This is a genomic window from Rhodococcus sp. WAY2, from assembly GCF_009859915.1.
In the GTDB taxonomy this organism is placed as follows: Bacteria; Actinomycetota; Actinomycetes; order Mycobacteriales; family Mycobacteriaceae; genus Rhodococcus_F; species Rhodococcus_F oxybenzonivorans.
The window spans coordinates 6,578,446-6,622,033 of record NZ_CP046572.1; the positions used below are offsets into that span (position 1 = coordinate 6,578,446).

The 43,588-nt window shown below is 65.7% G+C and carries 38 protein-coding genes (1 of these 38 cut by a window edge); 16 read left to right on the forward strand and 22 right to left on the reverse strand.

What is annotated here, in order from left to right:
• Positions 1-2,435 carry the 5' portion of a leucine--tRNA ligase gene (gene leuS, locus GFS60_RS29745; RefSeq protein ID WP_159926701.1) on the reverse strand. Its footprint begins 403 nt before the window's first position, so only the first 2,435 of its 2,838 coding nucleotides appear in the window; the start codon lies at positions 2,433-2,435; its stop codon lies off the left edge, out of view.
• A gap of 117 nt (positions 2,436-2,552) precedes the next feature.
• On the opposite strand from leuS, the gene GFS60_RS29750 reads away from it, so the two are divergent.
• The 3 genes from GFS60_RS29750 (at position 2,553) to GFS60_RS29760 (ending at position 4,819) form a co-directional block, all read left to right on the forward strand.
• Complete coding sequence (locus GFS60_RS29750; protein WP_159926703.1) at positions 2,553-2,954, forward strand: SdpI family protein; 402 nt, start codon at positions 2,553-2,555, stop codon at positions 2,952-2,954.
• 22 nt (positions 2,955-2,976) lie between these two features.
• The gene (locus GFS60_RS29755; protein ID WP_159926705.1) at positions 2,977-3,942 is read left to right on the forward strand and encodes a DUF1648 domain-containing protein; all 966 of its coding nucleotides are present in this window, start codon (positions 2,977-2,979) and stop codon (positions 3,940-3,942) included.
• A gap of 94 nt (positions 3,943-4,036) precedes the next feature.
• On the forward strand, positions 4,037-4,819 hold the full coding sequence (locus GFS60_RS29760) for a Mut7-C RNAse domain-containing protein (protein WP_159926707.1): 783 nt from the start codon (positions 4,037-4,039) through the stop codon (positions 4,817-4,819).
• On the opposite strand, the gene GFS60_RS29765 is transcribed toward GFS60_RS29760, so the two are convergent.
• From GFS60_RS29765 to GFS60_RS29775, 3 genes are all read right to left on the reverse strand, one after another.
• On the reverse strand, positions 4,807-5,016 hold the full coding sequence (locus GFS60_RS29765; protein WP_109334731.1) for a hypothetical protein: 210 nt from the start codon (positions 5,014-5,016) through the stop codon (positions 4,807-4,809). The two genes, GFS60_RS29760 and GFS60_RS29765, sit on opposite strands and share 13 nt — an antisense overlap.
• Before the next feature lie 83 nt (positions 5,017-5,099).
• Positions 5,100-5,705 (reverse strand): YqgE/AlgH family protein, encoded by a 606-nt coding sequence (locus GFS60_RS29770; protein WP_109334732.1) that lies wholly within the window; start codon positions 5,703-5,705, stop codon positions 5,100-5,102.
• 69 nt (positions 5,706-5,774) lie between these two features.
• On the reverse strand, positions 5,775-6,470 hold the full coding sequence (locus GFS60_RS29775) for a TetR/AcrR family transcriptional regulator (RefSeq protein WP_159926709.1): 696 nt from the start codon (positions 6,468-6,470) through the stop codon (positions 5,775-5,777).
• Positions 6,471-6,606: 136 nt separating this feature from the next.
• Here GFS60_RS29775 and GFS60_RS29780 point away from each other — a divergent pair, with 136 nt between their 5' ends.
• A complete protein-coding gene (locus GFS60_RS29780; RefSeq protein ID WP_159926711.1) occupies positions 6,607-7,548 on the forward strand; it encodes an NAD-dependent epimerase/dehydratase family protein in 942 nt (313 codons plus the stop codon).
• A gap of 10 nt (positions 7,549-7,558) precedes the next feature.
• Positions 7,559-8,866, forward strand: coding sequence for an MFS transporter (locus tag GFS60_RS29785; RefSeq protein ID WP_159926713.1), 1,308 nt, complete (start codon positions 7,559-7,561; stop codon positions 8,864-8,866).
• 19 nt (positions 8,867-8,885) lie between these two features.
• Here GFS60_RS29785 and GFS60_RS29790 read toward each other — a convergent pair whose 3' ends face one another.
• Positions 8,886-9,296, reverse strand: coding sequence for a PaaI family thioesterase (locus GFS60_RS29790; protein ID WP_109334736.1), 411 nt, complete (start codon positions 9,294-9,296; stop codon positions 8,886-8,888).
• Positions 9,297-9,367: 71 nt separating this feature from the next.
• A complete protein-coding gene (locus GFS60_RS39345; RefSeq protein WP_236603325.1) occupies positions 9,368-9,823 on the reverse strand; it encodes a hypothetical protein in 456 nt (151 codons plus the stop codon).
• Between the two features lie 243 nt (positions 9,824-10,066).
• On the opposite strand from GFS60_RS39345, the gene GFS60_RS29800 reads away from it, so the two are divergent.
• On the forward strand, positions 10,067-11,581 hold the full coding sequence (locus GFS60_RS29800; RefSeq protein WP_159926715.1) for a DUF4185 domain-containing protein: 1,515 nt from the start codon (positions 10,067-10,069) through the stop codon (positions 11,579-11,581).
• Positions 11,582-11,613: 32 nt separating this feature from the next.
• Here the strand turns inward: GFS60_RS29800 and GFS60_RS29805 are convergent, their stop codons facing one another.
• The 6 genes from GFS60_RS29805 to GFS60_RS29830 form a co-directional block, all read right to left on the reverse strand.
• Positions 11,614-12,693: a sulfate/molybdate ABC transporter ATP-binding protein gene (locus GFS60_RS29805; protein WP_159926717.1), complete on the reverse strand. Its 1,080-nt coding sequence runs from the start codon at positions 12,691-12,693 to the stop codon at positions 11,614-11,616.
• Positions 12,690-13,496: an ABC transporter permease gene (locus tag GFS60_RS29810; RefSeq protein WP_159926719.1), complete on the reverse strand. Its 807-nt coding sequence runs from the start codon at positions 13,494-13,496 to the stop codon at positions 12,690-12,692. The genes GFS60_RS29805 and GFS60_RS29810 overlap by 4 nt, the downstream gene beginning before the upstream one ends.
• Positions 13,493-14,263, reverse strand: a complete 771-nt coding sequence (gene modA, locus GFS60_RS29815) for a molybdate ABC transporter substrate-binding protein (protein WP_159926721.1) — start codon at positions 14,261-14,263, stop codon at positions 13,493-13,495. The genes GFS60_RS29810 and modA overlap by 4 nt, the downstream gene beginning before the upstream one ends.
• Positions 14,260-14,664, reverse strand: coding sequence for a TOBE domain-containing protein (locus GFS60_RS29820; RefSeq protein WP_159926723.1), 405 nt, complete (start codon positions 14,662-14,664; stop codon positions 14,260-14,262). Before GFS60_RS29820 ends, modA begins: the two co-directional genes overlap by 4 nt.
• Positions 14,665-14,751: 87 nt before the next feature.
• Positions 14,752-18,888, reverse strand: a complete 4,137-nt coding sequence (locus tag GFS60_RS29825) for a bifunctional nitrate reductase/sulfite reductase flavoprotein subunit alpha (protein ID WP_159926725.1) — start codon at positions 18,886-18,888, stop codon at positions 14,752-14,754.
• A gap of 232 nt (positions 18,889-19,120) precedes the next feature.
• On the reverse strand, positions 19,121-20,572 hold the full coding sequence (locus GFS60_RS29830) for a CCA tRNA nucleotidyltransferase (protein ID WP_159926727.1): 1,452 nt from the start codon (positions 20,570-20,572) through the stop codon (positions 19,121-19,123).
• 140 nt (positions 20,573-20,712) lie between these two features.
• Here GFS60_RS29830 and GFS60_RS29835 point away from each other — a divergent pair, with 140 nt between their 5' ends.
• The 5 genes from GFS60_RS29835 (at position 20,713) to GFS60_RS29855 (ending at position 29,142) form a co-directional block, all read left to right on the forward strand.
• Positions 20,713-21,297 carry an NUDIX hydrolase gene (locus GFS60_RS29835; RefSeq protein ID WP_374434786.1) on the forward strand — a complete coding sequence of 195 codons (585 nt, stop codon included), beginning with the start codon at positions 20,713-20,715 and terminating at the stop codon, positions 21,295-21,297.
• 2 nt (positions 21,298-21,299) lie between these two features.
• Positions 21,300-23,690, forward strand: a complete 2,391-nt coding sequence (locus GFS60_RS29840) for a DUF6049 family protein (protein ID WP_159927666.1) — start codon at positions 21,300-21,302, stop codon at positions 23,688-23,690.
• 113 nt (positions 23,691-23,803) lie between these two features.
• Positions 23,804-27,691, forward strand: coding sequence for a murein biosynthesis integral membrane protein MurJ (gene murJ, locus GFS60_RS29845; RefSeq protein ID WP_201453669.1), 3,888 nt, complete (start codon positions 23,804-23,806; stop codon positions 27,689-27,691).
• A 47-nt stretch (positions 27,692-27,738) separates the two neighbouring features.
• Positions 27,739-28,320: an RNA polymerase sigma factor SigM gene (gene sigM, locus GFS60_RS29850; protein ID WP_159926731.1), complete on the forward strand. Its 582-nt coding sequence runs from the start codon at positions 27,739-27,741 to the stop codon at positions 28,318-28,320.
• A 78-nt stretch (positions 28,321-28,398) separates the two neighbouring features.
• On the forward strand, positions 28,399-29,142 hold the full coding sequence (locus GFS60_RS29855) for a hypothetical protein (protein ID WP_159926733.1): 744 nt from the start codon (positions 28,399-28,401) through the stop codon (positions 29,140-29,142).
• Between the two features lie 11 nt (positions 29,143-29,153).
• Here the strand turns inward: GFS60_RS29855 and GFS60_RS29860 are convergent, their stop codons facing one another.
• Positions 29,154-29,711: a TetR/AcrR family transcriptional regulator gene (locus GFS60_RS29860; RefSeq protein WP_159926735.1), complete on the reverse strand. Its 558-nt coding sequence runs from the start codon at positions 29,709-29,711 to the stop codon at positions 29,154-29,156.
• 88 nt (positions 29,712-29,799) lie between these two features.
• On the opposite strand from GFS60_RS29860, the gene GFS60_RS29865 reads away from it, so the two are divergent.
• From GFS60_RS29865 to GFS60_RS29885, 5 genes are all read left to right on the forward strand, one after another.
• Positions 29,800-30,771: an SDR family NAD(P)-dependent oxidoreductase gene (locus GFS60_RS29865; RefSeq protein ID WP_159926737.1), complete on the forward strand. Its 972-nt coding sequence runs from the start codon at positions 29,800-29,802 to the stop codon at positions 30,769-30,771.
• A gap of 36 nt (positions 30,772-30,807) precedes the next feature.
• Positions 30,808-31,995 (forward strand): 4,4'-dithiodibutanoate disulfide reductase, encoded by a 1,188-nt coding sequence (nox, locus tag GFS60_RS29870; protein WP_159926739.1) that lies wholly within the window; start codon positions 30,808-30,810, stop codon positions 31,993-31,995.
• A gap of 108 nt (positions 31,996-32,103) precedes the next feature.
• Positions 32,104-33,087 carry a thioredoxin-disulfide reductase gene (trxB, locus tag GFS60_RS29875; RefSeq protein WP_159926741.1) on the forward strand — a complete coding sequence of 328 codons (984 nt, stop codon included), beginning with the start codon at positions 32,104-32,106 and terminating at the stop codon, positions 33,085-33,087.
• A gap of 48 nt (positions 33,088-33,135) precedes the next feature.
• Positions 33,136-33,459, forward strand: a complete 324-nt coding sequence (gene trxA / locus GFS60_RS29880) for a thioredoxin (protein WP_109334752.1) — start codon at positions 33,136-33,138, stop codon at positions 33,457-33,459.
• Positions 33,460-33,627: 168 nt separating this feature from the next.
• Positions 33,628-34,827, forward strand: a complete 1,200-nt coding sequence (locus tag GFS60_RS29885) for an N-acetylmuramoyl-L-alanine amidase (RefSeq protein WP_109334753.1) — start codon at positions 33,628-33,630, stop codon at positions 34,825-34,827.
• A gap of 3 nt (positions 34,828-34,830) precedes the next feature.
• On the opposite strand, the gene GFS60_RS29890 is transcribed toward GFS60_RS29885, so the two are convergent.
• From GFS60_RS29890 to rpmH, 9 genes are all read right to left on the reverse strand, one after another.
• Entirely contained in the window at positions 34,831-35,526 is a 696-nt protein-coding gene (locus tag GFS60_RS29890; protein ID WP_159926743.1) for a GNAT family N-acetyltransferase, read from the reverse strand.
• A gap of 155 nt (positions 35,527-35,681) precedes the next feature.
• Positions 35,682-36,743: a ParB/RepB/Spo0J family partition protein gene (locus GFS60_RS29895; protein ID WP_159926745.1), complete on the reverse strand. Its 1,062-nt coding sequence runs from the start codon at positions 36,741-36,743 to the stop codon at positions 35,682-35,684.
• Positions 36,740-37,753 (reverse strand): ParA family protein, encoded by a 1,014-nt coding sequence (locus GFS60_RS29900; RefSeq protein ID WP_159926747.1) that lies wholly within the window; start codon positions 37,751-37,753, stop codon positions 36,740-36,742. The genes GFS60_RS29895 and GFS60_RS29900 overlap by 4 nt, the downstream gene beginning before the upstream one ends.
• A 69-nt stretch (positions 37,754-37,822) precedes the next feature.
• Positions 37,823-38,506, reverse strand: coding sequence for a 16S rRNA (guanine(527)-N(7))-methyltransferase RsmG (gene rsmG, locus GFS60_RS29905; RefSeq protein WP_109334757.1), 684 nt, complete (start codon positions 38,504-38,506; stop codon positions 37,823-37,825).
• Between the two features lie 1,752 nt (positions 38,507-40,258).
• A complete protein-coding gene (locus GFS60_RS29910; RefSeq protein ID WP_109334759.1) occupies positions 40,259-40,813 on the reverse strand; it encodes a Jag family protein in 555 nt (184 codons plus the stop codon).
• 19 nt (positions 40,814-40,832) lie between these two features.
• Positions 40,833-41,942, reverse strand: coding sequence for a membrane protein insertase YidC (gene yidC / locus GFS60_RS29915; RefSeq protein WP_159926749.1), 1,110 nt, complete (start codon positions 41,940-41,942; stop codon positions 40,833-40,835).
• Positions 41,943-41,946: 4 nt separating this feature from the next.
• Positions 41,947-42,339 (reverse strand): membrane protein insertion efficiency factor YidD, encoded by a 393-nt coding sequence (gene yidD, locus GFS60_RS29920; RefSeq protein ID WP_159926751.1) that lies wholly within the window; start codon positions 42,337-42,339, stop codon positions 41,947-41,949.
• Positions 42,340-42,345: 6 nt separating this feature from the next.
• The gene (gene rnpA / locus GFS60_RS29925; protein WP_159926753.1) at positions 42,346-42,711 is read right to left on the reverse strand and encodes a ribonuclease P protein component; all 366 of its coding nucleotides are present in this window, start codon (positions 42,709-42,711) and stop codon (positions 42,346-42,348) included.
• Positions 42,712-42,738: 27 nt separating this feature from the next.
• The gene (gene rpmH, locus GFS60_RS29930) at positions 42,739-42,882 is read right to left on the reverse strand and encodes a 50S ribosomal protein L34 (protein WP_005263481.1); all 144 of its coding nucleotides are present in this window, start codon (positions 42,880-42,882) and stop codon (positions 42,739-42,741) included.
• Positions 42,883-43,588 lie beyond the last annotated feature (706 nt).

Here is a 43,588-nt window from a genome sequence, read left to right on the forward strand (position 1 = left end):
CGCAGCGCCGTGTAGTCGTCGCTCACCCCGGCGATCGCCTTGTTCAGCGCGCGCAGGGTGTCCTCGGAGGGGGCGTCGTCCGTGACCCGCACGGCGCCGGACTCCTCGTCGACCACCACACGCCAGGCGCGCTGCAGGAAACGCTGAGCACCGACGACGTCCTTGGTCGCCCACGGACGCGACGTATCCAGCGGGCCCATCGACATCTCGTACACCCGGAGGGTGTCGGCCCCGTACTCCTCACAGATCTCGTCCGGCGACACGGAGTTCTTGAGGCTCTTGCCCATTTTGCCGTACTCGCGGTTGACCTCCGCGCCCTGATAGAAGAACTTGCCGTCCTTCTCCTCCACCTCGTCGGCCGGCACGTACACCCCGCGCGCATCGGTGTAGGCGTAGGCCTGGATGTAGCCCTGGTTGTACAGGCGGCGGTACGGCTCGCTCGAGCTGACGTAGCCGAGGTCGAACAGCACCTTGTGCCAGAACCGCGAGTACAGCAGGTGCAGCACAGCGTGCTCCACACCGCCGACGTACAGGTCGACGCCGCCGGGATCGTTCGGTCCGTGGATCTCCGGTCGCGGACCCGTCCAGTACTGCTCGTTCTCCTTGTCGCAGAACGTGTCCTGGTTGGTCGGGTCGATGTAGCGCAGCTGGTACCACGAACTGCCCGCCCACTGTGGCATCACGTTGGTGTCGCGGCGGTACGTCTGCAGCCCGTCCCCGAGGTCGAGTTCGACGTTGACCCAGTCGACAGCCTTCGCCAGCGGGGGAGAGGGCTCCGAGGAGGCGTCGTCGGGATCGAAGGACACGGGAGCGTAGTCCTCGACCTCCGGAAGTTCCACCGGCAGCATGGAATCCGGCAGTGCGTGCGCATTGCCGTCGGCGTCGTACACGATCGGGAAGGGCTCACCCCAGTACCGCTGACGGGCGAACAGCCAGTCGCGCAGCTTGTACTGGATAGTGCCCTTGCCGGTGCCGTCCGCCTCGAGGCGCTCGGTGATGACCCTCTTGGCGTCGGCGACGGTCATTCCGTTCAGGAAGTCCGAATTCACGATGGTGCCGTCGCCGGTGTACGCGTCCTTCGTGAGGTCGCCACCGGAGATCACCTCGACGATGTCGAGACCGAACTCGGTCGCGAACTCGTAGTCGCGATGATCATGGCCGGGGACCGCCATGATGGCGCCCGTGCCGTATCCGGTGAGGACGTAGTCGGCGATGAACACCGGCAGCTCGCGCCCGTTGACGGGGTTCACCGCGTAGGTGCCGAGGAAGACACCCGTCTTCTCCTTGTATTCCTGACGCTCCAGATCCGACTTGGCCGCAATCGACTTTCGGTACGCCGCAACGGCTTCGGCCGGGTTGGCCGCACCGCCGGTCCATCGCGGATCGACGCCCTCGGGCCACTCGGCGGCAACGAGCTCGTCGACGAGGTCGTGCTCCGGCGCCAGCGTCACGTAGGTGGCACCGAACAGCGTGTCCGGACGAGTCGTGAACACCTCGATCTCGTGACTGTCGGCCTGGAACTTCACCTGCGCACCGTGCGAGCGTCCGATCCAGTTGCGCTGCATGGCCTTGACCTTCTCGGGCCAATCCAGGTACTCGAGGTCGTCGACGAGGCGGTCGGCGTAGGCGGTGATCCGCATCATCCACTGCTGCAGGTGCTTCCGGAACACGGGGAAGTTGCCGCGGTCGCTGCGGCCATCCGCTGTCACCTCCTCGTTGGCCAGGACAGTGCCCAGACCCGGGCACCAGTTGACCATCGAATCCGAGTGGTACACGAGCCGGTAGGAGTCGAGGACGGCTTCCTTCTCGGAGACCGACAACGACTGCCAGTCCCGCCCGTCCTCCACGGTGCGCTCACCCGAGGCGAACTCCGCCTCGAGCTCGGAAATGCGCCGGGCCTTTCCTGCCTTCTTGTCGAACCAGGCGTCATGAATCTGCAGGAAGATCCACTGCGTCCAGTGGTAGAAGTCGACGTCGGTGGTCGCGAACGTGCGCCGCTCGTCGTGCCCGAGGCCGAGACGCCGGAGCTGGCGCTTCATGTTGATGATGTTCGCCTCGGTGGTGGCCCGCGGATGCGTGCCCGTCTGCACCGCGTACTGCTCCGCCGGCAGACCGAAAGCGTCGTACCCGAGCGTGTGCAGCACGTTGTGGCCCTGCATCCGGTGGTAGCGGGCGAACACGTCGGTGGCGATGTAGCCGAGGGGGTGCCCCACGTGCAGACCCGTCCCCGACGGGTACGGGAACATGTCCTGCACGAACAGCTTGTCGGCGGGAACCGGGCCTGCCAGCGGGCCGACCGGGTTGGGCGCGTCGAAGGTGCCCTCCGCGCTCCATCGGTCCTGCCAGCGCTGCTCGATCTGGCCGGCGAGTTCCGCGGTGTAGCGGTGCTGCGGGGTCGCGTCGGACGGGTTGGCGGGCTGCGCGTGCTCGGTCACTGTGGTCGCTATCTACTTGGCTGACATTCGTGGATGGAGAGGAATACCGTCAACCAGGGTAGAGCCTCACCCCACCCGGACTCACCTGCGCATCCGGGTGCGCCGTATCCTGGTGTCGTGTTGATTGCCTCCGTCGTGCTGTTCGTCCTCGCCGTCGCCGTTGCCGGCGTCGCCCTGGCCGGCCTCACCGAACGTCTGCCGCGCAACCGGTGGGCGGGTGTCCGGACCGCCGAGACACTGCGCGACGACGACGCCTTCGCCCTAGCGAACAAGGTCGCCGGCCCCACGCTTCTCGCCGCGGCCGGGCTGCTGATCATCGGTGGTGTCGCCGGAATTCTGGTCGGTGGAGTCATCGGGATCGGCGCCCTCCTGGTCAGCGTCGTCGCTGCCGCGCTCACCGCGGGTACTGGCGGATCGCTCGGTGCCCGCGCCGCGGCAGCCGTCCCCGCCGCCGACACCGGTGCCTGCGGCAACTCCTGTGGAGCCTGCTCGCTCAAGGACGCCTGCCAGCCGTCCTGATCGGCTGCAGACGGCCCACCCGGTGCCCAGTTCGAAAATCGTCGACCCCGCCGGAGCCGTCTTCGGTGTGATCCTGCCCGTGGTCGCCGCGTTGTCCGGCGTGCTCCTGGCCAAGCTGTGGAAACCCCGGCTACCCGCGGAAATCGCCACGCATTGGACCACCACCTCGCCGGACGGTTTCGCCACCCCGATGTCCAGTGCCTGGACGTTCGCTCTCGTGACGGTCCTCTTCGGCGGTGGCTGCGCCGCCGTTGCCGCCCTCGCGCCGGCCTTGCTCATGATGCGCCGCACCATGCTCGTCGTCGGGTTGTCTGTGGTCGGGATGGTCAGCACCGTGCACGTGGTGATACTCGCCGTCCAACTCGACGTCACCGATCCGGCCGATACCGTGCTTCCGCTGTGGTCCCTCGGCGCCGGGACCGTACTCGGCGCCGGTGTGGGAATGATCGGCGCGGCGTGTCTGCGGGACTACCGTCGCCGGGTCTCGGCCACACATCGGCCCGACGTCACCCTGCCCCGGGCCGCCGCACCCGCCGCAGTGTCCGCCTCCGTGGGTTTCGGGACAGCGGGGTCCGGAATCCTGCTACTCCTGCTCGGCGTCGTCCCCGCACTCGTCGTCTGCCGCATTTCCGGCGGCTGGTGGCCGCTCGCCGTGTTCGTTCCCGTCGGGCTGTTGATCGTCAGCCTCCTGCGCTTCCGCGTCATCGTGGACGAGGACGGCATCCGAGTGATCAACATGGGCATGACCGCCCTCGACTACGGCATCGACGAGATCGAGGGTGCACGCGTCGACGTGGTCAAACCCTTCGACGACTTCGGTGGGTGGGGGTTGAAGGTGAAGGGGCCGCGAAACTACGGCGTCGTCACCCGCACCGGGCCCGCGGTGATCGTCACCACCGCGTGCGGTGACCGATTGACCGTCACCACCGCGGAAGCCGGGGACATGGCCGGGGTCCTCAACGCATTCGCCGACCGACGGCGGGGGTGAGCGCCCGGGTCGACAGTCGTCATCGACCGGTTGCAGGGTGACGGCACACGCGCGATCGCGAGGAGTCGCCCAGTACTGTGGCCTCAGGACGTGAATGCCGATGCCTGAACCGCTTCGCCAGTGCGAGTTCCGCTTCTACGAGGAGCTGAACGACTTCCTCGCGCCGGAGTCGCGGAAGCGCACATTCGCGCATTACTTCATCGGCACACCCTCGGTGAAGGACCGCATCGAAGCGCTGGGCGTGCCGCACACCGAAGTGGATCTCGTGCTCGTCGACCAGGTCTCGGTCGACTTCGCGCACCGCCTCGTCGGGGGCGAACGGGTCACGGTGTATCCCGTGTTCGAACGCGTCGATATCACGGGTCTCACTCGACTGCGACCGCGACCGTTACGCGAATCTTCGTTCGTCCTCGACGTGCATCTCGGCCGGCTCGCCGGCTATCTCCGGTTACTCGGCTTCGACACCCGGTACCGCAACGACTTCGACGACACCGAACTGGTCGAGATTTCGGTGTCCGAGCACCGGATCGTCCTCACCCGCGACACCGGCCTCCTCAAGCGTGCGGCAGTGACCCACGGCGCCTTCCTGCACGAGACCGATCCACGCCGCCAGCTACGGGAAGTACTGGACCGCTTCGACCTCCACGCACGGATCGCGCCGTTCACCCGATGCGCGGGGTGCAATGGGACCTTGACCACGGTGTCTTGGGAGGAGGCACGCCTCGAGGTGCCGCCCGGAGTGGCCGAACGGGAGCGCGACTTCAGTCGGTGCCGGAACTGCGGCCATCTGTACTGGCCGGGCAGCCACCTTTCCCGGTTACGCCGTCGCCTGCACGAGGTGGGCGTGGATCTGGGGCCGATTCCTCAGGAGGCGTGACGCAGTTCGGCAGTGAACTCCGCGGTGCAGAAGCATCCGTCGCCGAGTTCCTCGCAGTCGATGATCAGGGTATGGCGAACCTCGGACAGCTCGACGCACGACTCGTCGGTGCACTCGATGCCGCGCCGGCTGTGCACGATCAACGTTCCGTGGCAGTGGTCGAGTGCCGTCTCGCAACGTCCGCATGGTCTGTTCACGTCTGCTGCCTCCTTACTTCGTCCTGCTCTGTTGATACCACCCGTCTCCGACAGACCCCGGGACGTGCTCGAGGTGTGTCGGCTCAGTTGCGCTCGACGTCGATCGGGTGAGTGGCCAACAGGGCGAGAGGAAGAGGCTGACGTCGCAGGACCTGGGCCCAGACGTCGATGCGGGCCGGTGCCACGACGTCCGACGGCAGCGCGGACACCACCATCCAGTCGTCACGCTGCAGCTCCGAGTCGAGCTGCCCGAACGTCCAGCCCGAGTAACCGGCGAAGATGCGGACACCTTCCACCAGGGGTGCGATGACCTCGGGGTCGGAGTCGAGATCGACCATCACGACGCGGCCGTGCACCCGGCGCAGTCCCGCGACCCCGTCGATGAGCGCACCGGTCCGCAGGGTGGCCAGGCACAGCGCGGCGTCACGCTTGACGGGACCACCGACATAGAGCGCGGCGGGGCGGGCGGCGAGCGGTGCCCACTGTGGCAGCACCTCCTGCACCGCGGTCTCGCTGGGGCGGTTGATGACCACGCCGAGGCTCCCGGCCTCGTTGTGTTCGATCACATAAATCACGGTGCGACGGAATGCGGGCTCGACCAGATCGGTGGACGAGACCAACAAGCTCCCCGGGCGGACCACCGGTTCCGTCGACGCCATTCGATCCTCGGGTTCTTCTGCGTGCGCCACCCGAACATCATCCCACCGCGGCGAGAGTGATGTGTCCCAGGACGCGAGCTGCGTCCGGTTCGCACGAATTCAGGCGGGCGGGAGCCCGGCAGTGTCGGCGAGCACGGCGAGATGGTGTTCGAACAGGGCAGCCGGATCGGTGAACGTATCCGTCCCGTATTGACCGAAGACCTCGAAGTTCACCGCACCGAACAGGCTCGACCACACCAGCACCCCGCGGGCGAGCAAGTGGTCGGGAGTAGTGAGGCCGAGCTCCGCGCGAATCCGGTCGAGATCGGCGGCAAGACCGGCGTCGACGGGGGCGGACGCGTCGGCGTCGAGAAGGCCCGAGCGGTAAGCACCGTCGAAGATGCGGACCAGCGCGTAGATGACCCGGGTTCCGGGCCTCGTGGTCTGTTCGCCGGGGGCGTCGTAGCCGGGAACCGGGCTGCCGAACAGTAGTCCGTAGCGCGCCGGCTCACGCAGAGCCCACGCCCGCACCGCGCGGCCGAGGGCCAGGAACTGCTGTCGCGGGTGCTGCGCAGACGCGACTGCGGCGTCCACCTCGTCCCCGAGCTCGTTGTATCCGTCGACGACGAGCAGGGTCAGCAGTTCGTCGCGGCTCTTCACGTACCGATACACGGCGGACGAGACGACTCCGAGGTCCCGGGCCACCGCTCGCAACGACAGTGCCGCGGCGCCGACGACGGCCAGCTGTTCGCGGCCGATTCGGGTGATGTCCTGCAACGTCTGCTCTCGGGCACGTTCCCGTGGTGTTGCCGGCATGGGTCCAGGGTGCCGATCGCGGAGAGCGGTGTCAACAAACGAGAGCAGCGCTCTTGACTTTGCGCTCATACGGGCGCATTCTTCAAACAGAGAGCGGTGCTCTCCAAACTGGGCATCACACACACCGGGAGCAGAAATGTCGAACACCGAAATCGTCACCGGCGCGGGACCCGTCGGCGCGACAGTGGCACAGCAACTCGCAGAACAGGGGCGACGCGTCCGCGTGCTCACCCGCTCCGGAAGCGGTCCGGAACACCCGCTGATCGAGCGACGGGCGGTCGACGTATCCGACCCCTCGGCCGTACGTGCAGCTTTCGAGGGTGCCGCCGCCGTCTACCACTGCATTCATGCCGCCTATACTGCCGAGGCGTGGGAGCGCACCCTCCCCGCGGCGGAGCACACCGTTCTGGAGGCGGCGGGAGAGGTCGGCGCGGTGGTCGTGTTCCCGGAAAGCCTCTATTCCTACGACACCGAACAGCAGCCCTTGACCGAAACCACGCCGCGCACCGCCACGACGGGAAAGCGCGGAATCCGTGCCCGGCTGCTCGACGCTCGCGCCGCCTCCTCGACCCCCACCGTCAGTGTCGTCGCCTCCGACTTCTTCGGTCCGCAGGTACTCAGCGCTCACGCCGGTGAACGCATGGTCCCGGTCGTGCTCGCCGGCAAGACGATGCGCGTCCTCGGCTCTGCCGACACGCCCCACTCCTTCACCTTCGTCCCCGACCTCGCGGCGGCGATGATCGTCGCCGCACACGACCGCGACCTGTGGAACTCCGTGTTGCACGCACCGACGGCCCCCGCGGTGACCCAGCGGCAGATGGTCCAGGCTTACGCCGATGCAGCGGGGGTGCCGGCGCCGAAGGTGAGCGCTCTCCCGGGATGGGTTCTCCGAGCGGCGGGCCGCCTCCACGAGGGTTCCCGCGAGCTGGCGGAGATGATGTACCAGTTCGAGAACCCGTTCGTCATGGATTCGAGTGCCAGCGAGGAGCGCCTCGGGTTGAAGCCGACGCCACTGCCCGAGGCCGCAGAGCAGACCGTCCAGTGGTGGCGGGAGAGGTCCCTCGCGCAGGCCGGATAAGGTCCCGTGAATGGCGAAACAGCTCGGGAACCCCCGAGGACGACGGGAGGCGTGGCGTCGTACCGCGCACACCCTGCGCAGGTCGCCCGGGCTGGCCCGGCTTGCGACCGTGCGATTCGCCAGCCAGTTCGGCGACGGAATGTTTCAGGCAGCGCTGGGTGGCGCCATCCTGTTCAATCCCGAGCGCGAGACCGACCCGCTGGCGATCGCTGCCGGCTTCGCGGTATTGCTGCTCCCTTACTCGGTGATCGGACCCTACGCGGGGGCACTCCTCGACCGCTGGGATCGCCGGACTGTGCTGCTGTGGGCCAATGTTCTACGCGGAGTGCTGATTCTGGTGACCGCCGCCCTTCTGGGGTCCGGGGCCGGTGAGTTCCCGATCCTTCTCCTCGCCCTCGCCGCCATCGGTGTCAGTAGGTTCGTACTCGCCGGCGTCTCCGCCGCGCTACCGCGCGTGGTCCACAAATCGTGGCTGGTCGCCACCAACTCCGTGCTCACCACCACCGGTTCGGTCGTGTCCGCCCTCGGAGCCACAACATCCGTCGCCATCATCGGTGTCGCGGGCGCAGGCGACCGCGGGTCCGGTATCGCCGTCGCCGCCGCCGCGGTCGGTTCCGCGGTAGCCGCTCTCGCGGCGTCCCGATTCCATCGTCGGCTTCTCGGCCCACACGCGGACGAACGAGCGGATTACGGGGTGGTCCGTGCCGTCGCCTCGGGACTGCGCAACGGAGCCGTGGCCGTGTGGCGGTCCCCGGGCGTCACCACCGCCATGATCGGCATCGGCACGCATCGGATCGTGTTCGGCGCCAACACGCTGATCATGGTCCTCGTGCTGCGAGACACGTCCAGAGCCGGTTCCCTACCGGGAGGACTGGCCGGGTTCGGTGTCGCGGTCGGCGCGACCGCGGCGGGAATGCTGCTCGCCGCGATCTCCACACCGTTCACCATTCCGCGGATCGGTCGCTCCCGCACCATCACCACCGCGTTGATCCTCGCCCTTGCGGCGCAGACGACGCTCGCGGCGACCCTGACCCAGGCCTCCCTGCTGTGGGGTGCACTGGTCCTCGGATTCGCCGGGCAGTCGATCAAGCTGAGCGGCGACGCCGCCATGCAGATCGACATCGAAGACGACCGCCGAGGACAGGTGTTCGCGCTCCAGGACACGGTGTTCAACGTGGCGTTCATCGCGTCGATCGCCGCCGCAGCCCTCGTGATCGCCCCCGACGGCCGATCACTTGAATTGGTACTGGCGGGTTCGGCCCTTTACGCCCTGGGACTCGTCGCTGCCCTACTCAACACACGTCGCGCCCGACACTGAGCGGTCCTGGACGCTCCTCCTATCCGGAACCGGGCAGAGGCACATTCTGCAGACGGACCTGTCCACGGGCCACCTCTTTGCCGGTGTCGGAGGCGGTGATGACCACCGACCACAACTGCTGGATACGGCCCTGCTGAATCGGTAGGGCCACCACGTCGACGCGACCCTCGGTGCGGGACCGGATGAAGTCGGTGCCGTTGTGCACACCGACCGCGAACTGGCCGCGGTCTGCCACTGCCGTGCTCGCGCCGATACTCGCGGCGCTCTCGACTGCCGTCGTGTAGACGCCACCGTGTACGACACCCCACGGCGTGTGGTGCTCGGCGGACAGATCGATGTGGCCGACGACTTTCGTGCCCGATACCTCGTCGAGTTCCAGGCCGGCAGCAGCGACGAAAGCGCTCGCCGCGGACGTGGTCAGGTCGGTCATGGTCCATTCTCCTTGTCGATCCGTACTGGGTTTGAAATCACAACTTACCCTCCCCGATCTCGGGGGCCACGTCAATGGCGGCCGTGGCCGAGCGCCACCTCCGACCGCCAGAGATGAACTGCGCCGCCAGTCACGGCACCGGGAATCGGATCGGAAGCCACCGTGCGCACGCTCGGGTCGGACGGTTCGTCATTCCGTCGATCGGGTACCGGATCCGGATGGCGACGCAGGTCGTACGCGGGTTCGATGTGGTCGCCGGCCACCCGCACCTCGCGGTCCCACGTCCCGTTGCCGCTGGGGTCGGTGAAGTAGCGGGCTTCGTCCCCGGCGTCGTAGTCGAGCACCGAGTGATCGGCCGCCCCGTCCCCGTTGTCGTCCCACATGGCGTCGTCGAGAAGCCCGTCGCCGTCGAAGTCGAGTCGCACCGCGTCCAGACCGCCGAGCGGACCCAGATCGAGGTCGGCTGGGGAGGTCCAGGTGGCGGGGGCTTCTGCGCCGGTTCCGAACGAATACTCGAGAGGGTCCATGTAAGGATTCGACGCAGCGCGACCGCATCCGGTTCCGCTGGAGCCGGAAAATCCGGGGCTTCGCCACATCCCGGGTGGCCTCGATCTGCGAAATGCTATGCGACCGTGACACCGTACTGTGACCGGACTGCGACCGGGCACGCCGGGCACTGAACCCGAGAGTGCCGCCACCGGGTGTTACCTTTTGCCCTGAACGTGCAGGTCGGTCCATCCTGACTCCGACCACCGATCTGGAGGGGTCCCGTGGTCGAGAAGTCCTGGTTTGTTGCCGGAGCACCGTTGTGCGTCGCCGCCGTCATCGCGGCGACGATCGGGTTCTCGGCAGGTCCCGCTGCGGCGGAGACGAATTCGTGGTTGCCGGTGAACATCTGTGGCGAGACCGGGTTCAACCCGGCCAAGGAGCCCCCGACTCCCGGTGGTCCGCTGCTACCGTCGATACCGCCGACCATCGCCATCCCGATTCCGTACCCCGATTTCGTGCCGGTGCCGGTCCCCGGCCCTACCGTCGATCAGACTCGCGTGGCACAAGACCTACCCGCCGACCCGTGCGCGGACCCGTGCCCGGACCTCACCGACGAGATCGAGGAACCCCAGCCGGAGGTCGGCTCGTCAGGATCCTCCGGGTCGAGCGCGCTGCACATTCCGAAGATCGAAATCGACCCACGACCGGAGACCATTCCGATCCCCGTCCCCGGCGGCCCGGGTCCCGCGCCGCAGCCCGCACCCCCGGTGCAGATCAACCCGGCCGAACGCGGCTCCCTCACCGAAGCGCTCGGCACCCCGGCCGTCGGTGACGTGCGCCTGGTGTCGCAGCTGACGGGCCACGGTTCGGACAATCGGACCGACAAGCGCTGGCAGGTGGACGGCACGGACCTCGGCATCATCTGGGAGACGAAGCCCGGGGAGGTGGCCATCGCCTTCGGTGACACCTTCGGTAAGGACTGGAATCCGCCCGGCGCCTTCGGGGAAGACTGGCGCAGCAACGTTCTCGGGCACAGCACCGACACCGACCTGTCCGACGGCATGACCATCGACAGCATGGTGCAGGACAGCCGCTGCCACGCCGCCGAGATCATCGACAGCCGGCACATCCCCAACTTCGAGACGACGACCATTCCCACGTCGGGGTTCACGATCGGCAACCGGCAGTTCCTGAGCTACATGTCGGTGAAACGGTGGAGTGTGGTGCCCGGCATGTGGTACACGAACTACGGCGGCATCGCGTACTCCGACGACAACGGTCAGACGTGGACCAAGGATCAGCACGCCAAGTGGCACAACATTTTCGGCGCCCGTTTCCAGGTGTCGGCCATGGTCCCCCACGGCGACTATGTGTACATGTTCGGCACTCCGAACGGGCGTATCGGCACCATTGGTCTGGCCCGGGTACCGGTCGATCAGGTACTCAACACCACGTCGTACCAGTACTGGTCGAACGGAACATGGACGCCGGTCTCCGAACATCTCGCGACCCCGATCGTCGGTGGGGTGGCCAGCGAGCTGTCGGTTCGCTACGACACCGGCACCGGCACGTGGCTGATGAGCTACCTCGAGCCCGTCGGCGGGCGGATCATCCTCCGCCAATCCTCGTCGCCACAGGGCGTCTGGTCCGGCGGAGCCACCCTCGTCGACACGGCCGACTACCCGAAGGCGTACGGCGGCTTCATCCATCCGTGGTCCACGGACAAGGACCTGTACTTCACGATGTCGGAGTGGGACAGCTACAACGTCTACCTGATGCACGCGTCCCTGCGCTGACGCACCCGTGAGTACTTGTTAACCACGCGATGTTAAGAAGTACTCACGGCGTGGATTGCCACCTCGGTGGCCTTGACGACGAAGAACACGTCGAGTCCGGGTACCAGATCGAGCTCGGCGACGGATTCTGCTGTCACATCGGCGCTCAGTTCCAGCCGGCCACGGGCAGTCACCGCCCGCACCCGCACGATGGGGCCGCGCACCTCGATTTCGGTCACGGTCACGCCGAAGACGTTGCGGGGACTGCCTTCCGGTGATCGCCGGTGGACGGCCACCGAATGCGGCGCGAATACTGCGACGGCCGGAGCGGTGCCTCCCACGTCGTCGTCGGGCAGGCCGTGCATCCGGACACCGTTCTCGGTCTCGAACCCGGACGGGGTAGCGAAGACGGCCACGAGGTTGAGTCCTGCGATCCGCGCTGCAAACGAGCTGCGGGGCCGGGAGAGCACATCGCGCACGGACCCCGACTCGACGATTCTTCCCCCGTCAACCACTATGACGCGGTCGGCCAGCGCAAGCGCGTCGAGCACGTCGTGAGTGACGACGACGGCGGTCCGATGCTCCTCACATAGAACTTTTCGCAGCAGCACCCGCAACGCGGGAGCCGCAGCCACATCCAGAGCGGCCATCGGTTCGTCGAGCAGAAGCGCCTGAGGGTCCGCCGCCAGAGCCCGTGCGACCGCGACACGTTGGGCCTGCCCACCCGACAACTGGTGGGGTCTGCGGTCGGCGAACTGCGTGGCGTCGACGGCGTCCATCCAATGCCGGGCGATGGCCCGCGCTTCCCGGCGACTCCGTCCGGCGCTGCGGGGGGCGAAGGCCACGTTGGCGGCGACAGTGAGATGCGGGAACAGCAACGCCTCCTGGGCAAGTAGCGCCATTCCCCGGCGATGTGGCGGAACGGCGATCCCGGCGTCGGTGTCGGTGAGTACCCGGCCGTTCAATTCGACCCGGCCGGTGTCGGGCCGTATCAGTCCGGCGGCGACGGACAGCAGTGTCGACTTGCCGGCGCCGTTCGGGCCGAGGACGGCCAGAACCTCACCCTCCGCGACGTCGACGGCCATCTCGATGTCGCGGCCCTGTATCCGCGCATCGAGGCTCAGCCCGCTCACGGCACCGCTCTCGACGCCCAGCCGCGCGACCCCACCACGATGACCACCGCGACGATCACCAGAACCAGCGACAACGCCACTGCTGCATCGGCATCCGTTTCCCGCTGAAGATAGATCTCCAGCGGAAGGGTACGGGTGACGCCCTCGAGACTGCCCGCGAACGTCAGGGTGGCGCCGAATTCACCGAGTGCCCGCGCGAACGACAACACGGCGCCGGAGACCAGCCCCGGCAACACCAGTGGAAGGGTCACGCGGCGGAAGACCGTCGTGGGTCCGGCTCCGAGTGTGGCGGCGGCGGACTCGTATCGCCTGCCCGCCGTGCGGAGCGACCCTTCCAGACTGACCACCAGGAACGGCAATGCCACGAAGGTTTGTGCGAGCACGACCGCTGTGGTGGTGAACGCGACGGAAATTCCCGCCACTTCCAGGTGCTGTCCGATGAGACCCTTCCGGCCGAACGTGTAGAGCAGTGCGATTCCGCCCACGACGGGTGGGAGCACCAACGGCAGGAGCACCAGCGACCGCAGCACGGGAAGACCCCGAAAGCTACTGCGCGCCAATACTGACGCCATCGGCACACCGAGGAGGATACATAGCACCGTGCTGGCGGCAGCAGTCCGCAGACTCAGCTCCAGCGCGGCGAGCGAGGACTCGGAGGTGACCAACTCGACGAATCGAGGCCAGTCGACGCTTGCCAGCATCGCCGTCAACGGCAGTACGACGAACAACCCCCCGACAGCCGCCGGGACGAAGAGCCAGCGCGGCAACCCGGAGGGAACCACCGTACGCGCCGAACGGGTCACGGCTCACCGAATCCTGCATCGGCAAGAACTGCCCGGCCGTCGGGTCCGGTGACGAACGCGACGAATTCTCGGGCCGTTTCCGGCACGCCCGAATCGGCAAGAGCAACTATGGGATAGGTGTTCACCGCCTGTGCGGCCTCCGGTACGGCCACCACCGTCACAGCGTCACCCGCTCCGGTCGCGTCCGTGACGTACACCAGTCCGGCGTCCGCCTGCCCGGCGATCACCTTGTTCAGGACATCCGTCACCGACGACTCTTCACTGACCGGTGCGAGATCGACTCCCGTCGACGATTCGACCTTCTGCGTTGCGGAGCCGCACGGCACCTGCGGCGCGCAGGTGACCACCAATGTTCCCGGGCGGGCAAGGTCGGCGAATGTGGTAATCCCCTTCGGGTTTCCGGGTGCGGTGACGACGGTCAGGGTGTTCGTCGCGAAGTCGACAGGACTACCCGCAGTGAGTCCCGCATCGACCACCTTGGCCATGTTGCGCTGGTCTGCGGCCGCGAATACGTCGGCGCGAGCACCTTGATCCAGCTGGGCTGCCAGATCGGAAGAACCGGCGAAGCTGAACTCCACCCGAGATCCCGGATGCTGTGCCTCGAATCTTTCCGCGAGTTCGGTGAAACTCGACTTCAGGGAGGCTGCCGCGAACACCGTGATCCGTGCACCCGAGTCGGTGTCGTCGGAGCCGCACCCGGACAGAGTCCCGAGGATGAGCACGGCCAGGGCGATGACGGCGGCTGCTCGGCTGGGGTTCTGTTTCATGAGGTCTCGACGGGGGTCTCGACAATGACCGTGGTGGACTTCACGACGGCCACCGCGATCTTCCCGGGTTCGAGCCCGAGGTCGCGTACCGCTTCGCTGCTCATCAGGGACACCACCCGGAACGGCCCGCATTGCAGCTCCACCTGCGACATCACCGTGTCGGACACGATGGCCGTCACGATCCCGGTGAACCGATTTCGCGCCGAGGACCCCGATCCGAGGAGATCCGGCGACGCGGACGCGTGGGCGCGGGCGAACTCGGCGAGTGCCGCGCCGTCGACGGCCATGCGCCCGGAGTCGTCTTTCTCGGCGGGGAGGCTGCCGTTGTCGATCCACCGCCGGACGGTGTCGTCGCTGACGCCGAGCAGTTCGGCGGCCTGCCGGATCCGGATGCGCGTCATCTAGGCATTACTCCGCAGATGCGTCATAAAGACCATCGTATGCGCGCATTTGCGGAATAGACAAGCGATAGGACCCGCAGAAGCGGATCAGTACACGTCGCGCACGTACCGTTTGTCAGTGGCTAACTGCTTCATATACAGCTCGGTGTCCTCTTCGTCGAGCCTGCCGTGCGTGCGAACCACCTCACGGATCGTCTCGTCCACGTCCTTCGCCATCCGGCTGGCATCCCCGCACACGTAGAGGTACGCGCCCTCCTGCATCCAGTTCCACAACTTCGCTCCGTGTTCGCGGATGCGGTCCTGCACGTAGATCTTCTGCCGCTGATCGCGGGAGAATGCTGCATCGAGGTGGGTGAGAAATCCGTCGCGGTGCATAGCTTCCATCTCCTCGCGGTAGTAGAAGTCAGTCGCTTCGTGCTGCTCACCGAAGAACATCCAGTTCTTGCCGGTGTGCCCGAGTTCGCGCCGCTCGTGCAGGAATCCGCGGAACGGGGCGATTCCCGTGCCGGGGCCCACCATGATCATGGGCGCATCCGCCGACGCCGGCGGTCGGAAATGCGCCGACTTCTGCACGAAGATCGGCACCTCGGCCTCGTCGCAGTGATCCGCGAGGAACGTGGAGCAGACGCCGGACCGATCCTTGCCCTCGTGGTTGTACCGCACGGCGGACACGGTCAGCTGCACCTCGCCGGGATTGATCTTCGGGCTGGACGAGATGGAATACAGTCGCGGCTGGAGCCGCTTGAGAACGCCGAGCCACTCCTCGACCTCGGCGTGAACGCCGTACTGCCCGAGCACGTCCATCGACTGCCGGCCCCACAACCACTGCTGGAGCGCAATCTTGTTCTGCGGTCGCATCAATCGGGCCAGCTCGGTGTCCTGCGTACGACTCTGGACGAACCGGAGCAGCTCGGGCGTCACCTTGGTGATCTCGAATTTGGTCCGCAACGCCTCGTGCAGCGGCATCTCCGGCAGGTCGGCCACGGTCACCGGGACATCGGGCTTCAGACCCGTCACCTTCAGCCACTCGTCGACGACGGCGTCGCTGTTGGTCGGCCAGACGCCGAGCGCGTCACCCGCCTCGTAGACGAACTCCGGATCACTCACCTCGAAACCGAACTGTCGCACGTCCTTCGACGATCCCGCCGCGCTGAGGCGCACGTTCTTCGTGAGACGGGTGACGAACGGTGACTTACGCGTGAAGGCCGCTGCCTTCTTCGGGGCGGGTGCGGGCGCGACGGAAACCACTGCCGCGCCTTCGACGGCCTCCTCCCTGTTGCGAACCAGCTTCTGCACCTGCGCCAGCCACTCGCGTGCTTGATCCTCGTAGTCGGGTTCACAGTCGACGCGAGCGGTGAGACGCTTGGCCTGCAGCTGCTCGAGCCGAGCATCGAGCCGCTTACCGTGGCCGCAGAAGTCGTCGTAACTGGAGTCGCCGAGAGCCAATACCGCATACCGCGTTTCGGTCAGTGTGGGTGCCTCGTCACTGCTGAGGGCCGACCAGAAACTGCTGCCGTTGTCGGGCGCGTCTCCGTCACCGAACGTGCTGGTGATGATGAGGAGGTCACGGACACCGCGCAGGCTTCCGACGTCGTAGTCGTCCATGCTGATCAGATGTGTTCCGTGCCCGGCCGCCTGCAGTTGCGCGGCACATTCGGCGGCGAACTCCTCGGCGTTGCCGGTCTGCGAGGCCCACACCACCACGACAGGTTGCTGGACCGATTCAGTACCTGCGGCGCTGCCGTTCTGGGCGGCGACCCCGGATGTGTCGCCCGAACGGGAGAACAGACCGGCGAGCATCCCGTCGAGCCACACCCGCTTGGAACCCGAGATCGGGGCGTCCCGGGGAAGGACCGGCACGCCGCGGACCTCGGTGGACCGCAGTCCGGACAGCAGCCCCGAAAGATAGGTGCGTTCGTGTTCGTCGAACGTCGGGGGAGCCGAATCATCCAGTCCGAGAAGCTGGGTCAGTTCATCGGCTGGGCTCGCGAGCTGCAGCTGGGATCCGCCGGTCTCCGGAACCGCCGGCTGCGACACCGGTGCCACGCGAGTCAGTGACACCGCGCAGGCCTTGAACTCCGGCTGGAACGACATCGGGTCGACGGCATCGTTGGTAACGGCGTTGATGCTGAGGTACTCGCCGAACGAATCGTTCCAGTGGAAAGGCGCGAAACAGCCACCGGGAAGCACCCGGTCGCTGACGACCGCGGGAAGCACCGCGCGGCCACGCCTCGACGCCACCTCTACCTTGTCACCGTCGGAGATCGACAGCCGCTGCGCATCCGCCGGGTTGATCTCGACGAAGGGTCCCGAGTTCAGCTTGTTGAGCTTGGCCACCTTGCCCGTCTTCGTCATGGTGTGCCATTGGTGCTGCAGCCGACCCGTATTGAGGACGAACGGGTAGTCGTCGTCCGGCAGCTCGGCCGGCAGCATGTGCGGTCGTGGGAAGAATGCCGCCTTCCCGCTCGGGGTGGCGAAGGCGAGCCGGGGGAGCGAGCCGTCGGGAGCCGACAGCAGCCTCTGACTCACCCCGTCATTGACGTAACGGATGGGATTGCGGTCGGTGCGGTCACCGGGCGGGCTCGGCCACTGCACCGGCGTCTGCCGGAGCCGCTCGTAGGTGATGCCGCGAAGGTCGTAACCCGTCTTCGGGTTCCACGTGCGCTTGATCTCTTCGAACACGTCCTCGGACGTCTCATAGGTGAATGCGTCTGCATACCCCATCTCGCAGGCCACCCGCGCGATGATCTTCCAGTCGGGCAACGCCTGACCCACCGGGTCGACGGCCTGCTGCAGCAACGTCAGGTTGCGCTCGGAATTGATCATCACCGAGTCCGACTCCGCCCACAGCGCGCCCGGCAGCAGAATGTCGGCGTAACCGTTGGTCTCGGTGTCGAGGAACACGTCCTGTGTGATCACGAGCTCGGCTGCCTCGAGTCCCTCGATGACCGTCCGCCGATTCGACACGGTGGCGACAGGGTTGGTGCAGATGATCCAGCAGGCTTTGATTCGGCCCGCGACCATCTGCTCGAACATGTCGACGGTGCCCGTGCCGACCTCGGTGCGGATGGTGCCCTCGGGCAGGTCCCACAGGTCCTCGACGAACGCGCGGTCGTCGGCCGCGAGGATCGACCGCTGACCGGGCAGGCCCGGGCCCATGTATCCCATTTCGCGGCCACCCATGGCATTGGGCTGGCCGGTGAGGGAGAAGGGCCCGCTGCCGGGACGGCAGATCGCGCCGGTGGCGAGGTGGAGGTTGCAGATCGCGTTGGTGTTCCAGGTGCCGTGGGTGCTCTGGTTGAGGCCCATCGTCCAGCAGGTCATCCATTCGGCGGCCTCGCCGATCCACTGGGCGGCCTGTCGGATGTCGGCTTCGGGGATGCCGGTGATGTCCGCGACCTTGTCGGGGGTGTACTCCTCGAGGACTTCCGGCATCACCTCCCAGCCCTCGGTGAACTCGGCGATGAACGCGGGGTCGGTGTGCCCGTTCTTCACCAGCAGGTGCAGGAGGCCGTTGAGCAATGCGAGGTCGGTGCCGGGCGTGATCTGCAGAAAGAGATCGGCCTTGTCGGCCGTCGCGTTGCGCCGCGGGTCCACCACGATCAGCTTCGCGCCCGCCTTCACGCGCTCGAGGAGGCGCAGGAACAGGATGGGGTGACAGTCGGCCATGTTGGCGCCGATCACGAAGAACACGTCGGCCTTGTCGAAGTCCTGGTACGAACCCGGGGGGCCGTCGGCGCCCAGCGACTGCTTGTACCCGGTGGCGGCACTGGCCATACAGAGGCGTGAGTTGGACTCGATCTGGTTGGTGCCGACGAACCCCTTGGCCAGCTTGGTCACGAGGTACTGCGCTTCGATGGACATCTGGCCGGAGACGTAGAAAGCGACCGCGTCCGGTCCGTGCTTGTCGATCTGCTCCTTCAGGCGGCGTGCCGTCTCGCTGATCGCGGCGTCGACGTGCACGGCAGTCGGTGCCTCGCCGCGCTCGTCGCGAAGGTAGCCGGTCTCCATCCGACCACCGGCCACCAGCATCTCGGCGCTCGTCGCACCCTTGGTGCACAACCGGCCGAAATTGGTCGGATGCTCCTTGTCGCCGGACGCCTTCAGAACGCGGCGCGCACCCGTCTCCGGGTTCGTTTCGACGTCGAGGACCATGCCGCAGCCGACACCGCAGTACGAGCAGGCGGTCTTCACTGTGGAAGTACCGGCTTTCTGCTGCTGCATCGACTGCTCCTTCACCTGCACGGCCGCGACATGTCCACCTGGTTCTCGGCCCCTATCAAGAGTGCCGATTGGTGTGTTTCGTCGGGATTAACCCCCGTGAGCGTTCGATGACGTCTGTCGCACCCGACAAGCAGCGGGGTGGTGAGTAGAGAGGGGTATGGCAGCAATACGTGTGACGGGCGTCACCGCAGGTGAGCCGGTCGGGTGAGCAACTCTCACCCGTCGTCGCGGGTCAGCCCTGCCGCGACGCCCACCACGACAGCAGTTCGGCCTCCGCTTCGTCGCGGGTGAGGGGACCACGATCGAGTCGCAGCTCCTTCAGGTACTGCCACGCCTTCCCCACGTCCGGACCCGCGGGAATGCCCAGCAGTTCCATGATCGCGTTGCCGTCGAGGTCGGGGCGCACCCGGGCGAGATCCTCCTGCTCCGCGAGCCTCGCGATCCGCTCCTCGATGTCGTCGTAGGTGGCCTGCAACGCCGCCGCCCGCCGCTTGTTACGCGTGGTGCAGTCGGCGCGGACCAGCTTGTGCAACCGCGGCAGCAGCGGACCGGCGTCGGTGACATAGCGACGTACCGCCGAATCCGTCCACTGACCCTTGCCGTAGCCGTGAAAACGCAGGTGAAGGAACACCAGCTGAGAGACGTCGTCCACCATCTGCTTGGAGTACTTGAGGGCACGCATCCGCTTACGCACCAACTTGGCCCCCACCACCTCGTGGTGGTGGAAGCTCACGCCGCCGCCCGGCTCGTTGCGCTTGGTGTCCGGCTTACCGATGTCGTGCAGCAGCGCAGCCCACCGCAACACGAGGTCGGGGTCGCCGTCCTCGAGGTCGATGGCCTGCGCGAGCACGGTCAGCGAATGCCAGTACACATCCTTGTGCTGATGATGCTCGTCGATCTCGAGCTTCATCTGCGGGACCTCGGGCAGCACGTGGTCGGCCAGCCCGGTCTCACACATCACGTTGATGCCGTCGTTGGGGAACTCGCCCAGAATCAGTTTGTCCAGTTCGGCGCGCACCCGTTCGGCCGTGATTCGTTCGATCTGCGGTGCCATGTCCGTGATCGCCCGATGGACGCGCTCATGGAGGGTGAAACCCAGCTGCGACACGAAGCGGGCGGCCCGCAGCATGCGCAGCGGGTCGTCGTCGAAGGAATTCTCGGGAGCCGACGGGGTGTCCAGCACACCCGCCAGAAGAGCATTCATCCCGCCGAGCGGATCGACGAAGTCCTGCGAACCGTCCGCACCGATCTTCACCGCCATCGCATTGACCGTGAAGTCTCGCCGCACCAAGTCGTCCTCGAGCTTCGACCCGAACGAGACGACGGGGTTGCGCGACACCCGGTCGTACGCATCGGCACGGTAAGTGGTGATCTCGATCTGCTGCCCCGCCTTCGCGGCGCTGATCGTCCCGAAGTCGATACCTGTGTCCCACTGATTGTCGGCCCAGCCCGACAACAATTTCTGCACCTGCTCGGGCCGGGCATCGGTGGTGAAGTCGAGGTCGGTACCGAGGCGTCCGAGAATCGCGTCCCGGACACTCCCGCCCACCAGGTACAGCTCGTGGCCCGCCGCAGCGAACCTCTCTCCGAGCGGCGTCAGGACTTCGGACAGCTCGCGCAGCGTCACCGCGGCGCCGGCAAGCAGTCGCGTACGGCGCTCGTCGTCGAGAGAAGGGACAGTCACGTCCAGGAAGCTTACCGAGGTGCGCAAATAGCGGGATATGCATGCGAGGGGGTCACCTCGAAGTTTCGATCACCACAGGACCGTCACGAAGGATCTCGGTTGGGTGCGGCAATCAGGGAGAGGCGGGGAAGGCAACTACTATCGATGGGGTGTCTGCTGCCGAACGTGCGAACAGGAGTCGCCGCAACTCGCGGCGGCGCGGCGCCGTCGGCAAACCCGCGAAACCCCACATGAGGACGGTTCGGGAAACCTCGGCGGGTGGTCTGGTGGTCAACGGTCTCGGCGGGCCCAGGGAGAACCTGTGCGCAGCGCTCATCGGGCGGACCGATCGGCGCGGCCGTCTGCTGTGGTCGTTGCCCAAGGGGCACATCGAGCAAGGGGAGACGGCCGAGCAGACGGCTATGCGTGAGGTCGAAGAGGAGACGGGCATCCAGGGCACGGTCCTGGCTTCACTGGGCAGCATCGACTACTGGTTCGTCACCGAGGGCAGGCGTGTCCACAAGACGGTGCATCATTATCTGCTCCGTTTTCTCGGCGGGGAACTGTCCGACGAAGACGTGGAAGTCACCGAGGTAGCGTGGGTGCCGCTCGCCGAGCTGGGGTCACGCCTGGCCTACGCAGACGAACGGAAACTCGCAGAAATCGCCGGTGAATTGATCTCCAAGATGACAACCACTCTGCCCGACCCCGATCTGAAGCTTCAGAAGGGGCACGACGCCGGATGAGGATGGCTTTTCGCCGGATCGGGGCAGCGGCATCGACCGCACTCGTGGTTGCTCTCGCTCCCGTCGGCACCGGAGTGGCTGTTGCCCAGGATCCCGTTCCGCCGGTGAGCGCCGGGAGCCAGACCGTCGACGAGGATCCGGAGTTTCTCGAGCTGCACATCGACACGGTCACTCCTAACACGGTCACCACCACCAGCGATCCCTTCGTCACGGTGTCGGGATCGGTGAAGAACATCGGCGACCGCACGGTCAGCGACGTCAGCGTGCGTCTGCAACGGGCCCCCGCCGTCGCGAGCAGCGACGCCCTTCGAACCTCCCTCACACTCGACCAGTCGCGGTTCGACACGGTCGGCATGTTCGACACGGTCGCCGACAGCCTCGACGAAGGCCAGAGCGAGCAGTTCACGTTGTCCCTGCCACTGCGGTCGGACACCGATCCCGCACTCGACATCACCGAACCCGGCGTCTACCCCATGCTGGTCAACGTCAACGGCACCCCCGAGTACGGTGGCGCCGCGCGCCTGGACGATGCCCGCTTCCTGCTCCCCGTGTTCGGGGTACCCGGTACGCCGGCAATTCCACCCGACATTTCCAGCCCCGTCGCGGTCACCATGTTGTGGCCGCTCGCCGACCGGCCGCGTCTCGCCGCCGGAGTGCCGGGCTCGGTGACCGACCCGGTTCGTCTCGTCGACGACGAGCTCGCGACCTCCCTTGCCGACGGCGGACGCCTCCACGAGTTGCTGGCGACCGCGGAGTTCGCCACCGGTGAAGCGGTGGATCGCGATCATGCACTTCGCGACAGCATGTGTCTGGCCGTCGACCCCGACCTGCTCATCACGGTCGAGAACATGACCCGCGATTATCTGGTGGTGGACGATCCGTCCGACCCCACCGGACCGGCGCACGCGGGTACCGGCCGGGAGGCCGCCGCGGACTGGCTCGAGCGCGCCCGGTCACTCGCCGCATCGATGTGCACCACGTCGGTGCCGTTCGCCCAGGCCGATCTGTCTGCGATCAGTGCCGTGGGGAACACCGAGCTCACCGCCGCCGCTCTCGAGGCTCCCGCCGACATCGTCGACAACATCCTCGGGGTCACCTCGCTGCGAAACTTCGTGTGGAGCGACGCCGGAGTCCTCGACGACGACACTGCACAGCTGTTACGCCGAGATCAGCCCACCACCACCCTGCTCGCCGCCAACGCCATAGACACCGACGCACCGAGGGACAGCGCCCACGTCATCGAGGCAAGTCCTGCGCAGGCGCCGGTGCCCGGGAACGGTGAGACCACCCCCGCGGCCACCGGGACGTCCGCGCCCACCGGCAGCCTCGACGCGCTGCTGTTCGATCCTGCGGTGGGCGCTGCCCTGGCCGCGACCGGCACCACGCCGCAGACTCCCTCGTACACCCCCGCGCGGGCCCGGTTCGACCTCACCGACGACTCGCAGGCAGCCCGTCTGCAGGACGCCCTCGGTGCCGTGTCCTGGTCTGCACTCGAACCGGCCGTCGCCCGCAGCGCCGGGACACCGCGCTCCCTCATGGTGGTCCCGCCCCAACTGTGGACCGCCGGCGAGAACGACGCCGAGACGATTCTGTCGACGGTGTCGTCGATGATCCGGACCGGTCTCGCCACCCCCCGGCCACTTCCCGCACTGCTGGGTCGCCAACCCGGATCACCGGAGCTGTCGTCACTGGACTACCCGGACCAAGCCACCGAGGACGGGATTCCCGCCCACCACCGCGACGCCGTCGCCGAGCAGATACCCCGCATCGAGACACTGGACGCGGCGCTGATCGACGACCCGCAGGCCACGCTGACCCCGGAGCGATTCACCGCACCGCTCCGCGAGGATTTGCTGCGTTCGATGAGTCTCGCCCATCGCCGTGACGAGAAGCACGACTCGGCGAGTGAGGCATCCGACCTGCGCACCGAGCAGGTGGCCGACACCATGGACGACCTGTTCGGAGCCGTCACCGTCGTGTCCCCTGGCGGTGTCTACACCCTGGCGTCGGAACAGAGCCCCCTTTTGCTCGTCGCCCGGAACGACCTGCCCGTGGGCATTACTGTCCAGCTGCAGGTCGCCGCGCCGTCGGGGATGACCATTACCGACATCGGGCCGACGCCACTGCCGCCGCGGGGCAGCCGGACGCTGACCGTGCCCACCGAGGCCAACGACTCCCGCAAGCTCGTCGTCACCTTCTCGCTGACCACGGCCAATGGGCAGCAACTCGGTGAGCCGACCAGCGTGACGGTACGGTCCAACGCGTACGGGCAGGCCTTGGCGATCCTGACAGCGTGTGCGGGCACTCTGCTGCTGTTCCTCGCCGGCCGCCGGCTGTGGCACCGATTCCGCGGCCAGCCGGATCCAGCTGACGAAGGGTACGAACGTTCATGACCGGGAACTTGCCCGACCGGGGCCAGAGGCTTCCCGATCGCTCGCATCCCCGGGTCGCACCGTGGGAAAGGGACCACTGGGCACGGGAGATTCGACCGGACGAGGCACCGACGGTGCAGTTCGCGGCCATCCGGGTCGACCCGCCGCCGCCGGTCCGGGACTCGGGACCGTCGACGGCACCGCAGAAACAGAGCAACTCCCGCCTCCTCGCGTCCACCGGGTCGATCGCGGTGGCGACGCTCGTCAGCCGCATCACCGGATTCGCCAAGCAACTGCTGGTCCTGACATTGCTCGGCGGCTCGGTGGCCAGCTCGTTCACCGTCGCCAGCCAGATCCCGAACATGATTTCCGAGCTGGTGCTCGGCGCGGTGCTGACCGCCATCGTTGTGCCCGTGCTGGTCCGCGCGGAACGTGAGGACCCGGACAACGGTGCCGCCTTCGTGCGCCGCCTGTTCACGGCCACCTGTGTGCTCCTCGGAACGGCAGCGTTGCTCGCCACCGCGGCCGCCCCGGTGCTCACCACCCACGTGTTCCTGTCCGACGACGGCAAGGTCAACACGTCCCTCACCACAGCTCTGTCGTTTCTCCTCCTGCCGGCGATTCTGTTCTACGGGCTGTCCGCCCTGCTCACGGCAATTCTCAACACCAGGCAGGTGTTCAAGCCCGGGGCCTGGGCCCCGGTGCTCAACAACGTCGTGATGCTCACCGTACTGGTGATCTATTACGCGATGCCGGGCGAAATCACCCTCGACCCGGTGCGGATGAGCGACCCGAAACTGCTGGTCCTCGGCGTAGGCGTCACCCTCGGTGTCGTGGTGCAGGCCGCCAGCCTCGTGCCTGCGATCCGACGCGAAGGCATCTCGTTGAAGCCGCTGTGGGGCCTCGACGACCGGCTCAAGCAGTTCGGCGGGATGGCCGTCGCCATCATCCTGTACGTGCTGATCAGCCAGGCGGGCATGATCGTCGCCACCCGCATTTCGTCCCAAGTGGACGCGTCGGGTCCCGCGATCTACAACAACGCGTGGCTCCTGCTGCAGCTGCCGTACGGCGTGCTCGGTGTCACCGTGCTCACCGCGATCATGCCGAGGCTCAGCCGCAATGCCGCCGCAGACGACACCCCCGCCGTCGTCGACGACCTCTCGGTGGCCACGCGTCTGACGATGATCTCGCTGGTTCCGATCATCACCTTCCTCACCTTCGCGGGACCCGAGGTGGGGCAGGCCCTGTACGGGTACGGCAACTTCGGTACGGGTGACGCAGGGCGTCTCGGCCAGGCCGTCAGTTGGTCCGCCTTCACCCTCATCCCGTATTCCCTCGTCCTCATCCAGCTCCGTGTCTTCTACGCCCGTGAACGCGCCTGGACTCCCACATGGATCGTCCTCGGCATCACTGCGGTGAAGATCGCGCTCTCCGCACTCACCCCCCTCATCGCCTCGAGCGACGACCAGGTGGTGATCCTGCTGGGCGCCGCGAACGGCATCGGGTACATCACCGGTGCACTCATCGGTGGTTATCTCCTGCACCGCAGCCTCGGAAACCTCCAAATGGCCAACGTCGGGAAAACCGTGTGGGTGGTGGTGCTCGCCTCCCTCGCGGGTGCGCTCGCGATGCTCGGCGCCGAACGCCTCCTGCAATTGGACCGCCTCACCACATTGTTCGGCGGCCCGGGTTCCATGGCCCGAGTCGCGATCAGCGGGATCTTGATGCTCGGTGTCACCTTCGTCATTCTCTGGTTCGCGAAGGTCCCCGAAATCATGTCGATCACGGTCGCCGTCACGCGCAAGATTCGGGCTCTGCGCGGTCGCGGCGGTGAACCGGAACCCGAGCCCGACCCGCTCGCCGACGCCCAAACGGAACTGATTCCCGTGGTCCGCGCCACACCGCGCGACTTCGGTGGTCGCCCGCGTGGTATCGAACGACCCGGTGGTCTCCCGTACCCTGGACACGAGCGGGTCGGATCGCCGCCCGGTACGGGTCGGAGTTGGGCATTCGAAAATGAAGGAGTGAGGGTGAGCGACGACGACGTGGCCGGCAGCAAGCGAGCCGGAGGTTCTACGGTGCAAGCGTCCGAACGGAATTCGGCTGCTTCGTCGAATGGCGTCGACGCCCCGACCACCCGAATCGAATCGGAGCCCGCAACTTCCGGCACCCCGAAGACCAAGTCGGACCAGGCGACGACCGCCGACTCCGGCTCCACGACGCCACCGGCGAACGGCACGGCTGGGCCGAACGTCACCGGCTCTGCTGTGTCGGCCGACACTGCTGTTCCGGATAAGACTGCTGTTCCGGATAAGACTGCCGTTCCGGCCGAGACTGCCGCCTTCGATGCAGGCGGCCCCACACGCAAGGACCCCCGGCCGACGGGTGCAGCTGCGGGCCACGACACCAGTTTCGACACCGGCGTGATTCCGATCACTCCCGGACCCGGTCGTGATCGAGGCGCCGGCCCGCGTCCTATTCCCCGCGGCCCCAAGCTGATTCCGGGCGCCTCCGTCGCGGGTGGTCGTTACCGTCTGCTCACACCGCACGGTGGGTCCCGGGGTCTGCAGTTCTGGCAGGCCCTCGACGTCAAGCTCGACCGTGAGGTCGCTCTCACCTTCGTCGACGCCGAACAGCGTTCCACCTCGGCCGGACCCGAAGGACCGCAAGCGATCCTGTCCCGCACGCTGCGCCTGGGTCGCATCAACTCGCCCGGTCTCGCCCGGGTTCTCGACGTGGTCCGTGGCAGCTCGGGCGGCATCGTCGTCGCCGAGTGGACGCCCGGACGTTCGTTGCGGGAGATGGCCGACACCAAGCCCTCTCCGATCGGTGCCGCCAAAGCCATCCGGGCACTCGCCGCAGCAGCGGAGACGGCGCACCGGGCCGGTGGGGCACTGTCCATCGATCACCCCGACCGCATCCGGATCAGCATCAATGGCGACGCCGTCCTGGCCTTCCCGGCCACCCTCGCCGATTCCGACTCCAGTTCCGACGTACGCGGTCTGGGCGCCATGCTCTACGCGCTCATCACCGCCCGCTGGCCGCTCGGCGATCCCTCCGCACCGGCAGGCGACACCACCCATCGGCCGGGAAGTGTCGGTGGCATGCGGCTGGCCGACCGCGACTCCAACGGCCAACCCATCGGCCCCCGGGTCATTCGCCCGGAAGTCCCCTTCGAGATCTCGGCGGTCGCGCTCCGCTCGCTGGAGCCGAACGGGGGCATCCGCACAGCCGCCACGGTCCAGCACATTCTCGACCAGGCGTCGGTCATCAACGAGAAAACCGAACTGATCCCCGCCCTGCGGCTCGGACAGCGCACGCCCGGCATATCCGGGCATGAGCTCGCCGACCCCGAAGCCATCGAGGCGGAGAAGAAGAAGTCCAACAGAATGCTCGCCGCCCTCGTCGGACTCGGGGTCGTGACCATCATCGTGTTGGCTCTGCTCGGTTTCTGGCTGGCCACGTTCTTGACCGGAAGCAGTTCGGACGCTCCGCTCACCGAGCAGGACTTCGGCCTCACCACCTCCGCCGAGCCGCCTCCGGGCGCCGCCGCTCCCGCCGCACCGGCACCGCCGGCCGACGTCGCACCGGTCACCCCCGCGTCGGCCACCGTGTTCTCGCCGCAGGGCACACCCGACTCCGCTGCCAATGCCCGGCTCGCTATCGACGGCAACACCGCCACCGTGTGGAGTACCGACTCCTACTTCCAGCCGTTCCCGGCGCTGAAGAACGGTGTCGGCCTGATGATCACCTTGGACGAGCCGGCCAACCTGTCCAGCGTGTGGATCAACTCGCCGACACCCGGCACCAAGGTCGAGATTCGGAGCGCCCCCTCGGAGGAGCCCACCCTCGACCAAACCCAGGTCATCGGTTCGCAGGTGCTCGGTAGCGGTGTCACCGAAATCCCCGTGACGTCGGAGGCACCCACCACCAACGTCCTGGTCTGGATCACCGGCCTCAGCACTTCCGGGGGCAAGAACCAATCCTCCATCGCAGACGTGGGATTCAACGCCACGACGTAATCGGCTCCCGCTGCTCGTGGCCCGGCGTTCTGAGCTAACATCCGCCGGTGCGCATCTTCCGGGGGGTCGCCGAGGGCGGACCCTCGGATGTCGAGTTGCTCGCTGCGCATGTCGCCGGTGATCCGCACGCCTTTGCGACGTTGCTCGGTCGCCATTACGACCATCTGTGGCACGTCGCGGCGCGCACCAGCTACACGCGCGAGGATGCCGCGGACGCACTACAGGAGGCATTGCTGTCGGCACACCGCAATGCCGGCTCCTTCCGACGCGATGCCGCGGTCCGGAGCTGGTTGCACACGATCGTCGTCAATGCCTGCCTCGACCGCATCCGCCGGAACAAGGCCCGCCCTGCGGTGTCACTGTCGGCCGACGAGGACGACGAGCCCCGGGACGTCCGCGATCGGGTCGCCGAGCTCGAGATGAGCCTGGTGATCGATCGCGCGTTGGCGCAGCTGCCGCCGGACCAGCGGACCGCGATCGTTGCGGTAGACCTCGAGGGTCACTCGACCAGTGAAGCCGCCAGGCTGCTCGGTGTTCCGGAGGGCACTGTGAAGAGTCGATGCGCGCGTGGCCGCAAGAAGCTGGCCGCTTCTCTCGAATATTTCCGGGACGAGGGGAACCGATCATGATCCTGTGGCGTCAAACTCTTATAGGAGCGCAGGACTGTCAGGCCGGTCGGGACCGAGCGGAATCGGTGAGGAGGTGTCATGGCCACTGATGATGTCGGCTCTTCGGATGAGTTGCCGGCTCCGCCGTACTCCGCCGATCTGCTGTCCGATCTTCACGCCGGAGTGCTGCCCGAGTCCGTGAGTGAGCGCCTCTGGCCCCTGGTGCGGAACGATCCAGACGCTATGGAGGTCATTTCCGCGCTCGACAGGGTCACCGAGCAGCTCGGGGCACTGGGCCGCGACCATTCCGTCGCGTCACCGATTCCCGACGACGTTGCCGACCGCATCGCTCGGGCACTCGCGGAGGAAAGGGAGTCCTCGGTCTCTCGGGTGGTGCCCCTCGCGCGGCGTAGAAAGTGGGCGGCTGTGGCAGGCGGCGCACTGGCCGCAGCCGCTGCGGTCGTGGTGGCGATCGCTGTCGTCACGCCGACCAGCAATCCCACCGATCCGCCGATTGCTTCGCCGAGCACCTCCGAGACTTCCTCTCGCCCAGCGGTTCTCGAGCTGGACGCCGGCCTAGACGCCGCGCGCCTCCTCACCGTGATCGGATCCCGCCAACTGGGCGCGCTCGAGAACCCGGAAGTCCTCGCAGAATGCTTGCGCGCGAATGGAATCGAGCCGTCTCGTACGCTCCTGGGATCGGGGGAAGTGCGGCTCGACGGCGCCCCCGGAGTACTCCTCCTTCTTGCCGGGCCTCAGCCACCGCAGATCACCGCGCTGGTCGTGGGAAACAGCTGCAGTGCCACGAACCCGGCCACCATGTCTGTCACCGATATCGGTTGAGCGACAACCCATCAGATCGTGCTGTGCGCAGACGGAACGAGTAGCTCGAGGATTTTGGCACGCAACTCGGGAGTGTCGTCCTCCACGGCGATAAGGCTCGCGAACATCGCGGCACCAGCAGCGAGGACGAGAAGGGCCTTCGCGGTGCTCGCCTCACCCTGATCATCGGCGAACAGGCGGGTGCTGGGCCCGCTGAACCCCTGCCACAAGGCATTTCGCAGTTCGGCGTGATCCCGGATCGCGGCGAGGAGGCCGGGAGTTGCCGCGCGAACCTCAGGCCGTGCGAACAGCTCGGCACTGCCGGTCACGACCCATCGAATCCAGCCTTCCCGATCGGTGCCCTCGAACGGCGTCAGGTCGGGGGTGGCACCGAGAATGGCGTCGAGCACGAGATGCGCCTTGGACGGCCACCGTCTGGTAATCGACGCCCTGCTCACCCCGGAACGGGTGGCGATCGCCCGCATGCTCAGTTGCTCCCACCCGGACTCGACGAGCATCGCGCGGGTCACGGCCAGCACGTCGGTGTCGATGCGCGGGTCACGGGGTCGTCCTGTTCCGGTGGCATTCATCAGCTCGAATTGTGGGACAAAAGCGCCGTCCTCGCTATATCGTATCTAATACGAGACCACTGGCATCGTAATTCGACAGGACGGGCACATGAAGATTGCGGTCACCGGCGGCACCGGATATGTGGGCGCTCATACGACGCTGGCGCTGCTCGCCGACGGCCACACCGTCCGCCTGCTCGTCCTTCCACACGACTCGATCGACGCTGTGGTGGCGGCGGTGGGCGACGCCTCGACTCGGATCGAAGTCGTGGTGGGGGACGTCCGCGACCGAACGTCCGTCGAGCAGCTGCTCGACGGGTGTGACGCACTTCTGCACGGTGCAGGGGTCGTGGGCACGGACGACCGGCGTGAGCAGCTGATGTGGGAGGTCAACGCTCAGGCCACCGCCGCCATTCTCGTCCGAGCCGCCTTCCTCGGTCTCGACCCGATCGTCCATGTCGCGAGTTTCAGCGCGCTGTTTCCATCCCCTGATCCCGTGATCGGGCCCGACAGTCCCACCGCGGCGGGACGCAGCGCGTACGGGCGGACGAAGGCGACCGCCGATCGTGTCGCCCGTGCTCTGCAGGACGCCGGAGCACCGGTCGTCATCACCTATCCCACCAGTGTGGTCGGTCCCGGCCTCGAAGGCACCAAAGGTGTCACCGAACAGGGTTGGGCCGTCCTACTGGGCAGCGGGGTAGCTCCGCGGTTCAGCGGCGGCATGCAGATGATCGACGTGCGCGACGTTGCCGCTGTCCATGCCGCAGTAATGCAGCCCGGCCGCGGACCTCGGCGTTACGTCTGCGGCGGCGAGCTGATCGATTTCAACCACCTCATCTACATCCTCGAACATTCATCGGGACGACGACTGCGCCGGATCCCACTGTCCGGGGGAGTTGTGCGGTTCCTGGGACGGCTCGCCGATGCCGTCGGCAAATACACCGCTGTCAGCGCAGGCTTCAGTTACGAGGCCGCCTGGCTGCTCACCTCGGCCACTCCCACCGACGACTGCCGCACGCGCGACGAACTGGGTCTGAATTGGCGTCCGCCCCGAGACGCCCTCGCCTCGACGTTCGCCTGATCGCAGCCCTCACCTCCTCGCCCGAAGGCAGACACAATGACCACTCCGACCGACCGGCGCACGATCTGGGAACCCGCCCGTCTCGGCCCTCTGACCCTGCGCAACCGCATCATGAAAGCCGCCACCTTCGAAGGAGTCATGCCTCGCGGGCAGGTCACCGCCAAGCTCGTCGAATTCCACGCCGAAGTGGCCCGTGGCGGCGCCGCGCTCACCACCGTTGCCTACTGCGCCGTCTCACCCGGCGGACGGGTCCACGCCAACACCCTGGTCCTCGACAAGGCCAGTGTTCCCGGACTTCGGCGGCTCACCGATGCCGTCCATGCCGAAGGAGCGCTGGTGTCGGCGCAGATCGGGCACGCCGGGCTGGTCGCCAACACGCTCTCGAACCGCACGAAGACGCTGGCCCCGTCCACGCGTCTGAGTCCGCCCGCCATGGGACTGGTGCGTGGTGCCACTCACACCGAGTTGGACCAGGTCGTCGCGGACTTCGAGAACGCTGCGCGGGGCGCCGTCGACGCCGGCTTCGACGCCATCGAGGTTCATCTCGGCCACAACTACCTGCTCAGTTCCTTCATGAGCCCCAACCTCAACAAGCGAACCGACGAATACGGGGGCAGCCTGGAGAAGCGGGCAGCCTTCCCACGCCGTGTGGTCGAGCGTATTCGCCGCGCCGTCGGCGACACGATCGCCGTCACCGCGAAGTTCAACATGACCGACGGTGTTCCCAAGGGATTGTGGCTCGACGAGAGCCTCCGTATCGCTCGACTCCTCGAACGGGACGGGCATCTCGACGCGCTGCAGCTCACCGGCGGCAGTTCCCTCCTCAACGGAATGTACTTCTTCCGCGGAGAGGTGCCGATGGCCGAATTCGTTGCATCACAACCGAAATTGGTCGGGTACGGCCTGAAGCTCTACGGACCCCGCATCTTCCCGACCTACCCGTTCGAAGAAGCGTTCTTCCTGCCGATGGCTCGCCAGTTCCGCGAAGCGCTGTCCATGCCTTTGATTCTCCTCGGGGGCATCAACAGACTCGACACCATCGACACCGCACTGGGTGAAGGGTTCGAATTCGTCGCGATGGCCCGCGCACTGCTCCGCGACCCGGACCTCGTCAACAAGTTCCGCGATGAGCACGTAGCGGAAGGCCTGTGCATTCACTGCAACAAATGCATGCCCACCATCTACACCGGCACCCGCTGTGTCATCCGGGAGACTCTTCGCTGATCAGAGGCCCGTGGGGGAGCGATCGGTATCACCTACAGTCCGGGAACAACACCCTTTAGTCTGGTGTTGATCAATTCGACTGTGCACGCTCCCTATCGGAAGGCCCGCATGACCACTCCATCGACGGTTCATGAACTCATCATCGTTGGTTCGGGACCTGCCGGATATACCGCAGCCGTCTACGCGGCGCGGGCGGAACTCGAACCGCTGCTCTTCGAGGGCACCCAGTTCGGCGGTGCTCTGATGACGACGACCGAGGTCGAGAACTTCCCCGGATTCCGGCAAGGAATCATGGGCCCCGACCTGATGGACGAGATGCGCGAGCAGGCCAAGCGCTTCGGCGCCGACATCCGTACCGAGGACGTCGAGGAACTCGATCTGACCGGGCCGATCAAGAAGGTCGTCGTCGGTGGCGAGACCTATCAGGCACATGCGGTCGTACTCGCGATGGGCGCGGCTGCCCGATACCTCGGCATCCCCGGCGAGGAGAAGCTCCTGGGCCGCGGCGTCAGCGCCTGCGCCACCTGTGATGGCTTCTTCTTCAAGGACCAAGACATCGTGGTCGTCGGTGGTGGCGACTCCGCAATGGAAGAAGCGACCTTCCTCACCAGGTTCGCCCGCAGTGTCACGGTGGTCCACCGCCGTGAGGAGTTCCGGGCGTCCCGCATCATGCTCGAGCGCGCCAAGTCGAACGAGAAGATCCGGTTCGTCACCAACGCAGAACCGATCGAGGTGCTGGGGGAGAACAGCGTCACCGGTTTGGTCGTGCGCGACACCGTCACCGGTGAGCAGTCCACGCTTCCCGTCACCGGAATGTTCGTGGCCATCGGTCACGACCCGCGCAGCGAACTCGTCAAGGGTCAGGTCGACGTCGACGAGGCCGGTTACGTACGGGTGCAGACGCCGACCACCGCCACCTCGCTGGACGGTGTCTTCGCTGCCGGTGACCTGGTAGACCACACCTACCGTCAGGCGATCACCGCAGCCGGCACCGGATGTTCCGCGGCCATCGACGCCGAGCGTTGGCTCGCCGAGCGCGGCGATATCACCGCGAACACCGTCGAGGCCGCCGGTGCACCGGTCGACGCCTGAGTTGTCCACGATCGTCCAAGTTTTATCCGTCGAGTAAGGGGATTTCCCGTGTCGAACACCGTCACCATCACCGATGATTCGTTCCAACAGGATGTGCTGGGCAGCGACAAGCCTGTGCTCGTCGATTTCTGGGCTACCTGGTGCGGCCCGTGCAAGATGATCGCTCCCGTGCTGGAGGAAATTGCCGGCGAGCACAGCGACAAGCTGACGATCGCGAAGCTCGACATCGACGCGAACCCGGGTGCCGCCCGCGACTTCCAGGTGATGTCGATCCCCACGCTGATCCTGTTCAAGGACGGCAAGCCGATCAACACCATCGTCGGCACGAAGGGCAAGGCTGCGCTGCTGAAAGAGCTGGCCGACGTTCTCTGATCGACACCTGAACAGCCTGCCCGATTCCCGATTTTGTGGGAATCTCTGAGACAATCGATCGATGTGCTCCTGTCGCATCCGCGAACGGGACACATCGATCGACTCGTTTGTAGAGAGCTGTGCTGTAGTGATACACACGGCCGTGGAATCAGACTGAGAGGCCCGAACATGCACCGACTCCGTCACGGCGACCATGGTCCGGCCGTCGCTGAGATTCGGGGCACTCTCGCCGGTCTCGGGTTCCTCCACGACGGTGTCGCCGACACTCGCCGCGACACCAACAATGGTTCGCACTGGATTGCGCCCGACGCCGTCTTCGACCACCACCTCGACAGCGCCGTACGAGCCTTCCAGCAGCAACGTGGGCTCCTCGTGGACGGAGTCGTGGGTCCGGCCACCTATCGGTCCATGAAAGAGGCGTCCTACCGCCTGGGCGCACGCACGCTGATCTACCAACTGTCTGCACCCCTGTACGGGGACGACGTCGCTACGTTGCAGACACGGCTGCAGGACCTCGGGTTCTACGTCGGCCGGGTCGACGGATTCTTCGGACCGCAGACCCACGAATCGCTGTCGTCGTTCCAGCGGGAGATCGGGATCGCCGCCGACGGAATCTGCGGCCCTGCCACCCTCCGTTCGCTCGAGTTGCTCGGTACCCGGGTCACCGGTGGTTCGCCCCACGCGATGAGCGAAGAAGAAATGGTTCGCAGCTCCGGTCCGCAGCTCAGCGGCAAGCGCATCGTCATCGACCCCGGTCTCGGTGGGGACACCTACGGCACGATCGTCCATTCTCCGTACGGCACCATCTCGGAGTCCGACATCCTCTGGGATCTCGCCAGCCGGCTCGAGGGCCGGATGGCGGCGACAGGGATGGAAACCTTCCTGTCCCGGCCGCACCACGCGAACCCTTCGGACATCCAACGCGCGTCCACGTCGAATGCCTTCGACGCCGACCTCATGATCTCCCTGCGATGTGACAGCAACTCCAGCCCCGCTGCCAACGGCGTCGCAAGCTTCCACTTCGGCAACTCGCACGGTTCGACGTCGATGATCGGGCAGGTTCTCACCGGCTTCATCCAGCGGGAGATCGTGGCGCGCACCCCATTGCAGGACTGCCGGACGCACGGACGCACCTGGGATCTGCTCCGCCTGACCAAGATGCCGACCGTGCAGATCGATCTCGGCTATCTCACCAACCGGTCCGACGCTGCCGTTCTGTCCAATCCGCGGGCACGTGACGCGATCGCGGAGGCCATCCTCATTTCGGTGAAGCGTCTGTACCTGCTCGGGCAGGATGATCAGCCCACCGGTACGTTCACCTTCGCTGAGTTGCTTGCCGAGGAACTGTCCTCTTCTGAACGGTCCTGACCGTCAGCGCACTCCGACCGGGGTGCACTCACCGATGTCGACCATGCTCACCGATGCCGTATGCAACAGGCGTTCCAGAGCAGCCTCCACGTCTTCCTTCCACCCGTGGTCACGATTCAACTCGAGCCTCAGCCGAGGGAACCGGTGGTGTGGAGCGACGATCTCGAAGCCATTGTCTTCGAGAAACTCCGCGGGGATCATGCATTCTTCGGGGGAGCATTCCATGGCGGCGGTCGCCGATGCGATGCCGGAGTGGTCGGTATCGCTCGACCCACCGTCTCGAATACCGAAGGCCTCCAGGGCGCGGACACCGCGCCTCACCAGATCAGCGACCACCGCCTGAATGAGGGTGGCACCCAGATTTTGTTCTTCGCCGGCGGGCTCGAGTCGCAAGCTCGTGAGAAGGACGGCATCGGCACCCACCGGAGCGGTCGGTAGAAGCTGCGCCCGAGGCACGGTGCGTGGGGGAGCGTATAGCGCGCTGCCGACCGGCTTTCCATCCATGACGGCGACCTGACCGCAGGAACCCCACTCGAGCATGACCATCGACAGCCATGCTTCCTTCTCGAATTCCTGGTCACAGAATCCGCGCGAACTATGGATGGCCGCGGGATCCATTTCCCAGAAGACGCAACGACGAGCGTGGGCGGAGAGCTTGTCCAGGCCGTCGAGGGTGAGCGACGTGACGTGAGTCGACATTGGCTAGATCAGCCTCCAAATGTCACTACTACAAGTCATGTGTTGTCCTCTGATCTTCACTGCTCGTTGTCCCCGCTGATCTGCCCTCGAGATGCTGTCACCGGTGCTGTCACAGTGACGGATTACCCGCGGGTGCTTCTACCTCGCCCAGACGGTCATGAATCGGCTCGTTGCGCCTCCATCATCCCGACAATTCGCTGCAGATCGTCAACCGAACCGAACTCGACGACGATCTTGCCTTTGCGCTTGCCGAGGCTGACGGTCACCCTGGTGTCGAAGGAGTCCGACAGTCGCTCGGCCACGTCCTGTAGTCCGGGCATCTGGATCGGCTTCCGGCGTTGCGGAGGAGCGATCTGATCGTCGTTGCGGTTCGCCAGGGTGACCGCTTCTTCTGTGGCGCGGACGGACATGCCCTCCGCCACGATTCGAGCCGCCATCACTTCCTGCGCGTCGGCGCCGGCCTCGAGAGACAGCAGTGCACGGGCGTGTCCTGCGGACAGCACTCCCGCGGCAACGCGGCGCTGGACGGGAATCGGAAGCTTGAGGAGGCGGATCATATTGGTCACCACGGGACGGGACCGACCGATCTTCGCGGCCAGTTCCTCGTGAGTCACCTCGAACTCTTCGAGCAGCTGCTGATAGGCGGCCGCCTCTTCGAGCGGGTTGAGCTGCACCCGATGAATGTTCTCGAGGAGGGCGTCGCGGAGCATCGCGTCGTCACCCGTCTCACGGACGATGGCCGGGATCGTGTCGAGTCCGGCTTCCTGGCCGGCCCGCCAGCGGCGCTCACCCATGACCAATTGAAACTTGCCGTCTTCTACCGGGCGCACCACGATCGGCTGCATCAAACCGAATTCGCGGATGGAGTGCACCAGTTCCGCCAGCGCCTCGTCATCGAAGACCTGTCGCGGCTGCTTCGGGTTGCGCACGATCAGGTTCGGGGCGATTTCCCGGTACACGGCCCCGGTGGGGGAGGGGAGGGGCTCAGCCCCATTCGTAACCTCTCCATCTCCGTTGTTTCCCGTGGATGCAGGAGCTCGGTCGCTGCCGGAAGGTGATGTCGACGAGTTCGGGGTGGGCGGGGTGGGGATGTGGCGCTTGTCTGTGCCGATCACTACATCGGCGGCAGCAGTGCCCAGTCCCGGCGCCGTCGTGGGACCGGTCGGAATCAGCGCCGCCAATCCACGGCCGAGTCCACCCTTACGCGTCTGACTCATCTCTGCTCCTGCTTCGTGATCTGTGCTGTGCGCGCTGCGAGTTCACGTCCCGCGTCGAGGTAGCTCATCGCGCCACGTGAACCGGGGTCGTAATCCAACACGGTCATCCCGTATCCGGGCGCTTCGGAGACCTTCACACTTCGGGGGATGACCGCGCGGAGGACGGCGTCTCCGAAGTGGGACCGGACTTCCGCTGCCACCTGGTCGGCGAGTTTCGTGCGGCCGTCATACATCGTCAGTAGCACGGTCGAGACATGCAGGTCCGGATTGAGGTGGGCTTGCACCAACTCGATGTTCCGCAGCAATTGACCAACGCCTTCGAGCGCGTAGTACTCGCACTGGATCGGAATCAGAACTTCCTTGGCCGCGACCATCGCGTTCACCGTCAGCAGGCCGAGCGATGGAGGGCAGTCGATGAGGATGAAGTCGGCGTCGATATCTCGGAGCGCCTTTTCTGACAGCGCCCCCTTCAGCCGACCCTCGCGGGCCACCATCGACACCAGCTCGATCTCGGCGCCGGCGAGGTCGATGGTCGCCGGGATGCAGAAGAGCCGCTCGTTGTGGGGGCTCGTTTGGATCGCCTCGGCGGCGGTCACCTCACCCAGGAGCAGTTCGTAGCTCGACGGGATACCCGAATGGTGGGCCACTCCGAGGGCGGTGCTGGCATTGCCCTGGGGGTCGAGGTCGATCACGAGGACCGTCAAGCCCTGCACTGCGAGAGCGGAGGCGAGGTTGACCGCACTGGTGGTCTTGCCGACCCCGCCCTTCTGATTGGCGATTGTGAGAATCCGGCGCTCCGGCGGTTTGGGTAGCGTCACGGAGTGGGGGTGGAGTACCTGACTGGCTCTATGTGCGGCCGCGCCAATCGGAGTCTCTTCGGCGGAGATGCCGTTATACGGAGCAGTGAATCCGTCGTCTCCGTTTCCTGAGCTCGTCGCGTGGTCGGATCGATGTTCGGTTTCACGTGAAACTGTTTCACGTGAAACGGCGGATTCAGGCCCACCCGACATTGATTACTCCTTCGATTGGGAATCGCTCGTTACTCGACATACTCACTCCGCATCCGTCGCCCGAGTGTCTCATCGGCGCTGACGGCGTTTCGGTACACGCTCTGCCCGAACCACCACGGTAGGAACCGGAAGAAGACCCACTCCACATTCCACGATGTCCAGCTTGCCAGCACCCAGCCGAGTCAAAGCGGCACGGTCGCGGGCGATCTCGTCGGCCGCGCTCGAACCCTTCAGTGCAAGCATTCTCCCATGCTCGTGGATCAGCGGCAGCGACCACTTGGCTAACTTCTCCAACGGTGCCACTGCCCGCGATGTGACGACATCCGCGCCACCGGCTTCTTTCACGACGCCAGACTCTTCCGCGCGACCACGAACAACCAACACATCCAGACCGTTGGATTCGACGAACTCCGCAAGATATACAGATCGTCGCAGCAGCGGCTCGACCAAGGTGATCCGCAAGTCGGGACGGGCAATCGCCAACGGAATACCGGGCAGTCCCGCTCCACTGCCGACATCCACCACGGACTCGCCCTCAGCGATCAACTCACCGATCACTGCACAGTTGAGAAGGTGCCGTTCCCACAGGCGAGGAACCTCTCGTGGCCCGATCAGACCACGCTCTACACCGTCACTTGCCAGAGACTTGTAGTACCGCTCCGCGATGTCGAATCGTTCACCGAACACCTGGCGAGCCGCCGCTTGTTCGTCCCAGTCGGCCGGCTTCTCACCATTCGGTTCCACGTGAAACATCCTCCCGCGAAGAGCTCATCTTCTACAAACTCAGCCTCTCCATTATCCGCCCTGATTCCCGACTGCGTCCCCTAACACCCACCCGCAACGCCGAACAGTGTTTACACCACCGCCCCCTCGGTGGGGGAGGGGAGTGGTCCGAGCGGAGAACGCCGTCGGTCCGGTAGGCGCGCAACTCCCGCCTTGCCCACGATCGAGAGTTCGAGATCGTCCGAGGCATCCGCTTCCGTGCACGATTGGGAAGCGGTGCCGTGCCGGGTTTGTGTGCGGCGCTCGGGCACACGTCGCGACGTCTGTTCCGTGTGGCGCCAGAGTTGGGGTCGCATCCGGCCCGTGTTTCACGTGGAACATACGGACACGCCCTCAGGATCGTCTCCGACTTCACTGCGGATACGCGCGCCCCGGCCCGGCCTAGCGGATTAGGACTTGAGGCGCATCTCTGCGTCGGACTTGAACCCTCGACCCCGATGGACCGCAGTGACGCCGGTTCCACGTGAAACATCGACTAGCTGAGGCGGACCTCTCGTCCGAACTACAAGATTTTCACCCCGATTTGGGCGCACCTCGACTTCAGCTCGGATCGATCAACCCGCACGCCTGACGTCGATAATCGGTGGGTTGGACGAACGGTATGCGGTACGGGCAACGTTGGGCACGCTGCCAGGAAGTGATGAGGGCGCTGCCGCGAACCGATGTACCCGCTCGGCGGCTTGGAAGCTACCGAACACTGAATTGAACGCGAAGACTCTCGCCCGCCTTCTAGCCGGCGACAGGTGCCCCGAGTTCAGCCATCACCAGGCAGGATTGGATGGAGACGATGTGACTTCTGGTGTCCGCGGTCTCGTCAGCCGAGCGGCTCAAAATGTATGTCGGCACCGGGGAGCGATGTTTCACGTGGAACCACCGATGGTGGCCGTTGATGTCGCTAGGACTGACGCCGCACCCGAGGAACTTGCCCGACTGCCGCGTTCGGAGAAGAGACCTGGGCCCACCTCACATGTCGGCCGCCCTGTGCTGCTGCCGCCACGATCACTGCATCTCCGATTGCCTGACGAATCCCGAGATGCGCCCATTGCGGCGCGTCGACAAGCCCGAATCGGAATCATCACAGTGACGAAACTCCGATGAGTGGTTGGATGGCCGAAAACCGACTCTAAATTTCGCCGATTCTTCGTAATGCACCGCCCGGCTCACCTGAACCGAAGGAATCCCGGACCGCCGACCGCTTGCCGCTGGGTCCGCATGCCAACACCGAAACCAACCACCTCCGAAGTTCCGGACGCAAACCTTCGATCAAAGCGAGCATCACGATCCCGCGTCGTGCGTAGTCGGCGTCCTCGGTGGAAATGTGGCGCGGCGGAAGTAGCCGAGCTCGCTGCAGCGAAACTCAATCGACCGGAACGCCTGCCTCTCGCCGGTACCGCCAACCGACGTCGCTCCGGCCCCAGGCCCGCACGCACACCACGCACCTCGCTCGGCTACGGACGGACTATTCGGCGGTCCCGGTCCAGGCCGAGTTCGCAAAATCGGCGTTTGCGGATGCTCAGCAGTCGCGCGCGAGGGCCGTGGGTGGTCACCAATTCTTGCAGTGAGTGACAGCGGCACGTTGCCGCTCAGGCGACGACTCAGGCCGGGGGAGGGGAGGGGCTGGTGTGTTTCACGTGAAACGAGAGAAACCGACCACTGTTGCCGGAATGGAGAAGGCGGGCCCAAGGTATCCCTGGGCCCGCCTTCCAAATGTGGTGTGCTGAGTCAGTCCTTGATCACGACTACGCGACGCGACGGCTCAGCGCCCTCGCTCTCGCTGGAGACACCCGCGACCTTGGCAACAGCGTCGTGCACGATCTTCCGCTCGAACGGGGTCATCGGAGTGAGCTCCTCCCGTTCACCGGTCTCGAGCACGCGGCGTGCTGCGGAGGCACCCAACTCGGTGAGTTCGGCGCGACGCCCGGCACGCCAACCAGCGATGTCCAGCATCAGCCGGCTACGTTCACCCGTTGCCTGCTGCACAGCAAGGCGTGTGAGTTCCTGGAGTGCGTCGAGTACCTCACCTTTGCGGCCGACCAACTTGGTGAGATCGTCACCCCCGTCGATACTGACGACTGCTCGATCCCCTTCGACGTCCAGATCGATATCGCCATCGAAATCGAGCACGTCGAGGAGCTGCTCGAGGTAGTCGCCGGCGATCTCGCCTTCCTCGATGAGGTAGTCGTCAGAATCGGAGTCAACCTCGGTGTCCGGGTTCTGCGTCGGAGCAGTCACGTCTGTCTCATCTCCGTCCACTGCGATGTCAGGCTCAGTAGCCATACTCGTTCTCTTTTCTGAATCAGCGCCGCTTGCGCTTAGGGGACTTTCCGCGGTTCGTCTGAGGTCGGGCACCGGGTTTCGGCTTCGACGTACCCGTCGGAGAACCGTCACCGCTCGCAGTTCCCGTCGACTGTTCGGAGGCGTCGTCTTCCATCACTCCGTCGACGACCTCTGGTTCGGCCGGGGCTCCGTCTACCGCAGCCTTCTTCTTCTTCGAAAGATTGGGGCGTGCACCGGGCTTCGGGGCGTTCTCCGCTCGACGAGCCAGCGCTGCCTGCTTCTTCTCTTCCTCTTCCGCATCGATCTTCCGGAAGACGATGTGCTGCTGCGCGTAGGTCCAGATGTTGTTACTCACCCAGTAGAGAAGGATTGCGATGGGGAGGAAGGGGCCACCGACAAGGACGCCCAGCGGGAAGATCCACAGCGCAAGCTTGTTCATGATCGCGGACTGCGGGTTCGCGGCGGCCTCAGGGCTCTGTCGAGCGACGGAGGCGCGGGAGTTGAAGTGCGTCGCAACGCTCGCGATGACCATGAGCGGGATAGCGACCGCTGCAATGTTCAGCATGGTCGGGACCGGACCGTAGATCGCGAACGCTTCGAGCTGATCCGACGGGGTGGTGATCGCAGCCGAGATCGGTGCACCGAAAAGTCGGGCACTCAGGAAGGACTGGACGTCCTCGACGCTGAAGAAGTAGTTCGGCGTGTTCGCGTTGTCCTCGACCGACATGCCGAGCTGTCCGAAACCGGTGCCGGTGCGGTTGAACGACCGAAGAACGTGGAACAGACCGATGAACACAGGGGCCTGAGCAAGCACAGGTAGACAGCCCATAATCGGGTTGAATCCGTGCTCCTTCTGGAGCTTCTGCATCTCGACGGCCTGCCGCTGGCGATCACCTGCGTACTTCTTCTGCAGTGCCTTGATCTGCGGTTGCAGTTCCTGCATCTGGCGCGTCGTACGCACCTGCTTGACGAAGGGCTTGTACAGGATGGCGCGCAAGGTGAAGACGAGGAACACCACGGAGAGGGCCCATGTGAAGCCACTGTCCGGTCCCAGGAAGGGAATCGCCCCGAAAACCTTGTGCCAGACCCACAGGATCCCGGACACCGGATAGTAAATGAAGTCGAGCACGGCTCTATGTACTCCTCTGTTCGTCCACGTTCACCGGACAGTGATGACGGCTACCCGGATGACGGCTACCCGCATGTTGGTGAGGGACCGAATCCGGCCCAGCGGGCACGGGATCCCACCCACCAGGGTGCCAGGGCGCACATTTCGCCAGCCGGACCACCGTCAAGACAAGACCTTTGAGAACCCCGTGGGTGCGCAGGGATTCGACTGCGTACTCGCTACAGGTGGGTGTGAACCGGCAGGTCGGCAACCTCAGGGGCGACACATATGTCCGGTACAACTCGATCAGAAAGATAAGGATTCGCGCCGGGAGGGCACGGATGGTTGCCCACGTGGACGTCGTCGGGGTATCGGCACCCGCCACGGCGGCGCGCGACTCGTCGAGTGCGCTTTTCATGCGAAGTTACTCATGCGCAAGAAGATCCAATCGGGAGAGACCTGCACGAAGTTGCTTGTCCAGATCCCGGCTACTTGCAGTCGCGGCTCCCGGAAGAGCCCGAATCACCACATCGGTGGTGGCTGGAACAGCACCCACCAGGTCGATGCAGATATGACGAAGCCGGCGTGCGACTCGATGTCGAATCACCGCCGGCCCGACAGCCTTACTCACAACCAGTCCAAATCGTGGACCGCCGCTACTCACCAGCTCGCCTGTCTGTCCACGGTCGAATGCGTGGACAACCAGATCGCGTCTTCCCATCCGGCGACCGCGTCGTACAGCCAACGAAAAGTCTGAATGACGACGCAATCGGTACGGCTCAGGCAACACCCCGAGCTCCTGAACCCAGTATCGGGATCAGGCGGTGAGGGATTCGCGGCCCTTACGGCGACGCGCCGAAACGATTGCACGACCCGCACGGGTCCGCATACGAAGACGGAAGCCGTGAACGCGCGCGCGGCGTCGGTTGTTCGGCTGGAACGTCCGCTTGCCCTTGGCCACGGTCAACACTCCTCGAAATTCATCGACGCCTCCCGGCGTCCTGGATCTAACATGGTCGAAAACTCAGGTGGTCAACCAGCAGTGACACACGACATCGCCGCTGGACTGAATCCAGCACGATACCGCCACCTCACCACAGGGTGACTGTTCGAGAGTACTGATGACTCCCGGTCAGGTCAAACTCGCTCACCTGCACTTCCTCTGCGAACGGGATGACCGACACGCCGAGGTTCGATAAATGCTTGCACCCCAACTTCCGATGTGCCAAACCGCTGTGAGGTTGCCGACACTGTTGCTAGCGTTGAAACATGGTCTCGCCGATGAACCCTGATCGAGTGCCCAGCTCTCGACTTCACCGTTCTCATCTGCACATTCACCACAATTCATCCACAGGGCACAGATGGTGTCCCGCCTTCGGTCACCCCGAGGGTTGCTGACGCACGTCACATCCCGGGTGGGTCCACCCCCCTCGTCCAGACGTCCTGCGCAAAACCGCAGCTCAGGGCGGTAAATCTGGAATCTTCACCTCGTAACGACGTCTTCACACCAGTCCTCCATGCTTTGTCCACATCTGTGGATAATTGTGTGGAAACACAGTTCAGATGGCATATTCGTAGGTCCGTACGGGGTCCATCCTCAGGTCGGGGAACGCCCAATTCCACCTCGGCGACGGCACCGACATCTCGACAAACTGGGGAGGAACCAC

What these genes read in the sequence shown, in the direction of transcription:
- GFS60_RS29760 (WP_159926707.1), top strand. Translation starts at nt 4,037, where the DNA reads ATGCCGATGCCTGAACCGCTTCGCCAGTGCGAGTTCCGCTTCTACGAG.
- GFS60_RS29775 (WP_159926709.1), bottom strand. Translation starts at nt 6,470, where the DNA reads ATGCCGGCAACACCACGGGAACGTGCCCGAGAGCAGACGTTGCAGGAC.
- GFS60_RS29780 (WP_159926711.1), top strand. Translation starts at nt 6,607, where the DNA reads ATGTCGAACACCGAAATCGTCACCGGCGCGGGACCCGTCGGCGCGACA.
- GFS60_RS29785 (WP_159926713.1), top strand. Translation starts at nt 7,559, where the DNA reads ATGGCGAAACAGCTCGGGAACCCCCGAGGACGACGGGAGGCGTGGCGT.
- GFS60_RS29790 (WP_109334736.1), bottom strand. Translation starts at nt 9,296, where the DNA reads ATGACCGACCTGACCACGTCCGCGGCGAGCGCTTTCGTCGCTGCTGCC.
- GFS60_RS39345 (WP_236603325.1), bottom strand. Translation starts at nt 9,823, where the DNA reads ATGGACCCTCTCGAGTATTCGTTCGGAACCGGCGCAGAAGCCCCCGCC.
- modA (WP_159926721.1), bottom strand. Translation starts at nt 14,263, where the DNA reads ATGAAACAGAACCCCAGCCGAGCAGCCGCCGTCATCGCCCTGGCCGTG.
- GFS60_RS29820 (WP_159926723.1), bottom strand. Translation starts at nt 14,664, where the DNA reads ATGACGCGCATCCGGATCCGGCAGGCCGCCGAACTGCTCGGCGTCAGC.
- GFS60_RS29825 (WP_159926725.1), bottom strand. Translation starts at nt 18,888, where the DNA reads ATGCAGCAGCAGAAAGCCGGTACTTCCACAGTGAAGACCGCCTGCTCG.
- GFS60_RS29840 (WP_159927666.1), top strand. Translation starts at nt 21,300, where the DNA reads ATGGCTTTTCGCCGGATCGGGGCAGCGGCATCGACCGCACTCGTGGTT.
- GFS60_RS29855 (WP_159926733.1), top strand. Translation starts at nt 28,399, where the DNA reads ATGGCCACTGATGATGTCGGCTCTTCGGATGAGTTGCCGGCTCCGCCG.
- GFS60_RS29860 (WP_159926735.1), bottom strand. Translation starts at nt 29,711, where the DNA reads ATGAATGCCACCGGAACAGGACGACCCCGTGACCCGCGCATCGACACC.
- GFS60_RS29865 (WP_159926737.1), top strand. Translation starts at nt 29,800, where the DNA reads ATGAAGATTGCGGTCACCGGCGGCACCGGATATGTGGGCGCTCATACG.
- nox (WP_159926739.1), top strand. Translation starts at nt 30,808, where the DNA reads ATGACCACTCCGACCGACCGGCGCACGATCTGGGAACCCGCCCGTCTC.
- trxB (WP_159926741.1), top strand. Translation starts at nt 32,104, where the DNA reads ATGACCACTCCATCGACGGTTCATGAACTCATCATCGTTGGTTCGGGA.
- GFS60_RS29885 (WP_109334753.1), top strand. Translation starts at nt 33,628, where the DNA reads ATGCACCGACTCCGTCACGGCGACCATGGTCCGGCCGTCGCTGAGATT.
- GFS60_RS29890 (WP_159926743.1), bottom strand. Translation starts at nt 35,526, where the DNA reads ATGTCGACTCACGTCACGTCGCTCACCCTCGACGGCCTGGACAAGCTC.
- GFS60_RS29895 (WP_159926745.1), bottom strand. Translation starts at nt 36,743, where the DNA reads ATGAGTCAGACGCGTAAGGGTGGACTCGGCCGTGGATTGGCGGCGCTG.
- GFS60_RS29900 (WP_159926747.1), bottom strand. Translation starts at nt 37,753, where the DNA reads ATGTCGGGTGGGCCTGAATCCGCCGTTTCACGTGAAACAGTTTCACGT.
- rsmG (WP_109334757.1), bottom strand. Translation starts at nt 38,506, where the DNA reads ATGTTTCACGTGGAACCGAATGGTGAGAAGCCGGCCGACTGGGACGAA.
- GFS60_RS29910 (WP_109334759.1), bottom strand. Translation starts at nt 40,813, where the DNA reads ATGGCTACTGAGCCTGACATCGCAGTGGACGGAGATGAGACAGACGTG.
- yidD (WP_159926751.1), bottom strand. Translation starts at nt 42,339, where the DNA reads ATGAAAAGCGCACTCGACGAGTCGCGCGCCGCCGTGGCGGGTGCCGAT.